The sequence below is a fragment of the Micromonospora sp. NPDC049523 genome (genome assembly GCF_040676775.1).
Lineage (GTDB): Bacteria > Actinomycetota > Actinomycetes > Mycobacteriales > Micromonosporaceae > Micromonospora_G.
In genome coordinates this window covers 1-57671 of record NZ_JBFAPP010000027.1, presented here as the reverse complement: position 1 = coordinate 57671, position 57671 = coordinate 1, and the positions used below count along the sequence as shown (strand labels likewise).

General features: G+C 70.3%; 40 protein-coding genes (1 of these 40 running past the window's edge). 25 read left to right on the top strand and 15 right to left on the bottom strand.

Annotated features, from left to right (window positions below; all coding sequences use genetic code 11):
• On the top strand, positions 1 to 527 hold the final stretch of the coding sequence (locus tag AB0J90_RS30730) for a hypothetical protein (protein WP_363601833.1). 1279 nt of this gene lie to the left of the window's left edge; 527 of the gene's 1806 nt are visible here — the last part of the coding sequence; the start codon falls outside the window, past its left edge; the stop codon is at positions 525 to 527.
• Here AB0J90_RS30730 and AB0J90_RS30725 read toward each other — a convergent pair.
• On the bottom strand, positions 493 to 1287 hold the full coding sequence (locus tag AB0J90_RS30725) for an alpha/beta hydrolase (protein WP_363601831.1): 795 nt from the start codon (positions 1285 to 1287) through the stop codon (positions 493 to 495). The genes AB0J90_RS30730 and AB0J90_RS30725 overlap by 35 nt on opposite strands.
• 98 nt (positions 1288 to 1385) lie before the next feature.
• On the opposite strand from AB0J90_RS30725, the gene AB0J90_RS30720 reads away from it, so the two are divergent.
• The gene (locus AB0J90_RS30720; RefSeq protein ID WP_363601829.1) at positions 1386 to 2492 is read left to right on the top strand and encodes a nitric oxide synthase oxygenase; all 1107 of its coding nucleotides are present in this window, start codon (positions 1386 to 1388) and stop codon (positions 2490 to 2492) included.
• 159 nt (positions 2493 to 2651) lie between these two features.
• On the opposite strand, the gene AB0J90_RS30715 is transcribed toward AB0J90_RS30720, so the two are convergent.
• Positions 2652 to 5531, bottom strand: coding sequence for a helix-turn-helix transcriptional regulator (locus AB0J90_RS30715; protein ID WP_363601827.1), 2880 nt, complete (start codon positions 5529 to 5531; stop codon positions 2652 to 2654).
• 21 nt (positions 5532 to 5552) lie between these two features.
• On the opposite strand from AB0J90_RS30715, the gene AB0J90_RS30710 reads away from it, so the two are divergent.
• The 3 genes from AB0J90_RS30710 to AB0J90_RS30700 all read left to right on the top strand — a co-directional run bounded on the left by AB0J90_RS30710 (position 5553) and on the right by AB0J90_RS30700 (position 7890).
• A complete protein-coding gene (locus AB0J90_RS30710; protein WP_363601825.1) occupies positions 5553 to 5735 on the top strand; it encodes a hypothetical protein in 183 nt (60 codons plus the stop codon).
• 193 nt (positions 5736 to 5928) lie between these two features.
• On the top strand, positions 5929 to 6909 hold the full coding sequence (locus AB0J90_RS30705; protein ID WP_363601823.1) for an alpha/beta hydrolase: 981 nt from the start codon (positions 5929 to 5931) through the stop codon (positions 6907 to 6909).
• Between the two features lie 9 nt (positions 6910 to 6918).
• Positions 6919 to 7890, top strand: a complete 972-nt coding sequence (locus AB0J90_RS30700; protein ID WP_363601821.1) for a helix-turn-helix domain-containing protein — start codon at positions 6919 to 6921, stop codon at positions 7888 to 7890.
• Positions 7891 to 8024: 134 nt separating this feature from the next.
• Here AB0J90_RS30700 and AB0J90_RS30695 read toward each other — a convergent pair whose 3' ends face one another.
• Genes AB0J90_RS30695 through AB0J90_RS30670 form a run of 6 tightly spaced genes read right to left on the bottom strand, consistent with a single transcriptional unit; the run spans position 8025 to position 12783 of the window.
• A complete protein-coding gene (locus AB0J90_RS30695; RefSeq protein WP_363601820.1) occupies positions 8025 to 8219 on the bottom strand; it encodes a ferredoxin in 195 nt (64 codons plus the stop codon).
• Positions 8220 to 8239: 20 nt separating this feature from the next.
• A complete protein-coding gene (locus tag AB0J90_RS30690) occupies positions 8240 to 9448 on the bottom strand; it encodes a cytochrome P450 (protein ID WP_363601818.1) in 1209 nt (402 codons plus the stop codon).
• Positions 9445 to 10665: an FAD/NAD(P)-binding oxidoreductase gene (locus AB0J90_RS30685; RefSeq protein WP_363601816.1), complete on the bottom strand. Its 1221-nt coding sequence runs from the start codon at positions 10663 to 10665 to the stop codon at positions 9445 to 9447. Before AB0J90_RS30685 ends, AB0J90_RS30690 begins: the two co-directional genes overlap by 4 nt.
• Entirely contained in the window at positions 10662 to 10862 is a 201-nt protein-coding gene (locus tag AB0J90_RS30680) for a ferredoxin (protein WP_363601814.1), read from the bottom strand. Before AB0J90_RS30680 ends, AB0J90_RS30685 begins: the two co-directional genes overlap by 4 nt.
• A complete protein-coding gene (locus AB0J90_RS30675) occupies positions 10853 to 11566 on the bottom strand; it encodes a TetR family transcriptional regulator (protein WP_363601812.1) in 714 nt (237 codons plus the stop codon). The genes AB0J90_RS30680 and AB0J90_RS30675 overlap by 10 nt, the downstream gene beginning before the upstream one ends.
• Positions 11566 to 12783, bottom strand: a complete 1218-nt coding sequence (locus tag AB0J90_RS30670; RefSeq protein ID WP_363601810.1) for a cytochrome P450 — start codon at positions 12781 to 12783, stop codon at positions 11566 to 11568. The genes AB0J90_RS30675 and AB0J90_RS30670 overlap by 1 nt, the downstream gene beginning before the upstream one ends.
• Before the next feature lie 220 nt (positions 12784 to 13003).
• Here AB0J90_RS30670 and AB0J90_RS30665 point away from each other — a divergent pair, with 220 nt between their 5' ends.
• On the top strand, positions 13004 to 13942 hold the full coding sequence (locus tag AB0J90_RS30665) for an alpha/beta hydrolase (RefSeq protein WP_363601808.1): 939 nt from the start codon (positions 13004 to 13006) through the stop codon (positions 13940 to 13942).
• Positions 13943 to 14113: 171 nt separating this feature from the next.
• Positions 14114 to 15010 carry an NADP-dependent oxidoreductase gene (locus tag AB0J90_RS30660; protein ID WP_363601806.1) on the top strand — a complete coding sequence of 299 codons (897 nt, stop codon included), beginning with the start codon at positions 14114 to 14116 and terminating at the stop codon, positions 15008 to 15010.
• A gap of 185 nt (positions 15011 to 15195) precedes the next feature.
• Here AB0J90_RS30660 and AB0J90_RS30655 read toward each other — a convergent pair whose 3' ends face one another.
• The 3 genes from AB0J90_RS30655 to AB0J90_RS30645 all read right to left on the bottom strand — a co-directional run bounded on the left by AB0J90_RS30655 (position 15196) and on the right by AB0J90_RS30645 (position 18103).
• The gene (locus AB0J90_RS30655) at positions 15196 to 16725 is read right to left on the bottom strand and encodes a non-reducing end alpha-L-arabinofuranosidase family hydrolase (protein ID WP_363601907.1); all 1530 of its coding nucleotides are present in this window, start codon (positions 16723 to 16725) and stop codon (positions 15196 to 15198) included.
• A 93-nt stretch (positions 16726 to 16818) separates the two neighbouring features.
• On the bottom strand, positions 16819 to 17094 hold the full coding sequence (locus tag AB0J90_RS30650) for a hypothetical protein (protein WP_363601804.1): 276 nt from the start codon (positions 17092 to 17094) through the stop codon (positions 16819 to 16821).
• Positions 17095 to 17116: 22 nt separating this feature from the next.
• A complete protein-coding gene (locus tag AB0J90_RS30645; RefSeq protein ID WP_363601802.1) occupies positions 17117 to 18103 on the bottom strand; it encodes a LacI family DNA-binding transcriptional regulator in 987 nt (328 codons plus the stop codon).
• An 804-nt stretch (positions 18104 to 18907) separates the two neighbouring features.
• On the opposite strand from AB0J90_RS30645, the gene AB0J90_RS30640 reads away from it, so the two are divergent.
• Positions 18908 to 19441: a hypothetical protein gene (locus AB0J90_RS30640; RefSeq protein WP_363601800.1), complete on the top strand. Its 534-nt coding sequence runs from the start codon at positions 18908 to 18910 to the stop codon at positions 19439 to 19441.
• Positions 19442 to 19556: 115 nt separating this feature from the next.
• Here the strand turns inward: AB0J90_RS30640 and AB0J90_RS30635 are convergent, their stop codons facing one another.
• Positions 19557 to 20315 carry an alpha/beta hydrolase gene (locus AB0J90_RS30635; RefSeq protein WP_363601798.1) on the bottom strand — a complete coding sequence of 253 codons (759 nt, stop codon included), beginning with the start codon at positions 20313 to 20315 and terminating at the stop codon, positions 19557 to 19559.
• Between the two features lie 57 nt (positions 20316 to 20372).
• Here AB0J90_RS30635 and AB0J90_RS30630 point away from each other — a divergent pair, with 57 nt between their 5' ends.
• Positions 20373 to 23390, top strand: coding sequence for a BTAD domain-containing putative transcriptional regulator (locus AB0J90_RS30630; RefSeq protein WP_363601796.1), 3018 nt, complete (start codon positions 20373 to 20375; stop codon positions 23388 to 23390).
• Here the strand turns inward: AB0J90_RS30630 and AB0J90_RS30625 are convergent.
• On the bottom strand, positions 23366 to 23920 hold the full coding sequence (locus AB0J90_RS30625; protein ID WP_363601794.1) for a dihydrofolate reductase family protein: 555 nt from the start codon (positions 23918 to 23920) through the stop codon (positions 23366 to 23368). The genes AB0J90_RS30630 and AB0J90_RS30625 overlap by 25 nt on opposite strands.
• A 230-nt stretch (positions 23921 to 24150) precedes the next feature.
• Between AB0J90_RS30625 and AB0J90_RS30620 the strand changes: the two genes are divergently transcribed.
• From AB0J90_RS30620 to AB0J90_RS30550, 15 genes are all read left to right on the top strand, one after another.
• Positions 24151 to 24900, top strand: coding sequence for a hypothetical protein (locus AB0J90_RS30620; RefSeq protein ID WP_363601792.1), 750 nt, complete (start codon positions 24151 to 24153; stop codon positions 24898 to 24900).
• Positions 24901 to 24973: 73 nt separating this feature from the next.
• Positions 24974 to 25399 carry a MerR family transcriptional regulator gene (locus AB0J90_RS30615; protein WP_363601790.1) on the top strand — a complete coding sequence of 142 codons (426 nt, stop codon included), beginning with the start codon at positions 24974 to 24976 and terminating at the stop codon, positions 25397 to 25399.
• Between the two features lie 81 nt (positions 25400 to 25480).
• A complete protein-coding gene (locus AB0J90_RS30610; protein WP_363601788.1) occupies positions 25481 to 26407 on the top strand; it encodes a TIGR03619 family F420-dependent LLM class oxidoreductase in 927 nt (308 codons plus the stop codon).
• 497 nt (positions 26408 to 26904) lie between these two features.
• Complete coding sequence (locus AB0J90_RS30605) at positions 26905 to 27795, top strand: NAD(P)-binding domain-containing protein (protein ID WP_363601786.1); 891 nt, start codon at positions 26905 to 26907, stop codon at positions 27793 to 27795.
• Between the two features lie 158 nt (positions 27796 to 27953).
• Positions 27954 to 29576: an MFS transporter gene (locus AB0J90_RS30600; protein WP_363601784.1), complete on the top strand. Its 1623-nt coding sequence runs from the start codon at positions 27954 to 27956 to the stop codon at positions 29574 to 29576.
• Positions 29577 to 29856: 280 nt separating this feature from the next.
• The gene (locus AB0J90_RS30595; protein WP_363601782.1) at positions 29857 to 32082 is read left to right on the top strand and encodes a BTAD domain-containing putative transcriptional regulator; all 2226 of its coding nucleotides are present in this window, start codon (positions 29857 to 29859) and stop codon (positions 32080 to 32082) included.
• 545 nt (positions 32083 to 32627) lie between these two features.
• Positions 32628 to 35879 (top strand): BTAD domain-containing putative transcriptional regulator, encoded by a 3252-nt coding sequence (locus tag AB0J90_RS30590; RefSeq protein ID WP_363601780.1) that lies wholly within the window; start codon positions 32628 to 32630, stop codon positions 35877 to 35879.
• 229 nt (positions 35880 to 36108) lie between these two features.
• Positions 36109 to 37692, top strand: a complete 1584-nt coding sequence (locus AB0J90_RS30585; protein WP_363601779.1) for an aminotransferase class III-fold pyridoxal phosphate-dependent enzyme — start codon at positions 36109 to 36111, stop codon at positions 37690 to 37692.
• Positions 37693 to 37743: 51 nt separating this feature from the next.
• Positions 37744 to 38979 (top strand): cytochrome P450, encoded by a 1236-nt coding sequence (locus tag AB0J90_RS30580; protein WP_363601777.1) that lies wholly within the window; start codon positions 37744 to 37746, stop codon positions 38977 to 38979.
• Between the two features lie 74 nt (positions 38980 to 39053).
• On the top strand, positions 39054 to 40229 hold the full coding sequence (locus tag AB0J90_RS30575) for an acyl-CoA dehydrogenase family protein (protein ID WP_363601775.1): 1176 nt from the start codon (positions 39054 to 39056) through the stop codon (positions 40227 to 40229).
• A 137-nt stretch (positions 40230 to 40366) separates the two neighbouring features.
• Complete coding sequence (locus AB0J90_RS30570; RefSeq protein ID WP_363601773.1) at positions 40367 to 41764, top strand: FAD-dependent oxidoreductase; 1398 nt, start codon at positions 40367 to 40369, stop codon at positions 41762 to 41764.
• 185 nt (positions 41765 to 41949) lie between these two features.
• Positions 41950 to 43557, top strand: coding sequence for a GMC family oxidoreductase N-terminal domain-containing protein (locus AB0J90_RS30565; RefSeq protein WP_363601771.1), 1608 nt, complete (start codon positions 41950 to 41952; stop codon positions 43555 to 43557).
• 182 nt (positions 43558 to 43739) lie between these two features.
• Positions 43740 to 44162 carry a nuclear transport factor 2 family protein gene (locus tag AB0J90_RS30560; RefSeq protein ID WP_363601769.1) on the top strand — a complete coding sequence of 141 codons (423 nt, stop codon included), beginning with the start codon at positions 43740 to 43742 and terminating at the stop codon, positions 44160 to 44162.
• A 237-nt stretch (positions 44163 to 44399) separates the two neighbouring features.
• Entirely contained in the window at positions 44400 to 44987 is a 588-nt protein-coding gene (locus tag AB0J90_RS30555; RefSeq protein WP_363601767.1) for a flavin reductase family protein, read from the top strand.
• 86 nt (positions 44988 to 45073) lie between these two features.
• On the top strand, positions 45074 to 46738 hold the full coding sequence (locus AB0J90_RS30550) for an acyl-CoA carboxylase subunit beta (protein WP_363601765.1): 1665 nt from the start codon (positions 45074 to 45076) through the stop codon (positions 46736 to 46738).
• A gap of 132 nt (positions 46739 to 46870) precedes the next feature.
• Here the strand turns inward: AB0J90_RS30550 and AB0J90_RS30545 are convergent, their stop codons facing one another.
• Complete coding sequence (locus AB0J90_RS30545) at positions 46871 to 48466, bottom strand: aminotransferase class III-fold pyridoxal phosphate-dependent enzyme (protein ID WP_363601763.1); 1596 nt, start codon at positions 48464 to 48466, stop codon at positions 46871 to 46873.
• Positions 48467 to 48574: 108 nt separating this feature from the next.
• On the bottom strand, positions 48575 to 48973 hold the full coding sequence (locus AB0J90_RS30540) for a DUF4440 domain-containing protein (RefSeq protein WP_363601761.1): 399 nt from the start codon (positions 48971 to 48973) through the stop codon (positions 48575 to 48577).
• 269 nt (positions 48974 to 49242) lie between these two features.
• On the opposite strand from AB0J90_RS30540, the gene AB0J90_RS30535 reads away from it, so the two are divergent.
• Positions 49243 to 57671: type I polyketide synthase (locus AB0J90_RS30535; protein ID WP_363601759.1), on the top strand; the 8429-nt coding region annotated here is incomplete at its 3' end.

Genomic DNA, 57671 nt, shown 5'->3' with positions numbered 1-57671 from the left:
TGCTGCCGCATCCGACCCGACTCGACCTCGCACCGTCGCAGGTGGGGCACATGCTCTGGCTGGTCGCGCAACGAATGCAATACAACCGGTGGCACTTTGTCCCCGGTAACTTCGACCGCGCCGAGATCCCGACCCAGCGGCACTACTTCTTCCCACCGACCATGCCCGACCTCGCCGAGTCGGCCCAGTTCTGGCACGGCGGGCACGTAGCCGCACGGGTGCGCTACTCGATCCGCGCGCCCGGCGCCCAACTGTGGCGGGCACCGTTCACCGCGTTCGGCAACGCCTACCGGGGCTGCTACGACCTGAGGGTCGTGCGGACGCATGGCGACCCGTTCGTCCGCCGTGACCTGTGGCTGGCGACCCGGTACAGCGGGTTGATCGACGCTTTCTGGCGTGCCGTTGTCACCTCCGACACCGGTCCCCGGGGCGACCTGCCCACGATCGAGGCGTTCGACCGCCACTGGTACGCGTCCGGAGCCTGGAAGCAGTTCACCCCCGCGTCGTCGACGGGCTCACTCCCATGAGATGGCGCCGGAGCAGTTCGGTGCAGGTCCGCGGTGCCTCCAGGTTGACCAGGTGCCCGACACCCGGCATCACGACGGGCCGTACCCGCCGTATCCGCGCCTGCAGGACCCGGGCGATTTCGTGGAAGTCCGGGAGGTCGAGCTCCCCGACGATGACCGAGGTACGGGCCCGGACCTCGTGCAGACGCTCGACCGCGCCGGTGTCCGACGGCACCCGGATGTCGGCGTGGGACCAATGCCAGCCGGAGTAATCCCTCACCATCGCCCGGACAGCCGCCCACCCGGCGCGATGTGTCCGGACGGTGTCGAACAGTTCGTGGGCCAGCCAGGCCGCACGCGCCCCCGCCAGCCCGAGCTTCTCGACATCGACATCCCAGTCGATCCGGTGCCGGTGCCCGCCGACATCGCTGCCGATCAGGGCGAGCGAGCGCACCGACCCCGGCCACCGCAGCGCGTAGTTCAGCGCGATCCGGCCGCCCATCGACACCCCCACAAGGTGCGCGGAGTCGATCCCGAGGTGCGCGAGCAGGCGGCGAAGGTCGTCGTGATGGCTGTAGGCCCCGGTGGGGCAGGACGACCGACCGAATCCCCGGCAGTCGTAGGTGACCACCCGGAAATCCGGGCGGAGACCACGGACCTGCTCACGCCACATCCGGTGATCGAGGGAGAACCCATGGATGAGCACCGCCGGATCACCCGTCCCCACCACCTCGTAGTAGAGCGATCCGGCATTGTGCTCCAGATAGCCGGTGCGCCTCATCCGACCCGCGCCAACCGCATTCGTCCGTACGCCACCGTCGTTCTCGCGCCCGTACCGGTCGCGGTGTCGACGCCGCCGAACGGCAAGGAGGCGACGGCATGAGCGGCCGCACCGTCGACACGGCCGTCCCGGGCCGGGTCGGTGACTTGCCCACCGAGGCTGTCAACTTCCTTCGGCAATGCGCTGACGAGCTGCACTGGTCCGATAGCGAACATACGGAACGCCGCGCCCAGGTACTCGCCGAGATCGACCGATCCGGCACCTACGTCCACCGGTCCGACGAACTCGCCTTCGGCGCCCGCCTCGCCTGGCGCCACCACACCCGGTGCATCGGCCAGCTCTACTGGCGCACCCTCCAGGTACGGGACCGCCGCCACGTACACACTGTCGACGGCGTGGTCGACCAGCTGAACCAGCATCTGGCTGAGGCGTTCGACGGGGGACGAATCCGACCGGTGATCACCGTGTTCGCCCCGCAGGGTGCCCCATGTCCGACCCCGACACTGCTCAGCCCCCAACTCGTCCGCTACGCCGGTTACCGGATGCCCGACGGTACCCGGCGCGGCGATCCCGCCAACCAGGCCCTGACCACACAGATGATCGCGCTCGGCTGGGCCCCCCGATGGGGCGACTTCGATCGACTGCCCGTGCTGCTGCGCTCGGCGGACGGCGACCTCGTCTGGCGCGAGGTGGATGAGCGGAACTGCCCCGACGTGCCGATCGCACACCCCACACACGGTCGGCTCGTCGACACCGACCTGCGCTGGTATGCCTTCCCCACCGTCGCCGACATGCGGCTGGAGATCGGCGGCATCAGCTATCCCACGGCACCGTTCAGCGGGTGGTACGTCGCGACGGAGATCGGCGCTCGCAATTTCGGCGACACCGACCGCTACGACCTTCTGCCCAAGGTGGCCGCCCGGCTCGGGATCGACACCAGCAACGACCGAACCCTGTGGAAGGACCGGGCGCAGATCGAACTCACAGCCGCGGTCCTCGCCTCGTACGAGTCGGCCGGCATTCGTGTCCTGGACCACCACACCATGACCGACCAGTTCCACCGGTACGTCGAGGCGCGCCGCCGAGCCGGTGCGAGTGTGCACGCCGAATGGGCGTGGATCGTACCGCCGATCGGCGCCTCGGCCACCCCGGTCTACCGCCAGACGTACGACCCGACGGTCGTACGCCCCAACTTCTTCCGTTAGCCGGCGCCTTGGACGACCTCGCTGGTGACCATTGCCGACGGTCGCCGGCGATGGCTGCCGAACGCTCCTTCGTTTGCATCGCGTCCGCGCACCCGAACCAGGCAAAGGAACATGTTCCATCCACCTCGTCTGCGGGAGCCCAGCTGACTGCTCCACCGGTTACTCGTACGCCCGGCGCCGCACCGCTTCGACGGTTTCCCGCGATAGCACCGTGTTCGGATGTCGGTCCCCGAGCACCTGGAGCCGACCGACGAGGACAGCGTGCAAGTGGTGTTCGGCCTCGGCGAATTCACCGAGGTCCAGCAGGATCAGGCCGAGCCGGTGCCGACTTGCCAGCGTCGCCGGATGCGCCGCGCCCAGCAGTCGATCGCGAGTCTCGACAAGTGGGCGGCAGTGGGCTTCGGCCTCCCGGAGTTTGCCAAGATCGTGCAGCACCCGGACCAGTGACTGGCGCACCGCGAGAGTCCGCGGGTGCTCCTTACCCCGAACCTCCGAGTTCGCCGCGATCAACCAGTTCAACTCTGCCAGCGCGGTGTCCAGGCTGTCGGTCTCGCACAACACCTCGGCCAGATAGTGCCGGGTGACCAAGGTCGCTGGGTGCCGTGGTCCCAGCACCACCGTACGCCGCGCCAGCACCTGCTTGTAGGCATCACGCGCCTCGGCCAACCGGCCCCGCACCCGCAGCATGTCGGCTACACCGTTGCTGCTGGTCAAGGTGTCCGGGTCGTCGTCACCGAGGACGGACAACCTCGCCTTCAACGTGGCGGTGAACAGCCCGTCCGCCTCGTCGAGACGGCCCTGGTCGCGCCATGCGCGGGCGAGATAGTGCTGGGTGGTGAGGGTGTCCGGATGCTCCGGGCCGAGGGTGGCGACTCGTGCCGCGAGCACGGCGCCGAACATCCGTTCCGCCACGGCGAGATCTCCCTGGTCGTGGCGTACGCGGGCAAGATCGTGCCGGAGCCACAGGACCAGCGGGTGCGACAGGGGAAACATCCGCTGCGCCGAGGCTAGGGCGTTTTCGTACGCCGCCTGAGCCTGGCCCAGATGCCCGGCCGCCCGCAGGTAACTCGCCGCCCGCCCGGCCAACTCGACGACGGCCGGCGGCACCGCCGTCGGTGCCACCTTGTGCTCGTTCACCAGGTCGAGAGGCGCACCGCAGTGTGCGACCAGCAATTGCCACCGCTCCCAGGCATCCGGTGCCTTCGGGTCGGTGTCCTCGACCACCGGCGCCAAGAGGGCCGTCGTCAGGTCCAGATACCCGCCAATCCCTTGACGGACCTCGGGATGCCGGCGTGCCACGTCCCGAACCAGGGGGTGCAACGTCAGCAGCCTCACACCGTCGTGGAGGGCCAATCCCACCAAACCGAGCCCCTCGAGCCCCTGTAGCGCCTCCCACACTGCCCGTCCGGTCGCCTCCCTTGAGCCACCGAACAATGACGACGCGCTGAGCAGATCGGCCCGCAGCAGCATCTCGTACGGAATCGGCGCGGGCCCGAGGCACGCCAAGATCTGCAAGAGTGGCCGAGCCAGGGACAGGCCACGGTCGTCGAGCTGGTCAAGGGACAGCTCCCAGGTCCATTCCAGAGTCCGGTGCGCCGACCGGTCTCGGTGCGTCGTACGGGTGCCGACACCGAACAGTTCGTCGTGCTGACCGCGCTGAACCGCGTCTGCGTAACTCACGAAGTCACGAGGCCTACCTGGGGCAGACAGACCCGCGGGCATGTCGAGCGCCTCCGCGAGATATCGGCCTGCCAGCGACAACGCCAGTGGCAGGCCGCCTAGCCGGGCCGCTAGCGTGGATGCCTCGGTCAACGAGCCGCATCGGTCGCCGGTCAACTCCAGCAACACCTGTCCGCCCTGCTCCGGCCCGAGTTCACGGACCCGATGCAACTGCAACCAACCCGGTCGTGGTTCGCCCCACGTCGCCTGGCTGCCGTCCCGAGTGGTCACTACCACCATGCCGGTAACCGCGTCCATTGGCCTCAGCCACCCGGTGCCGTCGGTGACGTGGTGAGTTGGCAGGGCCAGCGTGCCCGGCGGATCGTCGGCATTGTCAAAGACAAGGAGCCAGGGTTCGTCGAGGTCGAACAGTAACTGCCACAGGGTGTCCGCCAAGCTCCCTAGCCGGAGGCGGTCCGGCGACGCGCCCAGCTCCAACGCCAGGGCATGCATGCTTGCCGTGACGTTCGACGCATTGTCGGCCGAGATCCACCAACTTCGTACCCCCGCGGCCACCGCACGTCGTGCCAGGGCCAACGCAACCGTGCTTTTGCCGCAACCACCGAGCCCATGAAGTACGTGCAGTCGAGGACGACCGTGTAGGTGGGTCGACTCGGCCAGCTGACTTTCGAGCAGATTCAGCAACCGATCCCGGCCACGTACGCTCGGCTCCCGGTCCAGCAGACCCAGCGGCGGACGGACCGACACCGCCACCGGCGGCACCCGGTCGACGGGGTACGGCGACAACGCCACGTTGCCTGAGGCGCTTGCGATTCCACCGTGAGGCTGTTCGTCTGAGCCGTTGCGGACCCGCCAGTAGGCCTGGTGCCAGGCATCGAGCGCTTCCGGCCCGTCAACGCCACACTGGCGAAGAATCCGTTCCAGGAGGTCAGGTGGCTGGAGCGAGGGCAGGTGCTGGCCGGCAAAATAGCCTCCCAGCGTGCTGGGCGGGACGTCCACCGCTCGCGCCAACATCCGTACGCTCTGCCGTGCTTGTTGCCGGATTCTGGTGAGCGCTCGACCGAAGTCGCGACGAGTGACGATATGCAGCGGGTCGGCGGATCCGGCGCCGAGAGGTTCCGGTTCCCGACCCGCGGCTGCTGCCGGCTGCCGCCGTCCGCCCCGACCCGGAGCCACGGGTGTCTCCTCGGTCACTGGGCAACTCCTCATCGCGCCTGGGTCCACCATAACGGCCGGGTTGGTCGCCGGCACGGCGCCGGCCGGCCCGAGGATGTCCGGCCAGGTAGGGATCTGGTCCAGCAGCCGCGCCTTGCCCTCGACGGTCGACACGTCGGCGCCGGGGACCGTGCCGACGAACACGCCCAACGCCTCATCACCGCCGTGGCCGGTCTCGCCACGGACCGGCTACGCGTCGCTGGCGGCCTACGCGCCGGCAGCACAGCCGAGGACATCGCCACCTTCGTCCGGATGACCCTCACCGCAGACCGCGACGAAGCCCGCGCGATGGCGATCCAGGTCATGCCCGACGGCCTGGTTCAGACAGAGACCACCGCCAAGGATTGATCACTGACAGCGCGCCTAACCGTTGTCGACGGCCCCTGATAGCGACAGCGCGCTGGGCTGCCGGAGTCACGGTCGGTCACCCGCCACCTGGCGGGTAATTCCCGCCACGTGGCGCTCGATCAGGCAGATGGGCGCGGCCATGCTGGTGGAAGCGGTCACGCCCGTGATCGCTGTTCATCCTCGGAGGCGACGCATGACCACCACCAGGGCCCTTCCGCCACCGTTCGACCCGGAACTCGGCGCCGCACTCGCGGCCATGGCCGACTCGCTCCCGCCAGCGGTGACGCCGGACATGATCCCGGCCCTGCGCCAGCGTGGTGCTGGGCCGCGGACCACCGACGACGAACTGCGGCGCGACGGCCGGTTCTCGATCGAGGAGCGGGCTGTCCCCGGCCTGGACGGTGATCCGGACATCTCGCTGCTGATCTGTCGGCCCACGGCTCCCACCGGCACCCTGGGATGCCTGTACCACGTCCACGGCGGCGGCATGTTCCTCGGCGACAACCGCACCGGCGTGCCGCAAATGCTGCTCGACTGGGCGGAGGAGTTCAACCTCGTCGTGGTTTCGGTCGAATACCGGCTCGCCCCGGAGACCCAGCACCCCGGACCGGTCCACGACTGTTACGCCGGGCTGCTCTGGACCGCCGAACACGCTGGCGAACTCGGCTTCGACCCGGACCGGCTGATGATCGCCGGCGCCAGCGCGGGTGGCGGACTGGCCGCGGCGGTCGCCCTGATGGTCCGCGACCTGGGCGGCCCGGCGCTGCTCGGACAGATGCTGATCTACCCGATGCTGGACGACCGCAACAACACCCCGTCTGCGCTGCAGATGGCCGGTCTGGGGATCTGGGACTACACCGCGAACCAGACCGGCTGGGGAGCGCTGCTCGGCGACGCGGCGGGCGGGCCGGACGTCTCGCCGTACGCCGCACCGGCCCGTGCCGAGGACCTCTCCGGGCTGCCGCCCGCCTTCGTCGAGGTGGGCAGCGCCGAGACCTTCCGGGACGAGGACGTGGCGTACGCGAGTCGGATCTGGCAGGCCGGCGGGCAGGCTGAGCTGCACGTCTGGCCGGGCGCTTTCCATGGTTTCGACATGACGATGCCGACCGCGCAGATCTCCCGGGACGCCCGGCGAGCCCGCGTTGCCTGGCTCAACCGGCTGTTCAACGCATAGCCTCAGCCGATGAACGAACTGGCCGCCCGGCTCGCCGCGCTGGACGCGGACGCGGGTGCCGCGCTGCAGGTCATCGCATACTTCGACAGCCTCGTAGAAGGACGCGCCGGCCTGCAGAGCATCGTCCGTGGGGCGGCCGTGCTGGCCGGCTGCCCGGCCCGGCTGGACGACGACGCCCGCCGGGTGCACATCCGGATGCTGCCGGACGGGATCGCCGCCCCGCTGCCAGGCCCGGCAGACGGGAGCTGGCCCGGCCAGCCGGTCGGCACCGCGATGCTGCGGCTGGAACGCGCCGGGGAGCCCGGTCCGGTGGACGCGATGGTGCTGGAACGGGCGACCGGCGCCGCCGGTGCCGTGCTGGACCGCACCCGCGGCCGGGCCCCGGCCAGGGACCCGGCCGCGGTCGAGCTGGTCGTGGACGCATCCGCACCCGCCGACGTACGCCTGCAGGCAGCCCGCCGGCTGGGCCTGCCTGTGCACGGTACGGCGTACGCGGTGGCCCTGGCCTCGGGCGAGTGCCGGCTGGCGGCGGCCGGCACACCGGCACCCACCACCCGGGCCGGGATCGGTCCGGCGGTGCCGCTGCTCGACCTGCCCGAGTCCCACCGGGCGGCCCGGACAGCGTTGCGCTTCGCGGCCGAAGGCACCGACGAGGACCCCGGGGAGACGTCGGTGCACTTCGAGGAGCTGGGCGCGCTGGCTGTGCTCGCCGCCGTACCCCACCCGGCCGGGGTGCCGGACGTGCGAGCGCTGGAACACGCGGCGGGCGGAGCATCCTGGGTCCTGACCACGCTGCACGCGGTGGCGTCGACCAGCAGCTTGCGCGCGGCGGCGACGGTGTTGTGCCTGCATCATTCGACGCTGCAGGACCGTATCGGCCACGCGGAGCACCTGCTCGGCTGGAGTGTGCGGGAGCCGCAGGGCCGGTTGCGTCTGCAGTTGGCGCTGACCCTTCGTCGCCTGCACCGCCACCCGTCCTGACGGAAACACTCCCTGCTGCCGGCGGCCGCCTGCGCGACCGCAAACCGCCCCGGCCGGTTGGCCGGGGCGGAAAGCCTCCCTGGCGGGGCGCCGGCCGCCGCCGCTGTTCGGGCGGCGACCAGACGCGCGTGGTGCTACTCCGCGAGGGTGATGGCCAGTGCTGGGCAGACGGCGGCCGCGTGGCGGACGTCGTCGGCGAATTCCTCCGCCGGGTCAGGGTCGAGCAGTACGACGACGCCGTCCTCGTCGCGCTGGTCGAACACCGCCGTCGCGGCCGTCACACACTGTCCGGACGCGACGCACTTGTCCTGGTCGATGGTTACCTTCATCGGATCCTCCAGAGGTATGGTCACCAGGTCACGGGTAGCTCGTACACGCCGTACACCGAACCGTCGTGCTTGAACGGGATCTCGTCCAGCTCGACCGCCAGCCGCATCGCGGGAATACGTCGGTACAACGTGCTGTACACCACCTGAAGCTCCATTCGTGCCAGTGGCTGCCCCAGGCACTGGTGCACTCCGAAGCCGAATGCCAGGTGCCGGCGGGCGTCCCGCTGGATGTCCAGCCGGTCGGGGTGAGGGAAGACAGCGGGGTCCCGGTTCGCGATGTCGTTGGCCAGGATGATGCCCTCACCGGCACGGATGGTCTCGCCCGCGATCTCGATGTCCTCGAGTGCGACGCGGCGTCGCCCGTTGTGCGTGATGTGCAGGTACCGCAGGAGTTCCTCGACCGCTCCGGCGACGAGTTTCGGGTCGTTCGACTCGCGTAGCAGTGCCAACTGGTCGGGGTGCTCCAGCAGGGCCAGCGTGCCGAGCGCGATCATGTTCGCGGTGGTTTCGTGCCCGGCGATCAGCATGAGTACGCCCACCTGGGCCGCGTCAGGTCGGGTCAGTTCCCCGGCCCTGATCCGCTCGGTCAGCCCGGACAGCAGGTCCTCACCGGGGTTGGTGAGCTTCTCGCCGATCAGCTCGTCCAGGTACGCGAACAGCCGGCCGGCGGCGTCTCGCCGCTGCTCCGGTGCCGCGTCCCGGTTGATCATCGTGCTGCTGTGGTCCTGGAAGAAGTCGTGGTCCGCGTACGGCACGCCGAGCAGTTGGCAGATCACCAGCGACGTCAACGGAAGCGCGAACGCCGACACGAGGTCCACCGGCTTCGGGCCGGTCAGCATCTCCTCGATCAGGTCGTCCACGATCTGCTGTACGGCCGGCCGCATGGCCTCGACCCGCTTGATGGTGAAGGGCGCGGTCACCATGCGACGCAGTCGGGCGTGCTCGGGGTCGTCCATGAGGACGAAGCTGATCGGTGCGTCGCTGATGGGCGCCGGGCTCGGGTAGCCGGGGCGGGTGATGTCGGCGCTCACCCTCGGGTCGCCGAGCAGTTCCCGCTGGTCGGCGTACCGGGTCACCAGCCATGGCGTGGTGTCGTCCCAGAGTCGAACCCGCGCCAACGGGGTCCGCTCCCGCAGCGCCTGCATCGTCGGCGGCGGGTCGAACGGGCACTTCGCCGCCCTGGCCGCCGGGAACTGCGGCGCTTCGGTCGAATCGACGGTGCTGGTCATGACGTTCCTTCCACGAGTGCCGAAGCGCCGAGAAGTTCCTGTCGGCGCAGGCGGGCTTGTTTGGGCATGTTCCAGCCGAGGACGCCGGTGACGTGGCCGTCCCGGCGGTACAGCGCGACGAAGCGGCGGTCCGGCACCGAGCCGTCCACGACCGACACCTCGGCGTCCGGTGACAGCACCCCGTGCACGTGGATCCTGGCGTCGTACTGGTCGGTCCAGTAGTAGGGCACGGGGGTGTAGGGGCGGTCGTCGCCGAGGATGGTGGTGGCGACGGCGACCGCCTGCTCGGTGGCGTTGGTACGGTTTTCCAGCCGCAGCGACATGTCGAGGTGCTCGTGATGCCAGCGGGCCACGTCCCCGGCGGCGTAGATTCCCTCCGCCGCCCGGGATCGGGAGTCGCACACCAGCCCGTTCTCCAGCCGGAGCCCGCTGCCGACAAGCCATTCCGTCGCCGGTACGGCGCCGAACGCCACCACGACGACGTCCGCCGGCAGCACCTCACCGTTCTCCAGGCATACGCCGGTGACCGACCCGTCCCGTCCGGTGAGACCGGTGGCCGCGGCGCCGAGCCGCAGCTCGACCCCGTGCTCGGTGTGCAGGTCCGCGAGCAGGCCCGCGGCCAGTGGGCCGAGCTGCGTCGCCAGCGGCGCCGACTGGGGACCGGTCATGGTGACCGGGACGCCCACGGCGCGCGCGGTCGCGGCGATCTCCGCCCCGAGTACGCCGTCGCCGACGACCACGACCCGCGGGCCGCGCAGCAGGTCCTCCCGGAGCGCCAGCGCGTGGTCGAGCGTACGCAGCACGTGCACGCCCGCCAGGCCGTGCTGACCGGGCAGGGTTCGAGGCCGTAGCCCGGTGGCCACCACGATCGCCTCCGCGGTCAACGTGCGCCCGGCGGCGGTGTGGACGGTGCGGGTCGCGGTATCCAGGCCGACCGCCGGATCGCCGACGATGAACTCCGCCTCCAGGGCGGACAGCACGGCCGGCGGCCGTAGCTGGGCCCGGTCGGCCGGCCAACTACCGGAGAGGATCTGTTTGGACAGTGGCGGCCGGTCGTAGGGCGGGTGCGGCTCGGCGCCCAGCACCGTCAGTTGGCCCCGGTAGCCCCCACGGCGTAATGCTTCGACGGTGGCGAGGCCGGCGGCCGAGGCGCCGACGACCAGTACGTCGTCGGGGTTGCTCCGGGCTCGACGGTGTGCTGCCGGAGCTCCGCTCACGGGTTCCCGCTCACCGAGATCGCGGCCGCCGGGCAGACGCTGACGGCCTCGCGGATGATCTCGTGCAGTTCCTCGTTCGGTTGCGCGTCGAGCAAGACCACGATCCCGTCCTCGTCCCGCTGGTCGAACACGTCCGGCGCGAGCATCACGCAGGTGCCGGCGCCGCAGCACTTGTCCTGGTCCACCGTCACTTCCACGGTTCCTCCTGTGCGTCGTCCGGGTGGGTCGTGACCGGTGCCAGCCACAGCCCGACGAGTGCGTCGATCAGTCCGTTCGCGGCGTCGTGCCAGCTCGCCCGGGGGGTGGGGGTGCCCTCGGCCAGGGCACGCTCACGCTCGGCGAACATGTGCACCAGCAGTTGCCGGGACATGTCGGTTCGCTCGGCGCGGACGTCGGCCGGCAGTTCGGGAAGGCACTTGTGCAGCCCGTCCATGATTCGTACCAGCGACGGTGACGAGACGTACTCCTCGATCATGATCGGGCGTAGCGAGGGGTCGGTCAGCACCTGCGCCGCGAACCGACCGTGCCAGGTGGGGCTGCCCACCGCGGCCAGGTGCTCGGTGGCCGGGCGGACCAGGCAGGCGATCCAGTCCCGGATGTCGGGGCGGTGGCCGAGGGCGGCCACCATGCGCTGGCGGTTCTCCTCGATCGGCGCGGAGTGCTTGCGCGCGATCGCGCGCACCAGGTCGGTCTTGGTGCCGAAGTGGTAGCCGACCGCCGTGTTGTTGCCCTGCCCGGCGGCCTCGCTGACCTGCCGGTTGGACACGGCGAACACCCCGTGTTCGGCGAACATCCGCTCCGCCACCGTCATGATCAGCTCTCGGGTCGCGTGTGCCCGCTCCGTCCGCAAGGTTCGGACGGCGTCACTGCCGGCATCGTTGCCGGCGGTCTTGCTCGTCATCACCATCGCACCGGCAGTTCCCGAAGCCCGCCGACGAGGAGCCCCTCGACCCGACGCAGATTGTCCACTCCGACGGCGAGTTCCAGCGTGGGCAGCTTGCGCAACAGCACGTCGAGCACGGCCCGTAGTTCGGTCCGGGCCAGCGGCTGCCCGAGGCACGCATGCGCGCCGGCACCGAAGGCAAGGTGCGGATTCGGGCTGCGACGCAGGTTCATCTCGTCGGCGCCGTCGAACACACGCTCGTCGCGGTTGGCCGCGGCCATGCTGCACACCGCGGTGGTGCCGCTCGGTAGCACGGTGCCGGCGATCTCGACCTCCTCGGTGAGGTACCGCGGCATGCCGAAGCCCGCGTTGGCGTCCAGCCGCAGCGCCTCCTCCACGGCAGTACGCACCAGCGACCGATCAGCCAGCAGCACCTCCCAACGCCGCCGGTCGACGAGCAGCATCGCCACCATTTTGCCGATCATGTTCGCGGTGGTCTCGTGCCCGGCCATGAGCAGGCCGATGCCGGTGTGCACCAGGACCTCGTCCGACATCCGCTCGCCGTCGGTATCGGTGTCGGTGATGAGCGCGCTGAGCAGGTCCTCACCCGGTTTCGCCCGCTTGGCGGCGATGTGCCCGGCCATGTACCTGCCGAACTCCGCCTGCGCAGCCTCCATCTCCGCCTGGCTGTGGCGGGTCATGCTGAGCATCAGCTCGGACCAGTGGGCGAACCGATCCCGGTCGGAGTCCGGCACGCCGAGCATGTCGCAGATCACCCACACCGGCAGCGGAAACCCGAGGCTGGCCTTGAGGTCGGACGGCGCCCCCCGCTCGGTCATCTCGTCGACGAGCTGTTCGGCCATTGTCTCGACCATCGGCCGCAGCGCGTCCATCCGCCTGGCGGTGAACCACTTGCCGACCATGCGTCGCCACTTCAGGTGGGCCTCACCGTGCTGGGGCAGCACGGTCGCCATCTCACTGTTGAACAGCCCACCCGACTCGACGTCGGCGACCCTGGCCCCACCTGCCACCGTCGGCCGCGTGAACCGCGGGTCACTCAGCACCCGTTTGACGTCCTCATAGCGCGTGACCAGCGCCGCCTCATCCCCGCTGGACAGTACGACCCGCGCCACCGGGCACTGCTCGCGTAACCGGGCCCACTCCGCCGGCGGCTCCATCGCGGCCTGACTGGAGAACGGGTAACGCAATCCCTGCTCCACCTCACCCTGAGCCATCGCGGCTCCTTCCCGATGGTGTCTGTTGACTCACAGCCTGCCGACATCCATGTCGTAAGTCAATCAACTGCCTTAATCTGTGCCGACCGTGGTGGAACGAGACGGAGGCTGTGCATCCCCCAACCGGAGGTCACACCAGCGCGGACACTGCGGTATGGGCAAGGGCTGTCCCGACCCGTGTGCGGCCAGCCACGGGCGCCGGATTCGAGGAGAGATGTGCATGAAGCTGACCATGGTCGACCCAGAGCTACGCCGCGCCGTCGCGCGGACGCCGCGGCTGCCGCTCGGTCGAACGTGGGGACGGCGCGTGGTGCGCGCGCTGGTCCGCCGGAGCGGGTCGGGCCAGCCCGTCGAGGGCGTCGGGATCGAAAAGGTGGACCATGGCGCCGGCCTGCGCACGTACACCCCTGCCGGTGGTGCGTCGGGGGCGGCGCTGCTGTGGGTGCACGGCGGCGGGTATGTCATCGGCGACGTGATCCAGGACGAAGCTTTCTGCGCCGCGACAGCCCGCGAGCTCGGCGTCGCCGTGGTCTCGACGAACTACCGCCTCGCCCCGGAGCACCCCTTCCCGGCCGCGCTCGACGACATCTTCGCCGCCTGGCAATGGTTGCAGCGATCGGCCGGCTCCCTCGGCATCGACCAGGCACGCATCGCCGTCGGAGGTGCAAGCGCCGGTGCCGGTCTGGCCGCCTGTCTGGTGCAGCGGCTGCACGATGCCGGCGGCCCCCAGCCGGTCGCACAGTGGTTGTTCGCTCCGATGCTCGACGACCGAACCGCCGCGCGTCATGAACTCGACCAGCTGCGGCATCGGATATGGAACAACGCCACGAACCGGATCGGATGGGGCGCCTACCTCGGTGCCGAGCCTGGCGGCTCGCGTACCCCCGATTACGCGGTCGCGGCCCGCCGCGCCGATCTCCGCGGATTGCCGCCGGCCTGGATCAGCGTGGGCGACATCGACCTGTTCGCCGACGAGGACCGCGACTATTCGCAGCGCCTACGCGACGCGGGCGTGGACTGCGTACTCGACGTTGTCCGTGGCGCTCCGCACGGCTTCGAATCGTGGGCTCCCGACACGAGCGTGGCCCGCGGGCTGCTGGAGCGCAGCCGCGCCTGGTTGGGGGCACAGCTGACCGGCGCGGGCTTGGACCAGGGTTGATCAGAGCCATTCGTTCGAGCCCTGCGAGATGTTTCGAAAGGCCTTGATTCTGTCGTTGTCGGAATGCTTCCGATGGCTGGCGCGTATCATTCGAGAGCTTGATTGGGCCGAAGGTACGGAGGTAAATGCGACATGCTTGCGGTGTGCCTGGACCGCTACGGAGGCCCCGAGGTGCTCCAGCCGGTGGAGCTGGCGAAACCTGCACCGCAGCCGACCGAGGTGCTGGTGGAGGTTCGTGCTGCGGGCATCAATCCGGCTGACGTGAAACAGCGTCAGGGCCAGGGCCCACTTTCGTCCTTTCCCATGATTCTCGGCTGGGATGTGGCAGGTGTGGTGGCCGAGGTCGGAATGGGCGTCACCATTTTCTCACCGGGCGACGAGGTTTATGGCATGCCCTGGTTCCCGCGGCAAGCCGGTGGTTACGCGGAGTACGTGACCGCACCCTCGCGTCAGTTCGCCCCGAAGCCACCATCCTTGTCGTTTGCCGAGGCGGCTGCGTTGCCGTTGGCCGGGCTCGCCGCGTGGCAGTTGGTGACCGACACAATCCACTTGGACCCGGGTCAGCGGTTGTTGATCCACGGCGCCGCCGGCCATGTGGGTGCATTGGCCGTACAGGTCGCGAAGGCTCGCGGCGCACACGTCATCGGAGTGGCCAAAGGCAGTGACCGCGACCGGTTGCGGGCATTGGGCGCGGACGAGATCGTCGACTACACCTCGGTTCGGTTCGAGGACGTGGTCGATCCGGTCGACGCGGTACTCGACTTCGTCGGCCGCGACTACACCGCGCGTTCTGTGCCGCTCGTGCGCCGTGACGGAGTAGTTGTCCAGGTGCCGTCCCCTCCCGATGGCGACGATGTCCGTCGCGGTGCGGCTGCCGGCGTGCGGGTGATGGGCTTTCTCGTCGAACCCGACCATTCCGGTTTGCTGGCGTTGACCGACCTCGTCGAGCGCGGCCAGCTCTCGGTCGAGGTGGGCGCGGTGGTGCCGCTCGGTGAGGCGGCGCGGGCGCACGAGATGGTGGAGAGCGGCAAGGTGAAGAACAAGGTCATCCTGTCGACGGGCGCGTGAGGTCTGGTGGCCGTAGTGAGCGGCCGACGAGGGTTCCGGAGTGATCGATCGGCGTGTCGGAGAGCGACCTATGGTGTCGCCGCGGGTGGGCTGTGCCGGCAGGACGGCGCCGACACAGCCCACCCGTGACCACTCACCTCGCCCCGGGTCTCGAACGGTCCGACGAGCGAGCGTCATGGCATGACCTAACGCTGCCGTGTCAGCAGACCGGGCCGGTAGGGGAGGAGGCCGTAGTCGCCGCCGGAGCTGGGGGATCGTCCCTGGTAGAGCAACTGCAGGTTGCAGGGATCCACGGTCATGGTCTGATCGGCGTTGCTGCGAATCAGTTCGCCGTGGCTGATGTCGTTGGTCCAGGTGGCGCCGCTGTTGGCCTTGCCCGCGAAGGGATTGCTCTCGGTTGCGGCCTGTGGGGTCCACGAGCCGCCCAGACTGGTGGCCGTGAACGAGCGGAAGTAGCGGCCCTGCGAGCCGATCGCCTCGACGAGCATGAGGTATTGGTTCTGGCCCTGGAGCTTGTAGACCTGAACCGCTTCGAACAGGTTGTTCGTCGTGTCGCTCATGATCACCGTCGACGTGGAGCCGAAGCTGCCCGGGAAGTTCCCGATGGGCATGCTGGCCCGGTAGATCTTGCCGTTGTCCCCGGCGAAGAACAGGTACATGTTCGTGCTGTCACCGATGAGTGCCTGGTCGATGGGCCCGGTGCCGGAGCCGGAGATGCTTCCGGTGAAGAGCGCCTGCTGCGCCGACCACCCATTCACGTTGCTGGGGTCGCTCGACGTCCGGTAGGAGAATGCGGTCGCACCCCACTGGTAGGCAAGCACCCAGATGTTCCTCGGGGCGAAGTAGAAAAGCGTAGGCGCGACAGCGGCAAACGGCATCTGGTTCTGGCTCGCCGAGGCCATGTCGGACCAGTTCGTGAAGAGACCGAAATTCATCGACCCCCACGAGGTCCCGGTGTCGTGCGTCGTGGCGTAGACGAGTTGCCTGCCGTTGTAGGGGGCGTGGGTGAAGTCCTTGAGCGAAACCCACCCCGACCTCGGGTTCGCCAGCGAGCCGGTCGACGTCCACCGGTACGTCGAGGGGAGGGCGCAGGTACCGGGTGGTGGCGTCGTCGGCGGCGTGGTGGGAGTGCCTCCGCCGTCGACGCGGACGAGTTGCCATTGCTGGTTGTTGCCACCCCAGTCGTCGTACTGCACGACGTTGCCACCGTCGGCGGTCGAGGCGCCCTGCACTTCCACCACCTTGTTGCTGTTCCGGTTGATCAACCGCACGTAGCCGCCGTCCGAGTCGGCCAACCGGAACTGCTGGTTGGCTCCGTTGCCGTCGGTCCATTGCACGATGCCGGCGCCGTTGGCGGTCGACCAGTTGTAGACGTCGAGTACCTTGCCCGACAGCCGCGACTTCAACCGGTAGTAGCCGCCGCCGGAGTCGACAAACTGCCACTGCTGCTGGTTGCCGTTGTTCCGGGCCCACTGGGTGATCCGCGCCCCGTCGTTCGTGGCCAGGTTGTACACGTCCAACGCCTTGCCGCTGTTGCGGTTCACGAGCACGTACCACGCGCTCGGGTCGACCGTCGCCGCAGCCGCGGGCGTCGACATCACCGCCGCGGCGGCACCGACCACTACCGCCGCGACACCGACGGCGACGACCCTCGGGAGCCATCCACGCCGCCGAAATGGCGGTGCGATCGACGGGGACCTACCAACGGTAGACATCATGACTGCCATCGACAGACCTTTCTGTGTTGTGGATGTTAGCGCTAACAATTTGCCCCGCAACTATGCGTCGAAATGCCTCGGCTCCTGGTGCTAGCTGCCTGACGATTTGGTGACGTCGGCAAGCGGGTGCCGATGTCGTGTCGCCGGCAGTGGGTCGGCGCCGTACGGCGTCTGCGCGACGACAGCGGTCGGCGCCGCATCGCCCGTTGGGTATGCAGGCGGAGGATCGAACGAGGACTGCCCGTCGTCCTCGTTGCTGTCCGGCTTCGCAAGCGTTTCAAGTATCGAACGAAACGATTGCGTTGGCAAGCGCCGTGGACGACACATATCGACGATCATCGTGATGATCCTGCGTGCGGCAGTCACGTTCGCCCTGCTCGCTGCGCCCTCAGGGGCGAGCCGGTGGTGCGGTGCTTTCGCGGACCACAAGCGTGGCGGGCAGTTCGAGCCGGGTATGAACGGGGCTCTCGCCCGCGGCCAAGGCCAGGACCAGCCTGGCGGCAGTCGCACCCATCTCGTCGAACGGCTGCCGCACGGTAGTCATCGGCGGGCCGCACCACTGGACACACTCCAGGTCGTCGAACCCCACCACGCTCAGGTCGTGCGGGATCGCCAGACCGGCCCGGCGCGCCGCCTCGTAGACCCCGAGGGCCTGCAGATCGTTGCCGCACAGCACCGCCGTCGGCGGATCGGTCAGCCTCAGCAGGCCACGACCCAGATCGAGGCCGTCCTCGAAGAAGAACCGCCCGGTTCGCAGGAACCGCCCGTCCAGCGGCACACCAGCGGCGTCCAACGTCGCCCGACAGGCGTCGAGCCGGGCTCGTGCGATCAGGGACTCGACCGGCCCCCCGATGACCGCGATCCGTCGGTGACCCAACTCCAGCAGGTGCCGGGCGGCCGCGACCCCGCCGCTCCAGTTCGCCGAACCTACTGCCGGGACCCCGTCGGGTGGCACCCCGGACGGGTCGAGCGCCACGAGCGGGATGCCGCCGGCGGCGAGTGCGGCGTACTCCTGCGGGGTGAAGTAGGAGTGCGCCGCGATCACGCCGATCGGCCGGCGGGCCAAAAGCTGATCGGTCCAAGGGCGTTCCAACGCTGCCCTGCCCCGCACCTCGGTGAAGCCGACCGCGAAGTCCCGCCGACGGACGACCTCCTCCACCCCACGCATGATCGAGACGGCCAGGTAGCTTTCCAGCCCGTAGAACACGACCTCTACGCTGGGCGCCGGCTCCATTGTGGCGGGCCGCCGGTAGCCGTGCTCCCGGAGCAGTGATTCCACCTGCCGACGGGTCTCCGTCGAGACGCCCGCGCGGCCGTTGAGTACCCTCGACACCGTCGGCGCCGAAACCCCGGCCAGCCGGGCGATCGAGGCCATCGTCGGTTCATGTCGACGTTTTCCACCCAGCGGACCGTCCGGTGTCTTTCCGGTCACCGGCGCAGTCTATGTCGGCCCGAAGGATCACATCCAACACGTGGCCCTCCCATGACACGAGCAAGGGGCCAGGGTGCTTGAGTCGATTTCCGAAATTCCCGACAGGATGTTGGCTCGATGCCGATGGTTCGAATGCCTACCGAACCCGTAGGCGTCTGGTCGGCTGTGCGGGGCGCCTGGCCGAGGTCCTGCGAGGTTGCCGGGGTCGGGCGTAGGCGGTCCCACGTGTGGCCGGCGCCTGGCTGGACATGGTGGCGGCCGTTGCACGCGCTTGTCGAAGGGTGCGCAGATACGAATAGCCCTGAACGGCGAGGGAGACCACGCAACCCGGGATGAAGCCGTGCTGTGACGTGAGTATCGCGTACGTCACCCAGCACACCTGGACACTCGCGCCGATCAGCCAGCCGACTCCCAGACCACGCCCGACGGCCAGGAGGGCACTCACCTGAAAGCCCGTGAGTATCCATGCCCACGCCGGCCCCAGACCGAGACCGGTCTCACGGTGGGTCGCCGCCATTGCCGTCGAGGCCGCGACACAACCGGAGAAGGCGATGAACAGGGTGCCGATCGCTGATCTGTGCACGGCGCATCACCTCATAACGAGCGTGAGAAGTAGCGAGGAGGGCCTCGACGCTCGCGAGGCCATACCGAGACCAACGAACGACAAGCTGTACCGACTCCGGGCGCCGAGCGTGATGCTTGAGTCCCACTCGTTTCGTCCCGAGTGCCGACCGGGTAGGTGAGGGCATGGATCGCAACATGGTCAAGGTGCTGCTCGCCGCTTGGGAACGACCCGACTTCCGGGCCGGCCTGCGGCACCTGATCGACCTTGACGAGGTGACGTCCTTGCTCGCCGCGCTGGCCGTCGACGACCACGACGACGAGGTGCGGCGTCGGGCGATGGAACTCCTACGCTCGGCGCTGGAGACAGCGGAGATTCGCGATGCGGTTCTGCTGCTTGTCGAGACCGACGACATCCGGCACAGCCTCGCCGCCGCGATCTCGGTCAACCTCGCCGACCGCCCGGGTCTCGCGTCGTCGATTCGGTCCGCTCTGGACGATTCCGCGGTCCGCGCCGAGATCCGCCACGCTCTCGAGTCGAGGGGGATGCGGACACTGCTGTGGAAGGTGGCGGAGGACGACCTCCACGGACGTCGACTGACGCTGGTCGGGGAGGCGATGCTGCTGCTCCTGCGGCACCGTCCGGCCCGCCGCCTGGTCTGGGCGCTGAAGCGGCACGGTGTCATCCGAGAGCTGCGCCGCAGGCCGGCATCCACCTGACCGCGCAGGACAACCCGCGCGGTCAGCCAGCGGCACCGTCGAGGACGTCGCGCTCCTCGGACCCGAGGTCGGCGTGGTCGTTGTGGGCCCTCGGATCGCCGCCGAGGAACTGGTGTCATGAGCACTCGTCGAGGAACTCCTCCACCAGCGGGGCCAGCAGCGCGGCCCGCTGCGGCAGCGAGGCATGGGTCGTGCCGGGCAGGATCGCGAGGCGGCAGCGCGGCAGCCCGCGTACGTCGCCGGGAACGCCGCCGCCGAGCAGCCGGAACATCCGTACGGCATGTTCCGGCCGGACGATGTCCGCGTCGCCCACCACGATCAGCGCGGGAACCCGTAAGGCCCGGATCTGCGCGGACGTCCACTCGGGCGGATGCGCGTCCAGCACGGCCATCTTGGTGACGAGACGGTCCCAGCCGCCCGGGTCGGGCGCGGTCCGCAGGTACTCCTCGTGCAGCTCCGAGCCGTACAGGTGCTCGGGGCGCAGGTGCTGGGCGCCGTCGAGCAGCCCCGGGTGCAGGCCACCGCGGTCGAAGGCCGACGAGGCGAGCACGAGCCGGCCGGCCCGAGCCGGGTGGTGGGTGCCGAGCCGCAGCGCGACCGAGGCGCCCAGGCCCCAGCCGAGCACATCCGCCTGCGGCAGGCCGAGACGGTCCAGCAGGTGCACCACCTCCGCCGCGAAGCCCTCCACGGTGTACGGGCCGTCGCAGTCGGGAGTGCGTCCGTGCCCCGGCAGCTCGATCGGGACGACGCGCCGCCTTCGCGCCAGCAACGGCAACAGCACGCCGTACGACGTACGGATGCCGGACAGCGCGGCCGGCACGAGGATCAGCGGCCGTCCCGGGCCGGTACCGTGGTCCTCGAAATAGATCTCCATGCGCTCAGCGTGCGTGGCTGCGCTTACGGTCGGCTTACCGCCGTAGCATGACCCGCTGTGCGCTTCGGCATCCTCGGTCCGCTCGCCGTCACCACCGACGACGGCGAGCAGGTCGTCGTGCCCGGCGCCAAGGTGCGGATGCTCCTCGCCGACCTGCTGGTGCACCGCAACAAGGTGGTCTCCGCGGACCGGCTCATCGAGGACCTGTGGGGCGACGACGCACCCGCGAACCCGGCCGGCGCGTTGCAGGTGCGCGTGTCGCAACTGCGCAAGGCGCTCAACGACGCCGAACCGGGGGCCCGTGACCTGATCGAGTCGCGGCCACCGGGCTACCGGCTGCGGGCCGACGACGTGGACGCCGACCGGTTCACCGCGCTCGCTGATGCCACCGACGTGGTCCGGCTCGGCGCGGCGCTCGCGCTGTGGCGCGGCCAGGCGTACGCCGACGTGGCCGACCAGGAGTTCGCCCGCGCCGAGGTGACCCGGCTCATCGAGCAGCGGCTCGTCGTGCACGAGCGGCTCGCCGAGGCCCGACTGGCCCGCGGCGAGCACGACCTGGTGGCCGCGGAGCTGGCCGAGCTGGTCGAGCGCCATCCGCTGCGGGAGGGCCTGCGCGCCCTGCACATTCGCGCCCTGTACGCCACGGGGCGGCAAGCCGAGGCCCTGGAGAGCTACGCCGGGCTGCGTGAGCGGCTCGCCGACGAGCTGGGCCTCGACCCGGGGCCTGAACTGGCCGCCCTGTACCGGCAGATCCTCGACCAGGACCCGGGCCTCAGCGCCCCGCCCAAGTCCGCGATGGTCCGCAACAGCCTGCCCGCCCAGTTGGACGAGCTGATCGGCCGGGCCGAGGCCCTGACGGAGCTGCGCACCCTGATCCCGGCCGGCCGGCTGCTCACCCTGGTCGGGCCGGGCGGGGTGGGCAAGACCCGGCTCGCCGCGGCGGCCGCGGCCGAACAGGTGCAGCCAGACGGCGTACATCTGGTGGAGCTGGCGCCGCTTTCGCCGGCAGACACGCGGGTGGCGGAGCAGGCGCTCGGGGTGCTCGGCCTGCACGAGGCGCCGGGCACGACCGGTTCTGCGGCCGATCGGCTGGTGGCGGCGCTGCGGGACCGCGAGATGCTGCTCGTGCTGGACAACTGCGAGCACGTGATCGCAGCGGTCGCCGCACTGGTCGGGCGGCTGCTCCGCGATGCGCCCGGGGTGCGCGTGCTCGCCACCAGCCGCGAGCCGCTGCTGCTGGCGGGCGAGCGGATCTGGGAGGTGGGGCCGCTCGCGCTGCCGTCCGATCCGGCCGACGTCGACGCGGTACGGCGTTCGGCCGCGGCCCGGCTCTTCACGGCGCGCGCGTCCGCTCAGCACCGAGGGTTCCGGCTCGACGAGCAGACCGCGCCCGCGGTGGCGCAGCTCTGCCGCCGGCTGGACGGCCTGCCCCTGGCCCTGGAACTGGCCGCGACCCGGGTGCGTGCGCTCGGCGTGCAGGGCGTCGTGGATCGGCTGGACGACCGCTTCCGGCTGCTCACCACGCGGCAGCGCGACGTGCCGGAACGGCAGCGCACGCTGACCGCGGTGATCGCGTGGAGCTGGGACCTGCTGGACCCGGAAGATCGGGAGGTGCTGGCGCGGCTCTCGGTGTTCCGCGACGGCTGCACACCCGAGGCCGCCGAGCAGGTGTGCGACGCCGGCCTGGACGCCGTGGACCGGCTCGTGGAGCGGTCGCTCGTGGTGGCCGAGCCGGGGCCGCGCTATCGGCTGCTGGAGTCGGTCGCGGAGTTCGGCGCCGCGCAGCTCACCGATGCCGCCACGATCCGGGGCAGGCACGCCGCGTACTTCCGGTCGCTCGCCGAGCGCGCCGATCCCCTGTTGCGCGGTCCCGAGCAGCGGGAATGGCTCGCGATCCTGGACGCCGAGCGGGCCAACCTGCAGGCGGCGCTCAGCCACGGCGGCGGCTTGCGGCTGGCGCTCGCCCTTACCTGGTACTGGGTGCTGCGGGGCCGGCTCAGCGAGGCGCGCGCTGCCCTGGCGCTGGTCGGCACGGCCGAGGAAGAGCGCCTGGCCGCGCCCTGGCGACTCGGGCTCGCTCTGCAGCAAGGCGAGCCGGTGCCTGCGGACGTACGGGATGTGCTTGCTCTCGATCCGGCGGGGCGGGCGGCCTGGTTCGTGGCGAACGCCGTGCTGGAACGGGGTCACCTGGCGCTCGCCGCGCTGCTGCTGCCGGAGGAGTTCGACGACTCGTGGGCCGAGGCGGCGGTGCTGGCGTCGCGGGCGATGCTCGCGCACGCGGCCGGTGATCCGTCCGCGCTGGAGGCGGTCGCCACCCGCAGCGACGCGCTCTTCGCCGAGCTCGGCGACCGGTGGGGGCGGCTGCGGGCCAGCGACTGGCTCGGCGGGCTGGCGGAGTTCCGCGGCCAGAACGAGCGGGCCGCCGCCGTGCACCGGGAGGGGCTGCGCTGGGCGACCGAGCTTTCGCTGTGGCCCGAGGTCGGCGGCAAGCTGTCCTGGCTGGCCTGGCTGGCGGTGCAGGGCCGGGACTACGGGGTCGCGCGGGAGCTGGCGGAACGCGCCTACCGGCTGGCCGTCGAACAGGGCGCCCCCGCCGCGGTGGTGTTCGCCGAGATGGGCCTCGGCATCGCCGCCCGCCGCTCGGGCCGCCTCGACCAGGCCGTCACCCACCTGACCCGGATCGCCGACCATGGCCGGATCGAGGCGCAGCCGCCGCCGTACCTGCCGATGATCCTGGTCGAGCTGGGCTACGCGCGCGAACTGCAGGGCGACCCGTCGGCCGCCTGGGCACTGCATGCGGAGGCGTACGCCGCTGCCATCGGCTCCACCCGGGACGGCATCGGCGCGGTCGAGGGCATGGCCGCGTTGGCCGAGCCCGCCGCGGCCGCCCGGATGCTGGGCGCGGCGGCCACCGCCCGCGACCACAATGCCGCCCCGGCCGCCCCGGCCGAGCAGGACGAGCTCGACCGGGCGGCGCGACGGGCAGTTGCCGCGCTCGGCCAGGAACGCTTCGACGACCTGGTGGCCGAGGGCGCCAAGCTCACCCTCGATCAGGCGGTGGCCTTCGGCCGGTAGGTGGCGACGATGACGCCGTTCTCGAAGACCCTGGTGTCGATCAGTTCGAACGTGGCCTTTGCGTCGCTCAGCACACTGGTGAAGCTGTGGACGCCCTCGATGACCGGGTGGATCCAGAACTTCACCTCGTCGACCAGGCCGGCCTTCACGAGCTGTGCGGTGACCTCGCCGTACCCGTACTGGACGATGTCCTTGCCGTCCTGGGCCTTGAGCTTCGCGACCGCCTCGACCAGGTCGCCTTCCAGCACCTCGGTGTTCTTCCAGGAGGGGTCCTTCAGCGTCGTGGACGCCACGTACTTCTTCACGTTGTTGAAGAAGGCGGCACCGGTGGCCGGGTCGTTCTCGTCCATCGCCGGCCAGGCCTGCGAGAAGCCGTCGTAGGTGGCCCTGCCCATGAGCAGGGCGTCCGCGCCGGTGGTGAGCGCGGCGGCCACCTCGGCCGCCTCCTCGGAGAAGTAGGGCGACGTCCACATGGGGTTCTCGATGACGCCGTCGAGGGTGAGGTAGGTGGAGTTGATGAGCTTGCGCATCGGAGGTTCTCCCAGGTCGTTACGGTGTCGCTGCTGACAGGGAGAACTTTGCCGAGGGCCGCTTACGATTTCCTTCAGGTTCGCTTCGGGCAGGTACGCCGAGACGCTGCACCGCCTGAGTGACCTGGACAGCTCATGAAGTCCCTCGCCACCGCCGACCGGGACCACCGCCGCCGGTACGTGGCACACCAGGTCTACTACGCCGACCTCCCCATCCGGAAAGGCCCGCCGTGTCGTTGCATGAAATAGAAGACCTCGTCCACCTGTCGGTCCTGGTCCTGGATGCCCACCATGGCGAGGACGACGACCGGTTGCGGGACTGGTTCGTCGCGCTGTACGCCTTCCAGCGTCGGTTCGACTGCTCGCACACCCAGGGACGCGTGATCGGCGTCCTGTTGCGCCGCGGGCACACGTACCGGTTCCCCGTCGAGGAGCATCCCGATTATGCGCAGCGCCGAGACTTCTTCGACGCGCTGACCGAGTTCACCGGGCTGCGCGAGTTCGACGAGGACGACGACGACTTCGACGGCTACGACGACGAGCTGGAAGACGGCTACGTCGACCCGCCGTGGCTGTACTGCGAGGCGGGCACGGCGCTGTGGCGGCGCATGGTCGAAGAGGGGCGCCTGCAGGGGCTCGACGCGGTCGCGCCCCGCCGTACCGCGCTGATCGACGTCGTGCTGGCCGTGGCGGCCTCGGCCGAGCAGGACGGCGACGCGGAGCTCATCGCGCTGTGGTACGGCCTCGGCCACACGATGCTCGTCGACGGCAACCCGTTGACGGTCGAGGACCTGCGCCGGGTACCGGCGGTCGCGCAACTGCGTCAGATCGTGCAGCGGACCGGTGCGTGGTCGGTGCTCCTGCCGGACGGCTACCGTCCTTCGGACGACGACCTTGATGCGCTGGACGACGAGCGTGAGTCATGGTGGTACCGGCCGGGTGACCGGAGTGGTGTCGCCGACGAGGTTTTCCACGGTTAGGAACGCCGATGCAATTGACCTTGACGTTAGTGTCAATGTTCTAGCATCACCAGGTGCGTGAGGGGTGATCGGAATGCGCATCGGGGAACTGGCCCGTGCTTGCGGCGTCAGCACCAGGTCCGTGCGGTACTACGAGCAACAGGGCTTGATTGCTCCGCGTCGTGCCTCCAACGGTTATCGGGAGTACGACGAATTGGCGGTGGTCAGGGTCCGGAACATTCGTGAACTGCTCGAATCAGGCCTCACCGTCGAGGATATCCGGCTCTCGATCGAGAAGGGCTGCCTCGATCGGCCGTTGAGCACGTTGCCCATGTGTCCAGACGCGATCAGGATCGCCGCCGACCGGCTCGGCGCCCTCGACCGGCGTATCGCCGCGTTGCAGGACCTGCGCGGGCGGCTCGCCCGGCAGGTCTTGGAGACCGAGACGGCGATGGCCTGCGACGGGACACCCTTGGCCGGCGAGCCGGTTCTCGCCATCGCCACCTCCGACACTCACTGACTCCCGGCACCGACGGTCCGGATCCGCCGACCCGGACCGCGGGACCGCTGCTCCCTACACCATCACCGTCAGGAGACGGGTATGAGATTCGGACTCTCCCTGGAGCCGCAGTCGTGGCCGCGTGTCCCGGGTGACGCCATGCTCCGGGCAGCGCGGGATGCCGAGCGGATCGGTCTGGAGTATGTGCTCATGGCCAACCACGTACTGGAGAACCCGAACGGAACTGGGCTCGATCCGCTGGTCCTCCTGTCGGCGGTCGCCGGTGCGACGACCCACATCGGTATCGCGACGAGTGTGCTGGTCCTGCCCTACTACCGACCCGTGGTGCTGGCCAACCAGATCGCGACGCTGGACGTCATGTCGGCGGGCCGCCTGGTGGTTGCCGTCGGCACCGGATGGAACCCGCACGAGTTCGACGCACTGGGGGTGCCAATCCGGCTCCGGGGCCAGCGGACCGACGACAGCCTCGAGATCATGAAGGCCCTCTGGTCCGGCACCACCGGAAACCTGGACGACAGGTTCGCCGGCCTCCGTGACGCGAGCATCGGCGTCCCACCACACCGACCCGGCGGGCCACCGATCTGGGTGGGCGGACACAGCGACGCGGCAATCCGACGCGCGCTGCGGTTCGGCGACGGCTGGCACGGCTCCGGCATCGACCACGAGGACGCACGCTTCTTCCGGCACCGGATCGAGGAACTGGCGGTCGGCACGGGACGCGACCCGGCGACGATCGAGATCAGCACGGTCGGGTTCCTGGTACCGCCGGGAATTCCGGCTGTCCGGCCCGCGCCGGGCCGGCTGCTCGGCGGCACCGACGCCACCACCGAAGCGATCATCGAGGACCTGCGCCAGCTCGCCGACGCGGGTGTGTCGATGTGCTCGCTGTGGATCCCCGTCGACGGTCGCCTGGTGGGTGAGGCGTTGGAGTGGTTGGCCAGCGAGGTACTTCCCCATGTGGAGCCGACAAGCTGGTCCGGTCAGCGCCACAGAGATTGGTCCGAGTAGCGTGACGAGCTATTGACCGAGTCCTTCAAATCGGGTCAACCCCGGGCCGACCGTGAAGCGATGGGCTGACCGGATAGCCACTGTGCTCGCACGTTTGGTATGAATGCGGATCAGCCGCCTCGGTTTACAATTCATTAACCCGATGGTGCTCACGGCATGCAACTGTCTGCCCGACCGTGATCTTGTTCGGGCTCGGTGAGCAGTTGATTGACCCGGGCTGTACAGCCGGTTTCCTGCGGCACGCACAAGTGCCCCTGACCAGGCATTCCACTCCGTATCGGAGTGCGGCGACGTCCTCTCCGGAGCTGACCGAGAGGAAATCGAGAGTGAATCCGGAGAAGCGTACCGCACAGTAGGTGGGGGCGACATCAGGTCGCGGGCGGCGTCGGGTTCTCGAACCAGACGCCTATCCGGCTGGAGAGCGCTCCCGAAGCACGACAGCACATCAAGCCGGATATCGGCGTCGCCGCCATGTCCGGTGCAAAGGAGGAGCAGTTATGACAGCAGAGAACCGTGCACCCGTGACGGTCATCGGTCTGGGCGCGATGGGCTCGGCGTTGGCCCGGGCGCTCCTGGATAAGGGACATCCGACCACCGTCTGGAACCGCTCGCCGCAGAAGGCTGACGACCTGGTCGCCAAGGGCGCTGTCCGTGCCGCCACACCTGCCGAGGCGGTCGCCGCGAGCGGGGTGGTCCTGATCTGCGTGTTGGACTACAAGGCCGTACGGGAGATCACCAGCTCGCTCGGCGACGCCTTCACCGGTCGGGTCCTGGTCAACCTCACCTCCGGTACCCCGGAGGAAGCCCGTGACCTGGCTGAATTCCTGGCCGAACGCGGTATCGACTACCTCGACGCGGCGATCATGGCGATCCCGCCGATGATCGGTCAGCCGGAGTGCCTGATTTTCTACGGCGGCCCCACCGCGGTCTTCGAGGCGCACGAGCAGACCCTGGCCAGCATCGCCGGTGGCGGCACCCACCTGGGCACGGATGCCGGGCTTCCGTCGCTGTACGACGTGGCGCTGCTCGGCCTCATGTGGACCACCTGGACCGGGCTCCTGCACTCGCTGGCGCTGGTCGGCACGGAGAACGTCAAGGCGGCGCAGTTCCTGCCGTACGCCTCGGCCTGGTTCGAGCACGTCATCGCCCCGGAGATTCCGAACATCGCCGCGCAGGTGGACGAGGGCCGGTACCCGGACGCGGACTCGGCCCTGGGGATGCAGGCGGCGGCGATCGAGCACCTGGTGGAGACCAGCCGGGCTCAGGGTGTCGACGCCGAACTACCGGCCTTCCTCAAGGCCCGTGCGGAACAGGCGATCCAGCGCGGCCACGGCGGCGACGGATTCGCCAGTCTGATCGAGGTTCTGCGCAAGTCGACCGCGCGCTGACCCAGGATCGGTCGGGTGTACGTGGGAGGGCCCGGTCTCGGCGGTGACCGGGCCCTCCCATGAGCCAGCCAGTCACTCGCGAGTGTGCACCGGTACGTGCGGTCCCGACCGCCGCGCCGGCTCGGCACTGACGCGTCCCCGAACGGAAGGAACGGCTCATGGATCCAAGGGTTGTCACCGCACCGGGTTCGCGTGCGGGTGCCAGGCAGTGGCTCGGGTTGGCGGTACTGGCGTTGCCGACCCTGCTGCTGTCGGTGGACGCGACCGTGCTCTACCTCGCCCTGCCGCACCTGGGGGCGGACCTGCAACCGAGCAGCACCCAGCTGCTCTGGATCATCGACATATACGGCTTCATGATCGCTGGCTTCCTGGTCACCATGGGCACGCTGGGCGACCGGATCGGCCGACGGCGGCTGCTGCTCGTCGGGGCCGCCCTCTTCGCCGTCGCCTCGGTCGTCGCGGCGTATTCGACCACCGCGGTCATGCTCGTCGGGGCCAGGGCGCTGCTCGGCATCGCCGGAGCCACGCTGATGCCGTCCACCCTCGCGTTGATCAGCAACATGTTCCACGACGCCCGGCAACGTGGACTGGCCATCGGGGTCTGGGCCGCCTGCTTCTCGGTCGGTGTGGCCGCGGGGCCGTTGGTCGGTGGGGCGCTGCTCGAGTGGTACTGGTGGGGATCGGTGTTCCTGTTGGCCGTACCCGTCATGCTGATCCTGCTCGCGACCGCGCCGGTGCTGCTGCCCGAGTGCCGCGACACCGAAGCGGGTCGGCTCGATCTTCCGAGTGTGGCGCTGTCTCTGGCTGCGATCCTGCCGGTGATCTACGGCCTCAAGGGCATCGCGGAGGGCGGCGTGGCGGTGCTGCCGCTCGCGTCGATGGTGCTCGGGGTGCTGTTCGGAGTCCTGTTCGCCCGCCGCCAGCGCCGGCTGTCCGATCCCTTGCTCGACATGCGACTGTTCGCCAACCGCGTGTTCGTGGGTGCGCTGACGGCGCTGCTGGTGGGCCTGGCCGTGGTCGGCGTCGTCTACATGCTGGTGACGCAGTACCTCCAACTGGTCGCCGGATACTCGGCGCTGACCGCCGGGCTGTGGCTGCTGCCGTCGGCGGCGGCGATGATCATCTCCTCGATGGCCGCCCCGGTCATCGCCCGACGGATCGCGCCGGGGCTTCTCGTCGGCATCGCGCTCGGGGTGTCGGCCGTCGGCTACTTCCTGCTCGCGATCGTGGACAGCCGCGACGGCGTGGGGCTCGTGGTGACCGGCCTGGTGATCGTCTACCTGGGTGTCGGGCCGCTGATGGCACTCGGCACCGACCTGGTGGTCGGCGGCGCTCCGCCGGCCAAGGCCGGTTCGGCCGCAGCGCTGTCGGAAACGAGCATGGAGTTCGGTCTGGCGCTCGGCGTCGCGGTGCTCGGCAGCGTGGGGGCGGTGGTCTACCGGAGCGGGATGACCGACTCGATGCCGGTGGGGCTGCCACCCGAGGCGGTCGACGCGAGCCGGGACGCATTGGCGAGTGTCGTCGCGGTGGCCGGCGACCTGCCGGGCCAACTCGGGACTCCCTTGCTGGACGCGGCCCGGCGGGCGTTCACCGACGGGCTGAACGTGGTCGGTGCGGTGAGCGGCGTACTGACCGTGGTGATCGCGGTGATCGCGGTGGTGCTGCTGCGCGACACCGACACCGCTGGCGCCGCAGACGGGTCGGACGGCGGACCGGAGGCGGAGGTGACCGACGCGGAGGCATCGGCCGCGATGTCGCCAGGTGAACCGTCGCGGCGGTGACAGGTGGTGGCATGGGTGATCCGGAACGACGACGGGCTCGGCACCGGAGGTCCCGTGGCCGCGGGAACGGGAGGTGGTCACAACACCCTTCGGGTCATTGGCTACGGCCGGGAGGCGACAACGTCGATGCTGAACGACTGCTGTGTTGACTTCGTGTGACGCGACTGCACCGAATCTGGGAGAGGAAATGCAGTTCTGGCTACTGGGTCCGCTAGAAGCCACGCACAATGACCGCACAATTTCATTGGGTGGCATCAAACAGCGGGCCACATTGGGATTCTTGTTGCTGCGGGCCAACCAGGTGGTGCCGACAAGTCAGCTGCTCGGTGCCCTTTGGACCGGGGACGACGCGCCAGCCTCGGCCAGGAAGATGCTCCAGAACGCGGTCTGGGGTCTGCGTACGGTGCTGGCTTCGGCCGGTTACGGGGACGAGATGGCCACCCTGACCACACGGGCCCCAGGTTACGTGCTGCACGTGGACCCCGATCGGGTCGACCTGCACCGGTTCCATCGCCGCGCCGAGGAGGGTCGGGCGTTGCTCGCGGCGCGTACCCCGGAGAAGGCCGCGGACGTGCTTCGCGAGGCGTTGGCGACCTGGCGCGGTGCGGCCCTGGCCGACCTGGTGGAGAGCGGCACCGCCTGGCCGGAACTGGCAGCCGTGGAACAGACGCGGCTGAGCACGATGGAGGACTACTTCGACGCCGAGTTGGCGTGCGGTCGACACCACTCGGTGCTCGGCGAGTTGGAAAGCCTGGTCGACACCGAAAAGCTCCGGGAGCGGGCCTGCGGACAGCTGATGCTGGCGCTGTACCGGTGCGGCCGGCACGCGGATGCGTTGAGCGTCTACAGCAGGATGCGCAGCGCACTCGTGGAGGACCTCGGGCTCGAGCCGGGGCCGAGCCTGCAGAAGCTTCAGCACGCGATCCTCACCCACGACCCGACCCTGGCGCTGCCGCCGGGGGTGCTGCCCGGGCAGGCTCGGGTCGAGGTGTCCGCGAGCCCGTCCGTCCGGGCGGTGTCCGAGCAGGTGGCCGCGACCGCGCAGGCGGCGAACGAGGGCAGGGCGCGACCTGAGCCCGCGCCTGAGGCGCCGGGCATCCCGCCGCGCATCCCGCGGCAACGTTCGGCCGCGCAGCGTCGACAGGTCAGCATCGCCATCGTCAGTGTGCGCCCGAACCCCAACTTCGCCGACCTCGATCCCGCTGAAGTAGACAATACGCTAGCAAGCGTCTCATCTGTAGTCAAAGTCGGCATCGAACAGTTGGGTGGCACCGTATCCGCGTCGATCGGCTCCGCCTCACTGGCCCTGTTCGGAGCGCCGCGACGGTACGGCAACGACGAGCTGCGTGCGGTCCGGGCGGTGCTGATGTTGCGCGACTGCCTCAGCGCCTCGCGCCTGGCCGGGCCCCGGATGGTGCTCGGCGAGCCAGGACTGATCGTCCGCGCCGCGGTGGTGACCGGTGAGGCACTCGTACGGTATCGGCTCGGCCCCCAGGACGAGCCGCCCACGGTGGACGGTGCGTTGATCGACAAATGCCAGCACCTGCTCGGTCTGGTGCCCGGGGGCGAGGTGTGGATCTGCGACAAGACCCGTCAGCTCACCGAGGATCTGATCGCCAGTCGCCAGCCCAAACACTCGCCCGGTGGGTGGCGGGCCGAGGGCGATCACCCGGAGAACCTCAAGGATCCGGCCACGCCGTCGTCCGAGCACGAGAGTGAGCTGGCGGTGATGCGGGGGCTGCTGGAGTGCACCCGGGAGCGGGCGAAGCCGCAGTTGGTCACCGTGTTCGGAAGCTCGGCCGCGCACGTTGCCGGATTTCTCGCCGAGTTCGAGCGGCGGATGCTCGACGAGCGCCCGGAGACGATCTTCCTGGACCGACGTATCCCGCTGTCCGCCCGGACGGGCATCCTCGCCGCGCAGACCGAGATTCTCACCTCGATCTGCGGCATCCAGCGCGGCGACTCGGCGGCGGTGGCGGCCGGGAAGTTGGCGGCGGTCATCCGTGGCAGCGACTGCCCGGATTACGAGGCCGACTGGCTGATGCTCTCTCTCCAAGCGTTGCTCGACCCGTCGGCGCAGGAACGGGTCCAGAAGGCCGCCAAGGCCGAAACCCTGCTGGCGTGGCGCCGCTTCCTGGAACTCGCCGCGGACGACAAGCCGGTGGTGGCGGTGATCGACGAGGTGTCCGGCGCGGCAGAGGAGGCGTTGGACTCGGTGGAGGAACTCGCCGAGGCATCTGGTCGAGCACCACTGTTCGTCATCGTGGTCGCCCGCCCGGAGTTGCTCGACCGTCGGCCGAACTGGGGCGGGGGTAAGCGCCACACGGCGTGCATCACGCTCGACTCGACCTCCGACAGCGCCGTGTACCGGCTGCGTAGCTCGATTCTGTCCGTGGTGGACAAAGAGACCCGACGGCTGGCTCGACGCGTACTGGGCACCGCGCTGGTCGCTCCCGGTATGAAGGCGGGCGCCGGACCGGTCCCGGACAGCCTCGGGTTCGCCTAGCGCGAATCCCCGGCTTGGGTTGGCGGCGTGCGTCGCGTGTACGCGGCCCACCGTCGGCTGCCCGGATCTGCGCCGTCGGGATATCCGAGCGCAACGCACGCGGGTGTCGCTGTCCGACCATTACGAAAACTGGGTCGGCAGGCAGGGGGTGTTTTCGGGTCGGGTTTCGGACGAGGATATGTGGTCCGTGAAGTGCTCACTATATCGGCTAGAGTATATGAACTTGTCCGCATCTGGATTTCTTTTCGCGCGTTGTCGGTCAAATGTGAGGCAATTCTGATGCGGTCGCTGACCGGTCGGCCGGTTGGTCCTGAGGCCCCCGGCGCAGAGCCGATTTCGAGCGTCTGGCCTGCGGACATCGCCCCCGACGTCGAACACGCTCCGGCCGGCGGCCTGAATCGGCCCGGCCACCGGTACGGCGTTCGGATGCTCCGGATGTTCGGGGCGTCTCGGACCCATCACCGTACGGCGATATGGTTGGGTCCATGCGCTTCGGGATTCTCGGACCTTTGGCAGTCTGGACCGCGCAGGGCCAGAGGATAACGGTGCCCGAGTTCAAGGTCCGTGCGCTGCTCGCCAATTTGTTGGTGCATGAGTCGCGCCCGGTATCGACGGACCGACTCACGGAGGACCTGTGGGGCGACACCCCGCCGACCAACCGGACCGGCGCGCTCCACACCAAGGTCTGGCAGCTTCGCCGGACGCTGGAGGACGCCGAGCCCGGCGCGAGCGAACTGGTCGTCTCCCGGCCGCCGGGATACCTGCTGCGACCGGACCCCGGCTCGGTCGACGCCTACCGCTTCCAGAAGCTCGTCGCCGAGGCACGCAAGACCGGCAGCCCCCGGGCGAGGGCGGCGATACTCGCCGACGCGCTGGCACTCTGGCGCGGGTCCGTGCTGGCCGACTTCCCCGACGAGGACTTCGCCCGCCCGACGATCACCCGGCTCGAGGAGCAGCGCCTGGTCGCGCTGGAGGAACGTGCCGAGGTGATGCTCGAACTCGGCGAGCACAGCCTGCTCGTGGGCGAACTCAGCGACCTGGTCGCCGAGCATCCGCTGCGGGAGCGGCTGCGGGCGGCACAGATGCGGGCGCTCTACCGCGCCGGCCGACAGACCGAGGCGCTCAACAGCTTCGACGAGCTGCACAAGCTTCTCGCCGACCGACTCGGGCTGGAGCCGGGTATCGGGCTGATCGCACTGCGTCAGGCCGTGCTGGAACAGGATCCGGCGCTGACCGCGATTCCCGACCCGATCACCATCGGAAGCCGACCACTGTCCAACCTGCCCGCCCCGCTGGACGAGCTGATCGGGCGGCGTGAGGCGATCGCCGAGGTCGGCGCGATGCTGGACGCGGGACGGTTGGTCACCCTCAACGGGATAGGTGGTGTCGGCAAGACCCGCCTGGCCCTCGCGGTTGCCGGTCACGCGGCAAACGCCTACCCGGACGGGGTCTGGTTGGCCGAGTTGGCCGCGCTGGACCGGAACGTCGACCAGCATTCCGGGTCCCTCTTCGGCGAGGTCGCCGATCTGGTGGCCACCGTGCTCGGCGTACGCGACGAGGTCGCCGCGGGCGGCCATCTCGTCGGCCGACCGGTGCCCCTGACCGGACGGCTCGCCGACGCCCTGCGGACCAAGCGGCTGCTGTTGGTGCTCGACAACTGCGAGCACCTGATAGAGCCGGTGGCGAAGTTGAGCGAACTGCTACTCAAGGCGGTCCCGGGTCTGCGCATCCTGGCCACGAGCCAGGAACCCCTGGGCATCACCGGCGAGCGGCTCTGGACGGTGCCACCACTCGCGTTTCCCGACGACCGGGTGCGGCTCGACCCCGCCTCGGGGGAGCAGCCCAGCGCCGTACGGCTCTTCGCCGCCCGGGCCACCGCGGCCACCCCCGGGTTCACGCTCGACGAGAGCAACGTCGACGCGGTCCACGCGATCTGCCGGCGACTCGACGGTATCCCGCTCGCCCTCGAACTCGCCGCTACCCGGGTGCGCGCACTGGGGGTGCACGAGGTGGCCGCCCGACTCGCCGACCGGTTCAACCTGCTCACGATGGGCGAGCGGGGTGCGCCTGCCCGGCAGCAGACACTGCGGGCCGCGATCGACTGGAGCTGGGGCCTGCTCAACGAGTCCGAGTGGACCGTACTGCGGCGGCTGGCCGTACACACCGGTGGCTGCACGTTGCGCTCCGCCGAAGAGGTCTGCGCGGGCGAGGGCGTGGCCGCCGGTCAGGTGATGGATCTGGTGGCCAGGCTGGTGGACCGGTCCCTGGTCGCGGCCACCGACGGCGCCGGGGATCGGCGTTACCGGCTGCTGGAATCGGTGGCGGCGTACTGCACCGAACGGCTCTACGAGGCGGGTGAGTCGGAGCTGTTGCGGCGACGGCACCTGCGCCACTACACCGAGTTCGCCGAGCGGGCCAGGGTACGGCTATGTGGCCCGGACCAGTTGCGCTGGTTGGAGCGGCTCGACGACGAGTCGGCGAACCTCCGGGGAGCACTGGACTTCGCCATCCAGCAGGGTGCCGCCGATCTCGCGCTGCGCCTGGTGAACGCCTCGGCCTGGTACTGGTTCCTGCGCGGCCGACTCGGCGAGGGTAGTCGCTCGTTGAGCGCCGCACTGGCCATCGAGGGGGAGTCCACCCCGGCGAACCGGGCCAAGGCGCTCGCCTGGCAGGCGGGGTTCGCGCTGCGGGCCGGCGACCACAGTCTTCCCCCACCGGAGTCGGACGAGGTGCTCGGGCCGACGGACGGGGCGGACGACGCGCTGGGCCGGGCGACCGCGCTGTGGTTCCTGGGCTTCACCCAGATCGGGTACGGCGAGATGGGCGGCAACGAGGAACGGATCGGCCGGGCGCTCGCCGCATTCCGGGAACTCGGCGACCGGTGGGGGACCGCGGCCGCGTTGAGCGCCCGGGCGACCCAGGCGGTACTGCACGGGGACCTGGCCACCACCCAGCGCTGTGGCGAGATGAGTGCGGCGCTGTTCGAGGAACTCGGCGACGGCTGGGGTCAGCTTCAGGCGATGGACGCGCTTGCCCAACTGGCGGAGGTCAAGGGGGACTACGACCAGGCGGTACGCATGCATCGCGACGGGCTGCGGATCGCGGAGAAGCTCGGCCTGTGGGGCGAGGTCTCCACGAAGCTGTCCGGACTGGGACGGATCGCGCTGCTCGGGGGCGACTACGCGCAGGCACGGGAGCTGCACGAGCGGGCCATGCGGTCGGCTGCGGAACAGAGCTTCACCTTCGGGGAGCAGTTCGCCGAGGTCGGGCTCGGCATGGGGGCCAGGCGGCAGGGGGACCTGGATCGTGCCGAGTCGCACCTGCGCAGGTGGCTCGACTGGTGTCGACAGTCCGAGGGTGACAACGGCGTGGCGTTGATCCTGGCCGAGCTGGGGTTCATCGCCGAACAGCGGGGGGACGCCGCGACCGCGCGCCGGCTGCACCTGGAGGGCTACGCGGCCGCCCGGTTGACCCGTGATCCGCGTACGATCGCGCTTTCCCTGGAAGGGCTGGCCGGTGCCGAGGCGGTCGCGGGGCACCACGATCGGGCCGCGCTGCTGCTCGGTGCCGGGGCTGGGGCGCGGGACACGGCCGGAGCGCCGCTGCCGATCGCCGAGTGTGGCGACGTCGACCGCATCACCACCATGGCCCGGGGCGCGCTCGGCGCACGGGTGTTCAACCGACACTTCGACCGCGGCCGCCGGATGTCACCGGACGAGGCCACCCGACCGCTTCTCGACGCGTTGTCGTCCGCTGCTTCGCAGTCCATCGTGGAGGGTGCGGCGGGGCCCAGGTAGCAGTGGTGCCGCCCCGCCCGTACGGGCGGCACCTCGGGTAAGAGCCTCGTGAGCGGCGACGAATCACTGTGCGGTAATCGGGCGTCCATCTGTCCGCGCAGGCGACCGGGTGAACCCGCAGTGACCGTACTTGCCCGAGGGCTCCGATATATCTCTGTGTCAGCGGGTCGAAGTCGTGGTCGCCGATCCACGACACCCGCCTCCGTCGCCGTACAGAGATGAGGGACAGATGAGTTCGTTGTCTGGTCCGCCCAAGTTCGCGGACTCTTATCTGATCGAGGTTCTGGACGAGTTCGGCCTGGCCATCAAGTACGTCCGGGCAGCGGGCAATCAGCTCTACTACCTGGACAAGACAGGTGCCGAGGTGGGCGTGTTGGACTGCGCCAGCGGCTTCGGGTCACTCATGTTCGGGCACAACAACCCTGAACTCGTCGCGCACGCCAAGTCGGTGTTGGACGCCCAGACGCCGGTGCACGCCCAGTTCGCCGGGTATTCCTACGGCATCGACGTGGCAGCCGCCCTAAACAAGATCATCCGGCGTGAGCTGAACACCGAGGACAAGTACTTCGCCCTCTACGCCAACACCGGGGCGGAGGCGGTCGAGGTCTCCATCAAGCACGCCGAACTCGACCGGGGAATCCGGATCGCCGAACTCACCGCCGAGGTCGGTCTCCACGTCGACCAGGGGCGATCGGCGGTCGCCACCGGCGCCACCGTGTCGGCCGACGCCTATGCGCTGCTGGGGCTCGCCGCCTCGGCCGACCCGGCGGAGGGCTTCGAGCGGATCGCCGCCGAGATCGGGCGGCGCAACGCCGAGACGTCCGCCCGGCAGCCGTTGTTCCTCGCGCTCGAGGGCGGCTTCCACGGCAAATTGGCGAGCAGTGTCCAGCTCACCTACAACGAGGAATTCCGGCTTCCGTTCCGGGCGCTGGCCGCGCAGGCCCGGTTCGTACCGCTGGACCGTCCCGACCTGATCGGGAAGATCGTCGACGACGAGCGGGCCGTGCTCTTCGACGTGGCGGTCGAGGACGGCGTGGTCGACCTGATCGAACGCGATTTCCCGGTGTTCACCGCGTTCTACGTCGAGCCGATCCTCGGCGAGGCCGGCATCCGGCCGATCTCCACCGAACTCGCCCAGGCCATCCGCGAGGCGTGCGACACGGCCGGCTGCCCGCTCGTGGCGGACGAGATCCAATGCGGCATGGGCCGTTCCGGCACCTTCCTCGCCTCCACCCAGATCGGGCTCCGGGCCGACTACATCGTGTTGGCCAAGAGCCTCGGGGGCGGTATCGCCAAGACCGGCACCGTGCTGGTGCACGAGTCGCGGTACCGCAAGGACTTCGAACTCATCCACACCTCCACCTTCGGCAAGGACGGGTTCTCCACCCTGGTCGCGCTGAAGGTGCTGGAGATGCTGGAGGCGGAGGACGGGCTGGCGTACCGACTGGCCAGGGAGCGGGGCGCCAAGGCCGAGGCGATGCTCAACGCCGTACGGGCCGACTTCCCCGACGTGGTCAAGGAGGTACGCGGCCTGGGGCTGATGCTCGGCATCGAGTTCCACGACCAGGGATCCTCGTCGTCAGCGGAGATCCGGGACTGGGTCGAGCACGAGGCGCTCGCCTACGTCATCGGTGGCCACCTGCTGCACCGGCACCGGATCCGCATCTTCTCCACCGCCAGCTCGCTGAACACGATGCGCTTCGAGCCGTCGATCTACCTGACCGACGAGGAGATCGCCCAGTTCGACGCCGCACTGCGTGACGTGTGCGGCATCCTGCGCGACCAGGACGCGAGCCGGTTCGTCACCGCCTGAGCGGCCGGCAACCGGCGAACCCACTCGTGTCGAATCCAGGGGAGACCGCGGATGACCAGTCACAGCAGCGTACCTGTCATCGACATCACCGGCCGTGACATCCACGGCGAGAACGAGCGGCTCCGGGCCCGGGGGCCGGTGACCCAGGTCGAGCTGCCGGGCAGCGTCCTTGCCTGGTGGGTCACCGACCATGCCCTGATCAAGCGGTTGCTGACCGACCCGAGGGTGTCCCGGGACACCTACCAGCACTGGCCCGCGTGGGGCAACGGGGAGAGCGAACTTGCCCGGACCTGGTCGCTCGCGATGTGGGTGGCCGACCGAAACATGATCACCGCGTACGGCACCGACCACACCCGACTGCGCAAGCTGGTCGCGAGGGCGTTCACCGCACGTCGTACCGCCGCCCTGCGACCCCGGATCGAGGCGATCGTGACCGGGATTCTGGACCGGATCACCGCGCTCCCACCGGGACAGCCGGTGGACCTGCGCGCCGAGTTCGCCTACCCGGTACCGGTACAGGTGATCTCGGAACTGCTCGGCATTCCCGACGAGGTCCGGGACGACCTGCTCGGCTCGGTGCACGCGATCATGCAGACCGCCAGCTCGGAGGAGGAGGCAAAGGCCAACGAGCACGAGCTGTACCGCCTGCTGCACGAGGTGGTGGCGATCAAACGCGAGCGGCCCGGCGACGACGTGACCACCGCGCTGCTGCAGGTGGTGGACGAGACCGACGGGGGCGGGCTGAGCGAGCGCGAGCTGGTGGACACCGTGATGCTCATGTTCACCGCCGGGCACGAGACCACGGTGAACCTCTTCGACCAGGCGATCTTCGCCATGCTGACCCACCCCGATCAGCTCGACCGCGTCCGTCGCGGTGAGCTGGGCTGGGACGACGTGATCGAGGAAACGCTGCGCTGGCAGGCGCCGTTCGTGAACCTGCCGCTGCGGTACGCGGTCGAGGAGATCGAACTGGGCGAGGTGACCATCGCCAGGGGCGACCCGATCGTCATCGCGTTCGGTGCCGCCGGGCGCGATCCGTTGGTCCACGGGATCTCGGCCGACCAGTTCGACGCGGCTCGGCCGGGCCGACGCGAGCACCTGGCCTTCGGGCACGGCGTACACCACTGCGTGGGCGCACCGCTGGCCAGGATGGAAGCCGCGATCGGCCTGCCGGCACTGTTCGACCGGTTTCCCGCAATGGTGCTGGCCGAGCCGGCGGACCAGCTACGCCCGCTGGAGTCGTTCATCTCCAACGGCCACCAGCGGTTGCCCGTCACGCTGCGCTGACGTCTCACCGGCGGCGGGCGTCCAGCCCGCCGCCGGCCCACCCGTGCACTACGACCACCGCTGAGGAGACCACATTGAGCACCCAAGATGCGACCACGACCGTCCTGGACACGGTACGGGACATCGTCCCGCGACTGCGCGAGAACGGTTTCGAGGCCGAGGAACGGCGCTGGATTCCCGAGGAGAACATCGACCTGCTGGAAAAGGCGGGCGTGTTCAGCATGGCCGTACCGGCCCGGTACGGCGGTCTCGACCTGCCGCTCGCCGACCAGGTCGAGGTGTTGACCGAAATCGCGCGCGGCTGCGGCTCGACCGGCTGGATCGCGGTCGCCTGGGTGTCCAGTGCCTGGATGGCGACGCTGTACCCGGACCGGGTCCAGGAGGAGATCTTCAAGGACGGATCGGTACGGATCTCCGGCGGGTTCACCCCCACCGCGACGCTGGAGCCGGTGGATGGCGGTTACCGGCTCAACGGCAGTTGGCGGTTCAACACCGGCTGCCGGGGCGCGCACTGGGACCTGCTCGCCGCCATCCTGCACCACCCGGACGGGCAGGAGGAGGAGGTCTTCGTCCTGGTCCCGATGGCGGAGCTGACGATCGCCGACGACTGGCACGTGGTCGCGGCGAGCGGCACCGGTAGCTCCACCACGACCGCCACCGATGTTTTCGTTCCCGCGGAGCGAATGGTCACCGCCGAGCAGGCGCTCACCGACGGTGCTCCGGACCGGTCGAACACCGGTGCCACCGGTCGCGAGTACAGCCTGATCACCTTCGTGGTGGCGGAGTCGGTGGCCACCTACATCGGGATGGCCAAGGCGGCGCTGGAACTGTTCCTCGAACGGCTGCCCGGCCGTGGCCTGGCCTACAGCTCCTACACCGACCAGCGCCAGCACGTGCTGACCCAACTGCGGGTCGCCACCGCGGCGAACCGGATCGCCGCCGCCGAGGCACTTTCCGCGAGCTACCTGCCGATCCTCCAGCGGCGGGCCGACGAGGGCCAACAGCCGACGATCGAGGAGAAGATCCGGGTACGGGGACAGGCCGGCTTCGCGATCGCGCTGGTCAAGGAGGCGGTCGAGGAACTGCATTCGGTGGCCGGGGCATCCGCGCTCAGCCGCAGATCGCCCTTCCAACGCTTCCACCGTGACCTGCTCGGGCTGTCGCTGCACGGGCTGATGTCACCCGACATGAGTCTCGAGGTGCACGGGCGGGCCCTGGTCGGACTCGAACCCGACACCCCGTTCCTGTGAATCCGCCCGGCCGCCGCCTCCGGACCAGGACCCGGCGGCCCGGGGAACCGGGCAACAGTGCGCTCGTGCCCGGCGGGCAAAACGATCCACGAGGATGAATGATGCTGTCAGCGGACAGGCTGTCAGACGGGACCGGCGTGCGCCGACCGTCCCGTCGAACCGTACTCAAGGCGATTGCGACCACCGGGCTGGCGGGCACGGCGGGTACCTTCGTCGCGCCACCCGCGGCGACCGCCGGTCGAAACCGCTCCGACTACGACGCGATCGTCGTCGGTGCCGGGTTCGCCGGGGTCACCGCCGCCCGGGAACTGCGCCGGGCGGGACTGCGTACCCTCGTACTCGAGGCGCGCAACCGGATCGGCGGTCGGACCTGGACCGACTCGTTCATGGGCGAGTCGATCGAACTGGGCGGATCGTGGGTGCACGAGACGCAGACCCACATCTGGCAGGAGATCTCCCGTCAGGAGGTGACCGTTCTCGCCGACAGCGGGCCGGACCGGACGATCTTCCCGGTGGGGGACGGCTTCCAGTTCTTCCCGCCGGAGGAGTCGTTCGGGCACCAGGGCGAGCTGGTGGCCCGGTTCTGCCAGGGGGCGGAGGAGTATTTTCCCCGCCCGCACGAACCGCTGTACCGGGCGGACCTGCTCCGGTCGCTTGACCGACTGACCCTGCGCGACCGACTGAACCAGATGGGACTGTCGGCGCAGGACGAGAGTTGGCTCACCGGGATCACCGGGGGCCTGGCCGGTACGTCGACCCGGGGCGCGCTCACCCAGCTCGGCCACTGGTGGGCGCTGTCCGGGTGGAACGCCGAACAGTACTACAGCTTGAACACCTTCCGGCCGCAACAGGGCATGGCCGGCATACTGCAGACGATGCTCGCGGACGCACCTCCCGAGCTGCGGTTGAACTCGCCCGTCCGGACCATCGCGGACGACGGGCGGCGGGTACGGGTGACCACCGTCGCGGGGCAGACGTTCGCCGCCTCGGCGGTGGTCGTGGCGGTGCCGGTGAACGTCTGGAAGAACATCCGGTTCGCTCCCGGTCTCTCCCCGGAGCGACTGCGGGCGACCCACCAGACCATCGGCGCACCGCACTCGAAGAAGTTCTGGATGCACATCCGCAGTGACATCGGCCGGTCGTACGCCTACGCCCCCGAGGGCTACCCGGTGGACACGTTGGTGCCGCACAGAGAGCTCGCCGACGGGCAGATCATGATCGGGTTCAGCGTGCATCCCACCCTGGACGTGTCCAACCTGGCGCAGCTCCAGGCGGCGGTGCGGTTGATCGTGCCGGACGCCGAGGTGGTCGCCGCCAGGGCACAGGACTGGGGCCGGGATCCGTACGCGCTCGGCGGGTGGTCGTTCCGTCGACCCGGGCAGCTGGTGGACCTGTTGGCACAGATCCAGCGGCCCCAGGGCCGGATCGCGTTCGCCACCGCGGACATCGCCAGCGGATGGAGCGGCTACGTCGACGGTGCCATCGAATCCGGCCTGCGGGCGGCCAGCCAGGTCGCCCCGCTGGTGCACGGGTGAGGCCACCGCCCGTGACCGCCTGATCCGGGCGAGCACGGGCGGCTGAACCGAGCAAGGCGTTCCCCCACCGCGTACCGGCGGTGGGGGACGTCGTTTCGACGCCGGTCACCGACGTCGGTGACCGAGCACAGTGACATCCGGGCGTGCGCCGAGGTGGCCCGGCATCCGACGGAGGAGCGTGGGTTATGACAGGGCAGACGTTCGACGCGGGCACCTTCGACTACATCGTGGTGGGCGCCGGGTCGGCCGGGTGTGTGGTCGCGTCCCGGTTGTCCGAGGATCCCGGGGTACGGGTGGCGCTGATCGAGGCGGGCGACCCCGACGACGACCCGGAGATCCGGGTGCCGTTCGCCTCGCCCGGATTCTTCGGCTCGGCGCTCGACTGGGCGTTCGACACGACCGCGCAGCCCGGTCTGGCCGGACGCGAGATCTACTGGCCCAGGGGACGGACCCTGGGCGGTAGTTCGTCGATCAATTTCCAGATGTGGGTGCCCGGTGGCGCGGTCGACTTCGAGGCGTGGGTGGCCGCGGCCGGCGGATTGTGGGCCTGGTCGGCGGTGGAGCCGTACTTCCGCAGGGCCGAGCGGTGGGCGGGGGCCAGGGAGGACGGGCACACCCACGGACAGCACGGGCCGCTGTGGATCTCGATGCCGCGCGACCCCGACCCGAGTACCGAGGTGTTCCTCGACGCCTGCGTGGAGACGGGGCTGAAACCGATCGCTGGTGGCCTGGGTGGACCGGACACCTCGGGTTGTGCGATCAGCCCGGTCAACCAGCTCGACGGTGCCAGGTGGAGCGCCGCCGACGGCTATCTGCGCCCCGCCCTGCGCCGGGAGAACCTCACCGTCGTGACCGGTCAGCTGGTTCGCCGGGTCGTGTTGGACGCCGACCGCCGGGCGGTCGGCGTCGAACTGGGGTACGGACTGCTGCGCGCGCTGCGCGAGGTGGTCCTCTGCGCGGGCACGGTCGGATCTCCCCAGGTGCTGATGCGTTCCGGTGTGGGTGAACCGGAGAGCCTGGGCCGGGCCGGGATCCGACCGCGGGTCGAACTTCCCGGGGTCGGCCGCAACCTGCGCGACCACCTCATCCTGGATCTGGCCGTACGGGCGAGGGGGCCGCTCCGGTTCACCGGGGTCAACGGCCGGGCGTCCCGACGGCGCTACGAACAGGAACGGCTCGGTCCGCTCACCTCGAACATCGGGGAGGCGGTCGCGTTCCTGCGAGCGGACGGGCAGGTGGGCGCGCCGGACCTGGAATTCATCTGGTCACCGGTGGCGTTCGGGGCGGACGGCGGTGTGCTGGACGGGTACACCCTCGGCGTCGTCCTGCTCCAGCCGGAGAGCCACGGTCGGATCGACCTGACCGGTGCCGACCCGGCGGCTGCGCCGGCCATCGATCCCGGGTACCTGACCGCCGAGGCGGATCTGCGTACGTACCTGACCGGGGTCCGGCTCGCCGAGCGGTTGTTGGCCACCGAGGCACTGCGCCCGTTGGTGGGTGACCCCCTCGGTCCGTGGGCGTTCGGTCTGTCCGACGAGGCGTGCGAGGCCCTCGTCCGGGAGAACGCGCAGACCGTCTTCCACCCGGTCGGCACCTGCCGGATGGGGCGTCCGGACGACCCGGACGCCGTGGTCGACCCCTGGCTGCGGGTACGCGGGGTGACCGGGTTGCGGGTGGTGGACGCCTCCGTCATCCCGCGACTGCCGCGCGGCCACACCCATGCGCACGCCGTGATGATCGGCGAACGAGGTGCCGATCTGATCCGGGAACGGACGTCCCCGGCCGGGCACTGATCTTCCACGGACCGGTCCGGGCGCGATGAGTGTGCGGTTATTCGACAGTGAGCGTCGATGGCACGGGCATCGATATTGTGGTCTGGTGACCCGGCGAATTCGTCGGATTGAATGCAGGCGACGTGCTGGTGATGGTGCTCGACGGCGCTGCCGGCAACGCGCGGAGAGTGAGGACAATCCCGATGGACACGCAACTCGACCTGGAGCACCTCGATCTCACCGACGATCCGGAAACGCAGAACGAGGTTTTCCTTGCCGCGTTCAATTCCGGGCGCGGCGCGATCTTCGACAGCCTGTACCGGGATGACGCGATCTCCAACCTGTCCGGGGCGCCGCTGACGGGTCCGGCCCGAACGGCGGCGATCACCGAACTGCTCGCCACCCGGCCGCAGTTGACCTCCACCGTCCGGTCCTCGTACACCGCCGGAGACACCTCGCTGATCATCGTGGACTTCGTCCTGAACCTCACCGGTCCGGACGGCGTGGCCCGACGGATCACCGGGATCTGCACCGATGTGCTCATCCGCGAGTCGAACGGCAAATGGATCATGGCGGTGGACCGTCCGGTCGCCGACACCGACGAGGAACTTCCCGCTGGAGCCTGAACACCCGACAACTCCTCCCGCCCACCCCGGGCGGGTCGAGTACGCAGGACGGTCAGCCGTGGGTCGGGCTTCCCCCGCCCGGCCCACGGCTGCTCGCGTGCCCTGGCGGCGTGCTGCGGTGAACGACGTACGCCCGCCCGGCCCGCCCGGTCCACACCACCGCGCCGACGGTGGGGACCGCGGTCCGGCGCACCCGGTGGTCCCCGTTGCCGTACGCCGTAGGAGGGACGATCTGAGATGGACCTGGATCTTGACGGGCCCGGTGCCGGTCGAGCGGTCGGGCGTGCCGGTTCAGGTGCCACCGCCGCGCAACCGCCGCCCGCCGCCGAACCGACCTCGCCCACGGCCATGCGGGCCACCGCCGCCAGGTTCGCCACCGGGGTGGTCGTCCTCACCGTCGGTGGGGAGCAGGTGCACGGCATGACGGCCAACGCGCTCAGTTCGGTGTCGCTCGAACCGCCACTCGTGCTCTGCTGCGTGGCCCGGACCGCGGTCATGCACCAGGCCATCACCGCCGCCGGGCATTTCGCCTTCTCCGTGTTGGCCGCCGATCAGGAGGACCGGGCCAGATACTTCGCCAACAAGGCACGCCCGCTCGGGCCGGCCCAGTTCGACACCGTGGACTGGCGGCCCGGTCCGCACACCGGCGCACCGCTGCTCGCAGGCTCGCTGGCCTGGATGGAGTGCGAACTCACCGACGCGCACCTGGCCGGCGACCACTCGGTGTTCATCGGTCGGGTGCTGGGCTGCGGCCGGGGCACCGGCCTGTCCGGGCTGCTGTTCTTCGAGGGGACGTACCGGGAGGTCGTACCGCTAGCAGGTTAGCGGTCGCCACCTGACCCGACCCCGCCCGGCGGCCCGTACCGGGCGCGGCCCGAGCACCGCCACGCAGGCACGAGCGAAGGGTGACGATGAGCATCTCGGAGACGGACACCCGCCCGGTGCCGTTCGGCGCCGCGCCGACGAACGGTAACGGCGGCCGGCCGGAACAGGCCGCACCGCGCGACCGCGAGGATCGGGCCGAGATACCGCCCCGGTCGATGCGTCTGCTGCGGGAGCGCCGCGACGAACTGCGGCGGGGCATCGTCGCAGGCCGTCGTGAGGCGGTCGACCGGCAGCACGCACTGGGCAAGAAAACCGCCCGTGAGCGGCTCGACCTGCTGCTGGACGAGGATTCCTTCACCGAGTTCGACATCTACCGACGCCAGCACGGCACCATGGCCGCGGGTGGCGCCAGCCCCCACACCGACGGCGTCGTGGCCGGCTCGGGCACCATCGACGGCCGCCGGGTGTTCGTCTACGCCCAGGACTTCACGATCGCCGGTGGATCGCTGGGCGCCGCCCACGCAGCGAAGATCCACAAGGTGATGGACCTCGCGCTGGCCACCGGAGCGCCGATCATCGGGCTCAACGACAGCGGAGGCGCCCGGATCCAGGAGGGCGTGATGGCCCTCGACGGGTACGGCGGCATCTTCCGCCGGCAGGTGCAGGCGTCCGGGGTCGTACCGCAGATCTCGGTCGTGCTCGGACCCTGCGCCGGCGGTGCCGCCTACTCCAACGCCCTGGCCGACTTCACGTTCATGGTCCGGGGACCGGCGCAGATGTACCTGACCGGACCGGACGTGGTTGCCGCGGTCAGTGGCGAACGGGTCAGCCACACCGAACTCGGTGGCGCGGACGTACACGGCGGGCGGTCCGGGGTGGCGTCGTTCGTCCACGACGACGAGGAAAGCTGCTTCGCGGACCTGCGCTACCTGATCTCCCTGCTCCCCGGCAACAACCTGGAACCGGCCCCGCCGGCCCACCCGCCAACCGACAGCGACGACCGCCCGGCGTTGGCGGACATCGTCCCGGTCGAGCCGAACCGCCCGTACGACATGCGTGCGGTCATCGGCGAGGTGGTGGACGAGGGCGACTTCATCGAGATCCACGAGGCCTGGGCGCCGAACGTCCTCTGCGCCCTGGGCCGGATCGGCGGCGAGGTGGTCGGACTGGTGGCGAATCAGCCGATGGTGCTCGCCGGGGTCCTGGACACCGTCGCATCCCAGAAGGCGGCGCGTTTCGTCCGCTTCTGCGACGCGTTCAGCATCCCGCTGGTGACCCTGGTCGACGTGCCGGGTTTCCTGCCCGGCACCAAACAGGAGTACGAGGGCGCGATCCGGCACGGCGCCAAACTGCTGTACGCCTACTGCGAGGCGTCCGTTCCCCGGATCCAGGTCATTCTCCGGAAGGCCTACGGCGGCGCGTACATCGTGATGGACTCGCGGTCGATCGGCTGCGACCTGTCGCTGGCCTGGCCGACCAACGAGATCGCGGTGATGGGTGCCGAGGGTGCCGTCAATATCGTCCACCGCCGTGAGCTGGCAGCCGCCGACGACCCGGGCGACCTGCGATCGAAGCTGATCGAGGCGTACTCCGAGGAGCTGATGCACCCGTACTTCGCCGCCGAACGGGGATTGGTCGACGACGTGATCGACCCGGCCCGTACCCGGGTGGCGTTGATCCGCGGACTGGGCGTGCTGCGCGACAAGCGCACCCCGGCGAGCAACCGCAAGCACGGCAACGTCCCGCTCTGAACGGGCCGACCCTTCGCACACCCGGCGCCCACCCCGGCCCGGCGAAGCACGTCGCCCCGCCGGGTCGCCGACGTCAGGCGGCACGACAACGGCCGCCGGACAAGAGGTCGGCGGCCGTTGGTCGTACCCGGGTCAGCTCGGCAGCAGGCGTGCCTCGTCCTGCTCGCGCAGGATCGCGCAGAGATCCCGAAGCCCGGCCTGAAGCTGCTCGATCTCCCCGTCGGTCAACTCGACCGACGGCTCCAGCCGCAGGGTGTGTGCGGCGCTGGCGGTCGGGAAGATCCGGATCCGGTGCTCGCGCAGCAGGTATCCCGCGAGCAGGTACCCGATCAGACCGTTGTTCGCGTTCTCCCGCAGGATCGGCCCGGTCGCCCCGGTCAGGTCGTGGAACTCCAGACCGAGCATCAGGCCCCGGCCGCGCGCTTCCTTGACCACGTCCGGAAAGTCGTCGCGGACCGCGACCAACGCCGCCAGCAGCGCCGCGCCCCGTTCCTGCGCGAGCCGGTACGCCCGACCCTGTTCCGCCTCCAGCATCCGCAGCACCCGCATGCCGAGGTGGCAGGAGTACGCGTCCTTGGCGAAGGTGGAACTGTGCAGCAGTTCGAAGTCCGTACGGTAGCGATCCGCGCGCACCAGCAGCACCGAGGATTTCGCCAGTCCACCGCCCAGGCTCTTGGCCAGCACGTAGTAGTCGCCGCGCAGACCGACCAGGGAACTGGCGAAGAACGCGCCGGACCGACCGACGCCACTCTGGATCTCGTCGACGATGACCGGGAACCCGGCCGCGTCGGCCGCCGCCCGCACCTCCTGCGCCATCTCCGGACCCAGGACGTGGATCCCGCCCTCACCCTGGATCGGCTCGACGAAGAAGCCCGCGATCCGGGGCACCTCCCGCTCGGCCAGCCGGACCACCCCGGAGTCGAGCACCGGTTCCAGGACCGTCAGCCGTTCGTCGTCGACGAGTTTGCCGACCGCGCCCGGCTGGTCGACCGGGACGAAGCGGGCCTGCGCAGCCAGCCGCTCGAACGGTGCTCGGTACCCCGGATTGTGGGTGAGCTGCACACTCCCGGCCAGCTTGCCGTGGAACGAGCCCTCCAGGGTGAAGAAGACCGGCGGTTGGTCGAGCCGTTCACGGTTGTACCGGGCCAGCGCTGCGACCAGGCCGTCGACATCCGAGCCGGTGGTGGCGGCGTACCCGTCGAGCCGGTCGGCCAGGTCGTCCGTGAGGACCGCCGAGCCTTCCCGTACCGCATCCACCACCGCGGCCACCCGCGCGTCGAGTTCGGCCTCGAGTTCGGCGAGCCGGATCCGGCGGTCCATCTCGGCGTGCTTCATCGCCGTCTCGACCGCCTCCGCGCCGGTGTTGGCGAAGATGGCCGAGTACCGGTCGTCGGTGCCGAACTCGCGCCAGATGATCCGGTTCAACGCACCGGCGAGCTGGTTGGCGTACGGGTGGTACGAGAACTGGGCGTGGATCGGGATCTGCTGGTCGAGCAGTTCCCGGGCGTACGACACGAGTTCGGGGTGGTTGTGGCCGAAGATGAGGGAGCCGTAGCCGCCGACGAAGTCGACGACCGGCACCTCCTGCCCGGCCCCGCCCCGGTAGTACAGGGTGTTTCCCTCGGCCCGGACGTACTCGACGTCGAGGCCGAGGGTGGACAGCAGCCCGCGCAGGTACGCCTCGGCCAGTTCGGGGTCGGGTTCCCGTTCGTCGGTGGTCGGTGCCATGTCGTCCCTTCCTCGGATGAGTTCGTCGGTTGGGGCGACCGTCCCGCGAGGTGACCGGCAGACCGGGTCGACGGGCGCGTGCCCCGCGTGCTGTCGGGGTCGACCCGGTCAGGAGTTCCCGCCGAAGGGGTTGTCGATGGCGTAGCGCCACCGACCGTCCGTGCCGCGGCGCAGCACGTCGAGGCCGACCCCGGTGAGGTGCTCGGGCGTTCCGTCGGCGCCGGTGATGTCGATGCTCCAGTCCACGACCAGCAACGCGGCGTCGTTGGTGACATAGGACTCCCGCACCTGCGCCCGCATGACCGGCTGCTGGGCCATGAACTCGACCACACTGTCCCGGTGTGCCTGGCCAGTGATTGGCTCGTCCGGGTTCCAGACCGAGACGGCCTCGTCGGTGTAGAGCCGCATCACCGCCTCGATGTCTCCGGAATTCATCGCGCGTACGTACAGCTCGGTCATCTTGGTGGCGTCGTCGGTGGGCGTGAGGTCCTGAACTTCTGTGGTCATGGCGAACCAATCCTGTTCCTGGTGCCGGGAAACGCGGGCCGAGACGGCAATGAGTACCGCGTTACGCGCGTTACGCGCCGTGACGTTTCGGAGGATATGCGGCCGCGGCCGGACACCCGGTCATGCGTTGGTAATTCCACTCCCTTTCCGCGACCGAGAGCGGATAACGACCGGCGCGTGACTACGTGGACAGAACATTCACTGTGATCACTGATAGGAATGAATCTCGATAACGCTCAGGTGCGCACCACGAAGGGCAGTCGAGTGCGATGACGAATAGGCAGGGTCAGCCGGTCGACGTCCTGGACGGGGCCGGCGAGGAACCGATCGCCGTGGTTGGCATCTCCTGCCGGCTACCCGGAGCGCCTGATCCGGCCGCGTACTGGCAACTGCTCCGCGCCGGTCGGGACACCATTGTCGAGGTGCCACCGGAGCGCTGGGAGTCGATCTCGGCGGACGTCCGCGCCGAAGACGGTGCGCGGTGGGGCGCCTTCCTGGACCGGGTCGGCGACTTCGACCCGGCGTTCTTCGGCATCTCACCACGGGCGGCGGTCAGCACCGACCCACAACAGCGGCTGCTGCTCGAACTCGCCTGGGAGGCACTGGAGGACGCCGCGATCATCCCGGCCGACCTCGCCGGCAGTCCGACCGCGGTGTTCGTCGGCGCCCTGCGCGACGACTACGCCAGCCTGCAGTTCGGTCGCGGTGCGGCGGCCGTCACCGAGCACACCAACACGGGGGTACACCGGGGCATCATCGCCAACCGGATCTCCTACACCCTCGGCCTCACGGGACCCAGTCTCACCGTCGACACCGCGCAGTCGTCCTCGCTGGTCGCGGTCAGCCTGGCCTGCGAAAGCCTGCACCGGGGGGAGGCGACGGCGGCGATCGCCGCCGGGGTCAACCTGAACATCCTCGCCGAGGGGGCGCTCGGGGCGCAGCGCTTCGGCGGGCTGTCGCCGGACGGTCGCTGCTACACCTTCGACGCCCGGGCCAACGGGTACGTGCGTGGCGAGGGCGCGGCGGTGGTCGTACTCAAGCGGCTGGGCCGGGCGCTTGCCGACGGCGACCGGGTGTACGCGCTGATCAGGGGCGGGGCGGTGAACAACGACGGTGCGACGAACGGGCTGACCGTGCCCAGCGCACAGGCGCAGGAGCAGGTGGTCCGTTCGGCGTACCAGCGTGCCGGCATCGACCCGTCCACGGTCCAGTACGTCGAGTTGCACGGCACCGGCACTCCGGTCGGCGACCCGATCGAGGCGACGGCGCTCGGCGCGGCGCTCGGTACGGTCCGCCCCACGGACCTCCCGCCGCTGCAGGTCGGTTCGACCAAGACGAACATCGGGCACCTGGAGGGGGCGGCCGGTCTGGTCGGCCTGGTCAAGGTGGTGCTGAGCATCTGGCACCGGGAACTGCCGCCCAGCCTCAACTTCGCCACCCCCAACCCGTCGATCCCGCTGGACAGGCTCAACCTGTCGGTGCGTACCGAGTTCGGGAGCTGGCCGTCACCGGACCGGCCACTGGTCGCCGGGGTCAGCTCCTTCGGCATGGGCGGGACCAACTGCCACGTCGTACTCTCCGAGGCGCCGGGGAAGCTGCTGCGGGCCGGACACGCACCGACCGGGCACGGTCCGGTCGCGGCAACGGACGAACTGCTCCCCGTACCCGTGTCCGGCCGCAACCGGCCCGCCCTGCGCGACCAGGCCGACCGGCTGCGTGACCTGGTCGTCGCCGACACCACCGCAGCGGTACGCGACATCGGCTGGTCCCAGGCGTCGAGCCGGTCCGCGTTCGAGTACCGGGCGGTGGTGCTCGCCGCCGACCGGGAAACCCTGGCCACCGGGCTGACCTCGGTGACGGCCGACCGTCCAGCCGCCACCGTGCTGTCCGGAGTCGCGCGGGCCGGCGGGCTCGGCATCCTGTTCACCGGCCAGGGGGCGCAGCGGACGGGCATGGGGGCACAGCTGCGGTCCCGGTTCCCGGTCTTCGCCGAGGCGTTCGACGAGGTGTGCGCACACCTCGACCCGCTGCTGCCCCGTCCACTGCGCGAGGTGATCGACACCGGCGAGCACCTCGACGAGACGCGGTACACCCAACCCGCCCTGTTCGCCGTCGAGGTGGCGATGTTCCGCCTCGCGTACGCCTGCGGGCTCCGCCCCGACCTGCTCGCCGGGCACTCGATCGGCGAGGTGACCGCGGCGCACGTGGCCGGCGTGCTGTCGCTGCCCGACGCGTGCGCGCTGGTGGCCGCCCGGGGCCGGCTGATGCAGGCACTACCTCCGGGCGGGGCGATGATCGCGGTCGGGGCGTCGGAGCACGAGGTGCTGCCGCTGCTCGACCGGGGGTCGGGCCGGGTGGACCTCGCCGCGGTGAACGGCCGGTCCTCGGTGGTCCTCTCCGGTGACCTGGACGAGGTGAGCGCCGTCGCCGACATCCTGCGCTCGCAGGGGCACCGGACCAGGCGGTTGACGGTCAGCCACGCCTTCCACTCGTACCAGATGGACGGCATGCTGGCCGAGTTCCGCGAGGTGCTCGGCCGGCTGACGTTGCGGGCACCGGAACTCGCCGTGGTGTCCACCGTGACCGGTACGGTCGCCACGGCCGACCAGCTCTGCTCGCCCGACTACTGGGTCGAGCAGGTACGCCGACCCGTGCGTTTCCTCGACGCGGTCCACACGATGGCCGGTGCCGGCGTCAGCAGCCTGCTGGAACTGGGACCGGACGCGATCTGCGCCGCCATGGTGGGGGACAGCGGCCTCGATCCGGACCTGCTGCAGGCCGTGGCGTTGCAACGGGCCGATCGGCCGGAGCCGGCGGGCGTGGTGGAGGCCCTGTCGCGGCTGTACGTACGCGGCGTCGGAGTGGACTGGACCACGGTCTACCAGGGCACCGGGGCCCACCGGGTCGACCTGCCCACGTACGCCTTCCAGCGGGAGCGGTACTGGGTGACCGGCCGGGCCGTCGCAGAGCCCGACGGTACCGGGCCAACGCGGCAGCCCGCTCCCGAGCAGCCCGCTCCCGTGGACCCCGTGGACCCCGTCGAACGGCCGGCCGTTTCCGTCGGCGGGATAGGCGTACTGGTCGCCGGGCACGTCGCCGCCGTACTCGGACTCACCGACGCCGGCCGGGTCGAACGCCACCTACCCTTCCGGGACCTGGGTTTCAGCTCGCTGATGTTGGTCGAACTGCGCGACAACCTGTCCCGTGCCACCGGGTTGAGCCTGCCCAGCGGTCTGCTGTTCGACCATCCCACCCCGAACGCGCTGATCCGGCACCTCGAAGCCGTCCTCACCGCCGGGCCCGGGTCCGCACCGGACCACGAGCCCGCAAGCGCGTCCGCTCCGGAGCAACCGGTCGGCGCCGGGAGCGGGACGGACGAGCCGATCGCGATCGTCGGGATGGCCTGCCGGTACCCGGGCGGGGTGGGTTCTCCGGAGGACCTGTGGCGGTTGGTCGCCGACGGTGGGGACGCCATCTCGGTGTTTCCGACCGACCGGGGCTGGCCGGACGACCTCTACGACCCGGACCCCGACCGATCCGGCCGCAGCTACGTCGACCAGGGCGGCTTCCTGACCGACGCGGGCGGCTTCGACGCCGGATTCTTCGGAATCTCGCCACGAGAGGCGCTCGCCATGGACCCGCAGCAGCGGGTACTGCTGGAGACCGCGTGGGAGGCGGTGGAGCGGGCCGGCATCGACCCCGCGACGCTGGCCGGTGGGCGTACCGGGGTGTTCGTCGGCGGCACCGCCGGGGACTACGGGCCCCGGATGGACCACGCGCCGGAGCAGTCCGAGGGGCACGTGCTCACCGGCGTCACCGCGAGCGTCATGTCCGGTCGGATCGCGTACCAGCTCGGGCTGGTCGGTCCCGCCGTGACCGTGGACACGGCCTGCTCGTCGTCGCTGGTGGCGCTGCATCTCGCCGTGCGGTCGCTGCGCGGCGGCGAGTGCACCGCCGCGATCGCCGGTGGGGTGACCGTCATGTCCACCCCCGGCATGTTCCTCGAATTCTCCCGGCAACGCGGGCTCTCCCCCGACGCCCGCTGCAAGTCGTTCGCCGCGGGCGCGGACGGCACGGCGTGGGCGGAGGGGGTCGGGCTGCTGATGCTCGAACGACTCTCCGACGCCCGACGCCACGGCCGGCGGGTGCTCGCCGTGATCCGTGGCTCCGCGATCAACTCCGACGGCGCCTCCAACGGGCTGACCGCACCGAACGGGTCCTCCCAGCAGCGGGTGATCGGTTCGGCGCTCGCCGACGCCCGGCTCCGCCCGGCCGAGATCGACGTGGTCGAGGCACACGGCACCGGCACCGCGCTGGGCGATCCGATCGAGGCCGAGGCCATCCTGGCCACCTACGGGCGGGACCGGGCCGACCGTGGGCCGGTCCTGCTCGGCTCGCTCAAGTCGAACATCGGCCACGCCCAGGCGGCGGCCGGCGTCGGTGGCGTGATCAAGATGGTGCTGGCCATGTCGCACGGCTGGGTGCCACAGACCCTGCACGTGGACGAGCCGACACCGCAGGTGGAATGGGCCGACGAGGCCGTGGCGCTGGTGACGCGGTCGCGCCCGTGGCCACGTACCGGCGCACCCCGCCGGGCCGCGGTCTCCTCCTTCGGGATCAGTGGCACCAACGCGCACCTGGTGCTCGAACAGGGCGAGCCGCCGGCCGCGCCACGGCCGGCCGGTCCGGAGCAACCCGGCATCGTGCCGTGGGTGCTCACCGCGCACAGCACGGCGGCGCTACGGGCCCGAGCCGGTCAACTGGTAGACCTCCTCACGGCCGACCCCGACCTCTCCCCGGCCGACCTCGGTCGCTCACTGGCCGCCCGGACGCCGTTGCCGTACCGCGCGGTGGTGGTCGGCACCTCCACCGTCGACCTGCGGACCGGGCTGGCCGCCGTGGCCGCCGGGGCCGACGAGCCGACGGTGACCACCGGGACGGCGACCCACGCCGGTGCGACGGCGTTCCTGTTCACCGGCCAGGGCGCGCAGCGGCCTCGGATGGGCGCGCAGCTGTACGAGACGTTCCCGGCCTACGTCGAGGCGTTCGACAGCGCCTGCGCGGAACTGGACCGACACCTGGACCGGCCACTGCGGGAGGTGCTGCTCGCGCAACCGGGCACCGCCGAAGCACGCCTGCTGGACCGGACCGAGTACACCCAGCCCGGGCTGTTCGCGTACGAGGTCGCGCTCTTCCGGCTGGTCGAGCGGTACGGCCTGGCGCCGGACCTGCTCGCCGGCCACTCGATCGGTGAGCTCGCCGCAGCACACGTCGCCGGGGTTTTCTCACTCGCCGACGCCGCCAAGCTGGTCGCCGCACGCGGTCGGCTGATGCAGGCCGCACCGGCACACGGCGCCATGATCGCCGTACAGGCGAGCGAGGCCGAGGTGTCGGAGGCGCTCGCCACGTACGGTGACGCGCTCGCCCTCGCGGCGGTCAACGGGCCCGAGTCGGTGGTCGTCGCCGGGGACGCGGAGGCCGCGGCCGAGTTCGTGGAGACCTGGCGGACCCGTGGGCGACGGACCCGCCAACTCGCGGTGAGCCACGCGTTCCACTCCCCGCACATGGACGGCATCCTGGACGAGTTCCGCGCCGTGGCCGTCACCATGACCTACCGCACGCCGACGATCCCGCTCGTCTCCACGGTCACCGGGGACCTGATACCGGTCGCGGACCTCTGCTCGCCCGACTACTGGACCCGCCAGATCCGCGCGACCGTGCGGTTCCACGACGCGTTGGGGGCCCTGCGACGGCAGGGTGCCACCGTCTTCGTCGAGGTGGGACCGGACGCGGTGCTCACCGCGCTGGCCCGGGAGGCGGTCGGCGCGGAAGCGGCCGTGGTCGCGTTGGGCCGGGCCGACCGAGCCGAGGACGTCGAGCTGGTCACCGGGATGGCCCGGGCCTACACGTACGGCGCGCGGTTGGACGCCGCCCGGTTCTTCCCCGGGGCGGGCCTCGTCGACCTGCCCACCTACCCGTTCCAGCACGAGCGCTTCTGGCTCCGGCCACAGTCGTCGCCGCCCGTCGGCACACCCCGGCCCGACTCGACCGGGCATCCCCTGCTCGCCAGCGCGGTCGAGTTGGCCGGGCGGGACGAGCTGATCCTCACCAGCGGCCTGTCGCTGGCGGCCCACCCCTGGCTGGCCGACCACGTGGTCAACGGCGCCGTCCTGGTACCCGCCACCGCCTTCCTCGAACTCGCCGTCGCGGCCGGCGACCGGGTCGACCTCGACCGGGTCGACGACCTGACCCTGGAGGCACCCCTGGTGGTGCCGCAGCGGCACGAGGCTCGGATACAGGTCACCGTCGGTCCGACCGATGCCACCGACCGGCGGCCGTTCGCCGTGTACGCCACCGTGGACGCACCGGGCCGGACCCCTACCTGGACCCGGCACGCGACCGGCGCGCTCACCGCCGCGCCGAGCGGGCGGCAGTCGCCGGACGCCGAGGTCGGCGCCGGGGCACCGGAGGATCCGGCGGTGGTCGAGCGGGTCGACGAGGTGTACCGCCGGCTCGCCGTCCTCGGTTACGAGTACGGGCCGGCGTTCCGTGGGCTGCGGGCGAGCTGGCGTGACGGCGACGACCTTTACGCGGAGGTCCGCCTGCCCGACGCGGAGCATGACCGGGCGGCGGGCTTCGGCCTGCACCCGGCGCTGCTCGACGCCGTACTGCACCCGTTGGTCCTGGACCGGGCCGACCCGGCGGCGCCGGAGCAGATCCGGTTGCCGTTCTCCGTCAACGGCCTGGTGCTGTACGCCACCGGCGCCACCGGTCTGCGCGCCCGACTCTCCCCGACCGGCCCGGACAGCGTCTCGGTGGTGCTGACCGACCTGGCGGGCGCACCGGTCGGCAGGATCGAGTCGCTGACCCTGCGCCCGGTGGCCCGGGACATCCTGACCGCCGGCACCGGCGAACCGCGCGGCGAACTCTTCGAGCTGGCCTGGCAACTCGTCGACGCGCCACCGGGCCGGGTACTCAGCCGGCTCGACGTACACGCGGAACTGCCGGACCCGACGGCCGCCGAACTTGTCGTGGTGGCCCCGGCCGAGACGACCGGGACGGATCCCGCGGCGGCGGCACGGGTGGCGACCGGGCGTGCGCTGCGGATCGTGCAGGAGTGGCTCGCCGACGAGCGGTTCGCGCAGTCGCGCCTGCTCTTCCGGACCACCGGGGCGCTGGCCGTGCTTCCCGGTGACCAGGTCGACGATCTGGTGAACGCCCCGGTCTGGGGGCTGCTGCGGGTGGTGCAGAGCGAGCATCCGGACCGGGTGGTGCTGGTCGACCTCGACCCGGCCGACGGCGATCTCGACCCGGACAGCGAGCAGGACCTGCTCTGCGCCGCCACCGCCAGCGGTGAACCGCAACTCGCCCGCCGCGGCGGACGCTGGTACGTGCCCCGGCTCGCCCCGGTCGGCGTCGGCAGCCCCGGCCCGGACGGCGACGGCGATCCGGGCCTCGTACTCGACCCCGAGGGCACCGTGCTGGTCACCGGAGGCACCGGTGGGCTGGGCGGGGTGGTCGCCCGTCACCTCGTCGCGCGGCACGGGGTCAGGCACCTCATGCTCGTGAGTCGGCAGGGTCCCCGAGCCGCGGGCGCCGCCGCGCTGACCGCCGAACTCGGCGCGGCCGGGGCACGGGTGACGGTGCTCAGCGGGGACGTGGGGCAGGCCGACACGGTGGCCGACCTGCTCGCCCAGGTGCCGGATCGGCATCCGTTGACGGCGGTCGTGCACACCGCGGGCGTACTCGACGACGCGACCGTGACCTCGCTGACCCCGGAGCGGCTGGACGGCGTACTGCGGCCCAAGGTGGACGGGGCATGGCACCTGCACCGGCTGACCGCCGACCAACCGCTGACGGCGTTCATCGTGTTCTCGTCGGTCTCGGGCATCGTCGGCACCGCCGGCCAGGCGAACTACGCCGCCGGCAACACCTTCCTGGATGCGCTCGCCGCGCACCGCCGGGCCCGGGGTCTGCCGGCCACCTCGATCGCCTGGGGTCTGTGGGGCGGTACGTCGGGCATGGGCAGCAACCTGGGCGAGGGCGAATTGGCCCGGTGGGGCCGGGCGGGCATCGTCGGACTGCCGCCGGAACGGGCGATCGCCCTGTTCGACGCGGCCGGTGGGCAGGATCGACCGCTCGTCGTCGCGGCGGCGTTGGACCTGTCCCGCCGTGATCCCGACCGCCTGCCGGCACCGCCGCTGCGCGGACTGGTCCGCACCCGGCCGCGCCGCCCGGCGGTCCCGGTCGCGACCGAGGTGTCGTGGGCCCGGTACGCGGCTTCGCTCACCGTCGACGAGCGGCGAACCCTGGTGTCGGACCTGGTGCGGACTCGCGCCGCCGCCGCGCTGGGACACACCGATCCAGCCGTGATCGACGCCGCCCGGGCCTTCCGCGAGCTGGGCTTCGACTCGCTGGCCGGAGTTGACCTGCGTAACCGCCTGATCGCGGACACCGGACTGCGGCTGCCGACCACGGTGGTGTTCGACTACCCGTCGCCCGGGGCGTTGGCCGAGTACCTGCTCACGCAGATTCCCGGCGTGCCGCAGACCAGCGCTGCGCGCGGTACGCGTACACCAGCCCCGGGTACGGCGCCCACGGCGGACGATCCGGTGGTGATCGTGGGTATGGCGTGTCGTTTTCCGGGTGGGGTGCGGTCGGCGGATGACTTGTGGCGGTTGGTGTCGGAGGGGGTGGA

Coding starts and splice junctions, on each gene's coding strand:
- AB0J90_RS30565 (WP_363601771.1), top strand. CDS start 41,950: ATGACAGGGCAGACGTTCGACGCGGGCACCTTCGACTACATCGTGGTG.
- AB0J90_RS30690 (WP_363601818.1), bottom strand. CDS start 9,448: ATGACCAGCACCGTCGATTCGACCGAAGCGCCGCAGTTCCCGGCGGCC.
- AB0J90_RS30670 (WP_363601810.1), bottom strand. CDS start 12,783: ATGGCTCAGGGTGAGGTGGAGCAGGGATTGCGTTACCCGTTCTCCAGT.
- AB0J90_RS30585 (WP_363601779.1), top strand. CDS start 36,109: ATGAGTTCGTTGTCTGGTCCGCCCAAGTTCGCGGACTCTTATCTGATC.
- AB0J90_RS30695 (WP_363601820.1), bottom strand. CDS start 8,219: ATGAAGGTAACCATCGACCAGGACAAGTGCGTCGCGTCCGGACAGTGT.
- AB0J90_RS30725 (WP_363601831.1), bottom strand. CDS start 1,287: ATGAGGCGCACCGGCTATCTGGAGCACAATGCCGGATCGCTCTACTAC.
- AB0J90_RS30640 (WP_363601800.1), top strand. CDS start 18,908: ATGGATCGCAACATGGTCAAGGTGCTGCTCGCCGCTTGGGAACGACCC.
- AB0J90_RS30645 (WP_363601802.1), bottom strand. CDS start 18,103: ATGGCCTCGATCGCCCGGCTGGCCGGGGTTTCGGCGCCGACGGTGTCG.
- AB0J90_RS30560 (WP_363601769.1), top strand. CDS start 43,740: ATGGACACGCAACTCGACCTGGAGCACCTCGATCTCACCGACGATCCG.
- AB0J90_RS30665 (WP_363601808.1), top strand. CDS start 13,004: ATGAAGCTGACCATGGTCGACCCAGAGCTACGCCGCGCCGTCGCGCGG.
- AB0J90_RS30605 (WP_363601786.1), top strand. CDS start 26,905: ATGACAGCAGAGAACCGTGCACCCGTGACGGTCATCGGTCTGGGCGCG.
- AB0J90_RS30545 (WP_363601763.1), bottom strand. CDS start 48,466: ATGGCACCGACCACCGACGAACGGGAACCCGACCCCGAACTGGCCGAG.
- AB0J90_RS30580 (WP_363601777.1), top strand. CDS start 37,744: ATGACCAGTCACAGCAGCGTACCTGTCATCGACATCACCGGCCGTGAC.
- AB0J90_RS30550 (WP_363601765.1), top strand. CDS start 45,074: ATGAGCATCTCGGAGACGGACACCCGCCCGGTGCCGTTCGGCGCCGCG.
- AB0J90_RS30555 (WP_363601767.1), top strand. CDS start 44,400: ATGGACCTGGATCTTGACGGGCCCGGTGCCGGTCGAGCGGTCGGGCGT.
- AB0J90_RS30700 (WP_363601821.1), top strand. CDS start 6,919: ATGAACGAACTGGCCGCCCGGCTCGCCGCGCTGGACGCGGACGCGGGT.
- AB0J90_RS30705 (WP_363601823.1), top strand. CDS start 5,929: ATGACCACCACCAGGGCCCTTCCGCCACCGTTCGACCCGGAACTCGGC.
- AB0J90_RS30600 (WP_363601784.1), top strand. CDS start 27,954: ATGGATCCAAGGGTTGTCACCGCACCGGGTTCGCGTGCGGGTGCCAGG.
- AB0J90_RS30720 (WP_363601829.1), top strand. CDS start 1,386: ATGAGCGGCCGCACCGTCGACACGGCCGTCCCGGGCCGGGTCGGTGAC.
- AB0J90_RS30615 (WP_363601790.1), top strand. CDS start 24,974: ATGCGCATCGGGGAACTGGCCCGTGCTTGCGGCGTCAGCACCAGGTCC.
- AB0J90_RS30635 (WP_363601798.1), bottom strand. CDS start 20,315: ATGGAGATCTATTTCGAGGACCACGGTACCGGCCCGGGACGGCCGCTG.
- AB0J90_RS30655 (WP_363601907.1), bottom strand. CDS start 16,725: ATGTCTACCGTTGGTAGGTCCCCGTCGATCGCACCGCCATTTCGGCGG.
- AB0J90_RS30610 (WP_363601788.1), top strand. CDS start 25,481: ATGAGATTCGGACTCTCCCTGGAGCCGCAGTCGTGGCCGCGTGTCCCG.
- AB0J90_RS30540 (WP_363601761.1), bottom strand. CDS start 48,973: ATGACCACAGAAGTTCAGGACCTCACGCCCACCGACGACGCCACCAAG.
- AB0J90_RS30675 (WP_363601812.1), bottom strand. CDS start 11,566: ATGACGAGCAAGACCGCCGGCAACGATGCCGGCAGTGACGCCGTCCGA.
- AB0J90_RS30625 (WP_363601794.1), bottom strand. CDS start 23,920: ATGCGCAAGCTCATCAACTCCACCTACCTCACCCTCGACGGCGTCATC.